46 protein-coding genes (1 of these 46 only partly in view) are annotated in these 57,671 nt (G+C 64.2%); 14 read left to right on the top strand and 32 right to left on the bottom strand.

Annotated elements, in window-relative coordinates; genetic code table 11:
• From ABDW49_RS24480 to ABDW49_RS24470, 3 genes are all read right to left on the bottom strand, one after another.
• A protein-coding gene (locus ABDW49_RS24480) for an alpha-galactosidase (RefSeq protein WP_343616056.1) crosses the window boundary here: on the bottom strand, positions 1-1,636 show its 5' portion. The gene continues 428 nt to the left of window position 1, outside the view; only the first 1,636 of its 2,064 coding nucleotides appear in the window; it begins with the start codon at positions 1,634-1,636; its stop codon lies beyond the left edge, outside the window.
• The gene (locus ABDW49_RS24475) at positions 1,633-2,979 is read right to left on the bottom strand and encodes an MFS transporter (protein ID WP_343617386.1); all 1,347 of its coding nucleotides are present in this window, start codon (positions 2,977-2,979) and stop codon (positions 1,633-1,635) included. Before ABDW49_RS24475 ends, ABDW49_RS24480 begins: the two co-directional genes overlap by 4 nt.
• 257 nt (positions 2,980-3,236) lie before the next feature.
• Positions 3,237-4,019: an IclR family transcriptional regulator C-terminal domain-containing protein gene (locus ABDW49_RS24470; RefSeq protein ID WP_343616055.1), complete on the bottom strand. Its 783-nt coding sequence runs from the start codon at positions 4,017-4,019 to the stop codon at positions 3,237-3,239.
• Between the two features lie 111 nt (positions 4,020-4,130).
• Here ABDW49_RS24470 and ABDW49_RS24465 point away from each other — a divergent pair, with 111 nt between their 5' ends.
• Genes ABDW49_RS24465 through pcaF form a run of 3 tightly spaced genes read left to right on the top strand, consistent with a single transcriptional unit; the run spans position 4,131 to position 6,700 of the window.
• A complete protein-coding gene (locus tag ABDW49_RS24465; RefSeq protein WP_343616053.1) occupies positions 4,131-4,814 on the top strand; it encodes a 3-oxoacid CoA-transferase subunit A in 684 nt (227 codons plus the stop codon).
• Between the two features lie 12 nt (positions 4,815-4,826).
• Positions 4,827-5,477, top strand: coding sequence for a 3-oxoacid CoA-transferase subunit B (locus tag ABDW49_RS24460; protein ID WP_343616051.1), 651 nt, complete (start codon positions 4,827-4,829; stop codon positions 5,475-5,477).
• A 14-nt stretch (positions 5,478-5,491) separates the two neighbouring features.
• Positions 5,492-6,700 carry a 3-oxoadipyl-CoA thiolase gene (gene pcaF, locus ABDW49_RS24455; RefSeq protein ID WP_343616050.1) on the top strand — a complete coding sequence of 403 codons (1,209 nt, stop codon included), beginning with the start codon at positions 5,492-5,494 and terminating at the stop codon, positions 6,698-6,700.
• Between the two features lie 44 nt (positions 6,701-6,744).
• Here the strand turns inward: pcaF and ABDW49_RS24450 are convergent, their stop codons facing one another.
• On the bottom strand, positions 6,745-7,158 hold the full coding sequence (locus ABDW49_RS24450) for a DUF6326 family protein (protein ID WP_343616049.1): 414 nt from the start codon (positions 7,156-7,158) through the stop codon (positions 6,745-6,747).
• Positions 7,159-7,350: 192 nt separating this feature from the next.
• On the opposite strand from ABDW49_RS24450, the gene ABDW49_RS24445 reads away from it, so the two are divergent.
• Positions 7,351-8,412: an AI-2E family transporter gene (locus tag ABDW49_RS24445; protein ID WP_343616048.1), complete on the top strand. Its 1,062-nt coding sequence runs from the start codon at positions 7,351-7,353 to the stop codon at positions 8,410-8,412.
• A 165-nt stretch (positions 8,413-8,577) separates the two neighbouring features.
• Positions 8,578-9,456, top strand: coding sequence for a fructose bisphosphate aldolase (locus ABDW49_RS24440; protein ID WP_343617384.1), 879 nt, complete (start codon positions 8,578-8,580; stop codon positions 9,454-9,456).
• 72 nt (positions 9,457-9,528) lie between these two features.
• Here the strand turns inward: ABDW49_RS24440 and ABDW49_RS24435 are convergent, their stop codons facing one another.
• Positions 9,529-10,605, bottom strand: coding sequence for a fatty acid desaturase (locus ABDW49_RS24435; RefSeq protein WP_343616047.1), 1,077 nt, complete (start codon positions 10,603-10,605; stop codon positions 9,529-9,531).
• Positions 10,606-10,967: 362 nt separating this feature from the next.
• On the opposite strand from ABDW49_RS24435, the gene ABDW49_RS24430 reads away from it, so the two are divergent.
• Positions 10,968-12,698, top strand: a complete 1,731-nt coding sequence (locus ABDW49_RS24430) for a phospholipase D-like domain-containing protein (RefSeq protein WP_343616045.1) — start codon at positions 10,968-10,970, stop codon at positions 12,696-12,698.
• Positions 12,699-12,721: 23 nt separating this feature from the next.
• Here the strand turns inward: ABDW49_RS24430 and ABDW49_RS24425 are convergent, their stop codons facing one another.
• The 3 genes from ABDW49_RS24425 to ABDW49_RS24415 all read right to left on the bottom strand — a co-directional run bounded on the left by ABDW49_RS24425 (position 12,722) and on the right by ABDW49_RS24415 (position 13,974).
• Entirely contained in the window at positions 12,722-12,856 is a 135-nt protein-coding gene (locus tag ABDW49_RS24425) for a hypothetical protein (protein ID WP_343616044.1), read from the bottom strand.
• 261 nt (positions 12,857-13,117) lie between these two features.
• Complete coding sequence (locus ABDW49_RS24420) at positions 13,118-13,576, bottom strand: cupin domain-containing protein (protein ID WP_343616043.1); 459 nt, start codon at positions 13,574-13,576, stop codon at positions 13,118-13,120.
• Positions 13,573-13,974, bottom strand: coding sequence for a tautomerase family protein (locus ABDW49_RS24415; RefSeq protein WP_343616042.1), 402 nt, complete (start codon positions 13,972-13,974; stop codon positions 13,573-13,575). The genes ABDW49_RS24420 and ABDW49_RS24415 overlap by 4 nt, the downstream gene beginning before the upstream one ends.
• A 103-nt stretch (positions 13,975-14,077) precedes the next feature.
• Here ABDW49_RS24415 and ABDW49_RS24410 point away from each other — a divergent pair, with 103 nt between their 5' ends.
• The 3 genes from ABDW49_RS24410 to ABDW49_RS24400 all read left to right on the top strand — a co-directional run bounded on the left by ABDW49_RS24410 (position 14,078) and on the right by ABDW49_RS24400 (position 15,990).
• Entirely contained in the window at positions 14,078-15,007 is a 930-nt protein-coding gene (locus ABDW49_RS24410; protein ID WP_343616041.1) for a LysR substrate-binding domain-containing protein, read from the top strand.
• A gap of 9 nt (positions 15,008-15,016) precedes the next feature.
• Positions 15,017-15,463 (top strand): NUDIX hydrolase, encoded by a 447-nt coding sequence (locus ABDW49_RS24405; RefSeq protein ID WP_343616040.1) that lies wholly within the window; start codon positions 15,017-15,019, stop codon positions 15,461-15,463.
• Between the two features lie 92 nt (positions 15,464-15,555).
• Entirely contained in the window at positions 15,556-15,990 is a 435-nt protein-coding gene (locus tag ABDW49_RS24400) for a DUF1810 domain-containing protein (protein ID WP_343616039.1), read from the top strand.
• Here the strand turns inward: ABDW49_RS24400 and ABDW49_RS24395 are convergent.
• From ABDW49_RS24395 to ABDW49_RS24385, 3 genes are all read right to left on the bottom strand, one after another.
• Positions 15,987-17,453, bottom strand: a complete 1,467-nt coding sequence (locus ABDW49_RS24395) for a TIGR01777 family oxidoreductase (RefSeq protein WP_343616038.1) — start codon at positions 17,451-17,453, stop codon at positions 15,987-15,989. The genes ABDW49_RS24400 and ABDW49_RS24395 overlap by 4 nt on opposite strands.
• Positions 17,446-18,141 (bottom strand): DUF4166 domain-containing protein, encoded by a 696-nt coding sequence (locus ABDW49_RS24390; protein ID WP_343616037.1) that lies wholly within the window; start codon positions 18,139-18,141, stop codon positions 17,446-17,448. Before ABDW49_RS24390 ends, ABDW49_RS24395 begins: the two co-directional genes overlap by 8 nt.
• A gap of 64 nt (positions 18,142-18,205) precedes the next feature.
• The gene (locus ABDW49_RS24385) at positions 18,206-18,787 is read right to left on the bottom strand and encodes a MarR family transcriptional regulator (RefSeq protein WP_343616036.1); all 582 of its coding nucleotides are present in this window, start codon (positions 18,785-18,787) and stop codon (positions 18,206-18,208) included.
• A gap of 260 nt (positions 18,788-19,047) precedes the next feature.
• Between ABDW49_RS24385 and ABDW49_RS24380 the strand changes: the two genes are divergently transcribed.
• Positions 19,048-19,641 carry a porin family protein gene (locus ABDW49_RS24380; RefSeq protein WP_343616035.1) on the top strand — a complete coding sequence of 198 codons (594 nt, stop codon included), beginning with the start codon at positions 19,048-19,050 and terminating at the stop codon, positions 19,639-19,641.
• A 72-nt stretch (positions 19,642-19,713) separates the two neighbouring features.
• Here ABDW49_RS24380 and ABDW49_RS24375 read toward each other — a convergent pair whose 3' ends face one another.
• Positions 19,714-20,619 (bottom strand): LysR substrate-binding domain-containing protein, encoded by a 906-nt coding sequence (locus ABDW49_RS24375; protein ID WP_343616034.1) that lies wholly within the window; start codon positions 20,617-20,619, stop codon positions 19,714-19,716.
• Between the two features lie 143 nt (positions 20,620-20,762).
• Positions 20,763-22,085 (bottom strand): MFS transporter, encoded by a 1,323-nt coding sequence (locus ABDW49_RS24370; RefSeq protein WP_343616033.1) that lies wholly within the window; start codon positions 22,083-22,085, stop codon positions 20,763-20,765.
• Between the two features lie 694 nt (positions 22,086-22,779).
• On the opposite strand from ABDW49_RS24370, the gene ABDW49_RS24365 reads away from it, so the two are divergent.
• A complete protein-coding gene (locus ABDW49_RS24365) occupies positions 22,780-23,226 on the top strand; it encodes a hypothetical protein (RefSeq protein ID WP_343616032.1) in 447 nt (148 codons plus the stop codon).
• Between the two features lie 203 nt (positions 23,227-23,429).
• Here ABDW49_RS24365 and ABDW49_RS24360 read toward each other — a convergent pair whose 3' ends face one another.
• Genes ABDW49_RS24360 through ABDW49_RS24350 form a run of 3 tightly spaced genes read right to left on the bottom strand, consistent with a single transcriptional unit; the run spans position 23,430 to position 28,944 of the window.
• A complete protein-coding gene (locus tag ABDW49_RS24360) occupies positions 23,430-25,058 on the bottom strand; it encodes a DUF5597 domain-containing protein (RefSeq protein ID WP_343616031.1) in 1,629 nt (542 codons plus the stop codon).
• A 14-nt stretch (positions 25,059-25,072) separates the two neighbouring features.
• Positions 25,073-26,704, bottom strand: a complete 1,632-nt coding sequence (locus ABDW49_RS24355; protein ID WP_343616030.1) for a DUF5597 domain-containing protein — start codon at positions 26,702-26,704, stop codon at positions 25,073-25,075.
• Positions 26,705-26,709: 5 nt separating this feature from the next.
• Entirely contained in the window at positions 26,710-28,944 is a 2,235-nt protein-coding gene (locus tag ABDW49_RS24350) for a hypothetical protein (RefSeq protein ID WP_343616029.1), read from the bottom strand.
• A 200-nt stretch (positions 28,945-29,144) separates the two neighbouring features.
• Here ABDW49_RS24350 and ABDW49_RS24345 point away from each other — a divergent pair, with 200 nt between their 5' ends.
• A complete protein-coding gene (locus ABDW49_RS24345) occupies positions 29,145-30,140 on the top strand; it encodes an alpha/beta hydrolase (protein WP_343616028.1) in 996 nt (331 codons plus the stop codon).
• A 260-nt stretch (positions 30,141-30,400) separates the two neighbouring features.
• Here the strand turns inward: ABDW49_RS24345 and ABDW49_RS24340 are convergent, their stop codons facing one another.
• The 8 genes from ABDW49_RS24340 to ABDW49_RS24305 all read right to left on the bottom strand — a co-directional run bounded on the left by ABDW49_RS24340 (position 30,401) and on the right by ABDW49_RS24305 (position 44,983).
• Positions 30,401-33,283: a TonB-dependent receptor gene (locus ABDW49_RS24340; protein ID WP_343616027.1), complete on the bottom strand. Its 2,883-nt coding sequence runs from the start codon at positions 33,281-33,283 to the stop codon at positions 30,401-30,403.
• Positions 33,284-33,884: 601 nt separating this feature from the next.
• A complete protein-coding gene (locus ABDW49_RS24335) occupies positions 33,885-35,510 on the bottom strand; it encodes a family 43 glycosylhydrolase (RefSeq protein ID WP_343616026.1) in 1,626 nt (541 codons plus the stop codon).
• A gap of 10 nt (positions 35,511-35,520) precedes the next feature.
• Positions 35,521-37,089 carry a beta-xylosidase gene (locus ABDW49_RS24330; protein WP_343616024.1) on the bottom strand — a complete coding sequence of 523 codons (1,569 nt, stop codon included), beginning with the start codon at positions 37,087-37,089 and terminating at the stop codon, positions 35,521-35,523.
• Between the two features lie 76 nt (positions 37,090-37,165).
• Positions 37,166-38,635 carry a GH1 family beta-glucosidase gene (locus ABDW49_RS24325; protein ID WP_343616022.1) on the bottom strand — a complete coding sequence of 490 codons (1,470 nt, stop codon included), beginning with the start codon at positions 38,633-38,635 and terminating at the stop codon, positions 37,166-37,168.
• 31 nt (positions 38,636-38,666) lie between these two features.
• Positions 38,667-40,970: a TIM-barrel domain-containing protein gene (locus tag ABDW49_RS24320; RefSeq protein ID WP_343617382.1), complete on the bottom strand. Its 2,304-nt coding sequence runs from the start codon at positions 40,968-40,970 to the stop codon at positions 38,667-38,669.
• Between the two features lie 278 nt (positions 40,971-41,248).
• Positions 41,249-42,361 (bottom strand): LacI family DNA-binding transcriptional regulator, encoded by a 1,113-nt coding sequence (locus tag ABDW49_RS24315; RefSeq protein ID WP_343616020.1) that lies wholly within the window; start codon positions 42,359-42,361, stop codon positions 41,249-41,251.
• Between the two features lie 68 nt (positions 42,362-42,429).
• Complete coding sequence (locus ABDW49_RS24310; protein WP_343616018.1) at positions 42,430-44,058, bottom strand: alpha-L-fucosidase; 1,629 nt, start codon at positions 44,056-44,058, stop codon at positions 42,430-42,432.
• Positions 44,059-44,218: 160 nt separating this feature from the next.
• Positions 44,219-44,983, bottom strand: coding sequence for an alpha/beta fold hydrolase (locus ABDW49_RS24305; RefSeq protein WP_343616016.1), 765 nt, complete (start codon positions 44,981-44,983; stop codon positions 44,219-44,221).
• An 86-nt stretch (positions 44,984-45,069) separates the two neighbouring features.
• Here ABDW49_RS24305 and ABDW49_RS24300 point away from each other — a divergent pair, with 86 nt between their 5' ends.
• A complete protein-coding gene (locus tag ABDW49_RS24300; protein ID WP_343616014.1) occupies positions 45,070-45,954 on the top strand; it encodes a LysR family transcriptional regulator in 885 nt (294 codons plus the stop codon).
• A gap of 7 nt (positions 45,955-45,961) precedes the next feature.
• Here the strand turns inward: ABDW49_RS24300 and ABDW49_RS24295 are convergent, their stop codons facing one another.
• Both ABDW49_RS24295 and ABDW49_RS24290 read right to left on the bottom strand, forming a co-directional pair.
• The gene (locus ABDW49_RS24295; protein WP_343616012.1) at positions 45,962-46,423 is read right to left on the bottom strand and encodes a hypothetical protein; all 462 of its coding nucleotides are present in this window, start codon (positions 46,421-46,423) and stop codon (positions 45,962-45,964) included.
• Between the two features lie 386 nt (positions 46,424-46,809).
• Positions 46,810-47,556 carry a glucose 1-dehydrogenase gene (locus ABDW49_RS24290; protein ID WP_343616010.1) on the bottom strand — a complete coding sequence of 249 codons (747 nt, stop codon included), beginning with the start codon at positions 47,554-47,556 and terminating at the stop codon, positions 46,810-46,812.
• Between the two features lie 118 nt (positions 47,557-47,674).
• Between ABDW49_RS24290 and ABDW49_RS24285 the strand changes: the two genes are divergently transcribed.
• Positions 47,675-48,586, top strand: a complete 912-nt coding sequence (locus ABDW49_RS24285; RefSeq protein WP_343616008.1) for a LysR family transcriptional regulator — start codon at positions 47,675-47,677, stop codon at positions 48,584-48,586.
• On the opposite strand, the gene ABDW49_RS24280 is transcribed toward ABDW49_RS24285, so the two are convergent.
• The 6 genes from ABDW49_RS24280 to ABDW49_RS24255 all read right to left on the bottom strand — a co-directional run bounded on the left by ABDW49_RS24280 (position 48,587) and on the right by ABDW49_RS24255 (position 57,139).
• Entirely contained in the window at positions 48,587-49,144 is a 558-nt protein-coding gene (locus ABDW49_RS24280; protein WP_343616006.1) for a methylated-DNA--[protein]-cysteine S-methyltransferase, read from the bottom strand.
• An 8-nt stretch (positions 49,145-49,152) separates the two neighbouring features.
• Positions 49,153-49,674, bottom strand: a complete 522-nt coding sequence (locus ABDW49_RS24275) for a TetR/AcrR family transcriptional regulator (RefSeq protein ID WP_343616004.1) — start codon at positions 49,672-49,674, stop codon at positions 49,153-49,155.
• Positions 49,675-49,731: 57 nt separating this feature from the next.
• Entirely contained in the window at positions 49,732-51,186 is a 1,455-nt protein-coding gene (locus ABDW49_RS24270) for an efflux transporter outer membrane subunit (RefSeq protein WP_343616002.1), read from the bottom strand.
• Entirely contained in the window at positions 51,183-54,380 is a 3,198-nt protein-coding gene (locus tag ABDW49_RS24265) for an efflux RND transporter permease subunit (protein WP_343616001.1), read from the bottom strand. The genes ABDW49_RS24270 and ABDW49_RS24265 overlap by 4 nt, the downstream gene beginning before the upstream one ends.
• A 5-nt stretch (positions 54,381-54,385) precedes the next feature.
• On the bottom strand, positions 54,386-55,606 hold the full coding sequence (locus ABDW49_RS24260) for an efflux RND transporter periplasmic adaptor subunit (protein ID WP_343616000.1): 1,221 nt from the start codon (positions 55,604-55,606) through the stop codon (positions 54,386-54,388).
• A gap of 345 nt (positions 55,607-55,951) precedes the next feature.
• The gene (locus ABDW49_RS24255) at positions 55,952-57,139 is read right to left on the bottom strand and encodes an MFS transporter (RefSeq protein WP_343615998.1); all 1,188 of its coding nucleotides are present in this window, start codon (positions 57,137-57,139) and stop codon (positions 55,952-55,954) included.
• Positions 57,140-57,671: the final 532 nt, after the last annotated feature.

Raw genomic sequence — 57,671 nt, 5'->3', positions numbered from 1 at the left:
GCCCGGTGGAATGGGCGGGGCAGGCGCCGACATGGCTGCCCATCAACTCGGGCGGCATAAAGCGCAGGAAGCCGCGCTGGATGCTCACCCGGCTGATGGCATCGATGCAGTCGCTGGTCCAGAAGCGGTGGCTGTGCGCGACGATCCCGGCGTCGATCCGCCCGCCGCCGCCCGCGCAGCTTTCGATCTCCACCGCGGGGAAGGCGGCGCGCAGGCGCTCCATCAGCGCGTAGGTGCCCAGCACCTGGGCGCGGTATTGCGCATGGTTGCCCGCATGGGTCAGGTCGCGGTTATGGTCCCATTTCAGATAGGAGATCGGCAGCTCGCGCAGCAGCAGGGCGATGGCATTGAACAGATAGTCGCGCAGTTGCGGCAGGCTCATGTCCAGCACCAACTGGTTGCGCGCGGTGAGGCGCGGACGTCCATCGACATGCAGCGCCCAGTCGGGATGGGCGCGATAGAGCCCACTGTCGGGATTGACCATCTCGGGCTCGACCCACAGGCCGAATTCCATCCCCAGGCCGGTGACATGCCGGGCCAGCGGTGCCAGCCCTTGCGGATATTTCAACGGATCGGGCCACCAGTCGCCAAGGCTGGAGGTGTCGTCGTCGCGGCCCGCGAACCAGCCGTCGTCAAGCACGAAGCGTTCGATACCGATGTCGGCGGCGGCATCGGCCAGTTCCTTCAGCGCATCGAGATCATGGTCGAAATAGAAACCTTCCCATGTGTTGAGATGCACCTTGCGCGGGCTCATCGCGCCGCCCGGCCAGGCGATGCGGGCGCGGATCGCGCGGTGGAAGGCCTGGGCAACGCCATCCATGCCGTGGGCCGAGACGGTGGCCAGAACCTCGGGCGTGGTGATGCTCTCGCCCGGCGTCAGGCGCAGCTCTCCGGGGGCGAGGCTTTCGCCCAGCAGCCATTGGCGGCGGCCGTCGTCGATCCAGTCGATGGACTGGAGATGGTTGCCGCTCCATGCCAGTTGCGCGCCATAGGCGGTGCCATCGGCGCAGCGCACGATGGCGCCCGGGAAGCAGTCATGGCTGGTGAGCCCGCGCCGGTTCTCCCGCCGCCAGCCCGAGCGGGACAGCGCATCCTCGACGGGCACGAATTCGCTGTTGTGCCGCCCGGTGTAGGACAGCACGTTGTGCGCATCGGGCGGCAGCGGCAGGCAGGCGGAAGCGAGCCAGTGAACGTCCAGCAGATCCTTGCCGATGTTGGTCAGCGTGGTGGAGAGTGTGAGCACATCGCTCGCCGGATCGAGCCGGGCCGCAATGGTGATGGCCAGATCCGTCACATCATCGACCAGATGGAAACGCAGCGTATCATCCGCCGGGGTCTCCATCCGGCACCGCGTTATGGCATGGGTCCAGTCCCGCCCGGCGCGATGCGCGGCCAGAGCGGGTGCTCCGAACCATCCCATGCCGATCCCCGGAAACAGGCTGAGCGGCATATCGTGATGGAGCGAGAAGCTGGGTTCGGGCCGTTCCTCGCGCAAGGGGGCGGGTGGCACCACGCCATCGGGCAGGCGCGGGCCCCAATAGCGCCACAGCGGGGCCTCATCCGCGCGCACCTCCCAGATGGCGGTGCAGGCGGGGGAGTGCAGGATGACCCATTGGCCGTTTATGGCGGGGGTCATGCCGCGATCATCCCGTCAAGCATCCTGTCACGGGGGCTTTCCACCCGCAGCATGGTGGCCGCCGCGCAAAGCAGCAGCACGCCTGCCGCACCCACCGCCATGCGCGGGTCTCCGGAAAGCAGATGGTGGTAGATCCAGCCGAAGGTGAGTGCGTTCAGGATCATCGGCAGCACGATCATCATGTTGAAAATGCCCATATAGACGCCGGTCCGCTCGGGCGGGATCGATCCGGCAAGGATGACATAGGGATTGCCCATGATGCTGGCCCAGCCCAGCCCCAGCCCGAAAGCCGGGATCATCAGCGCCAGATGCTGGCCCAGTTCCGGCATGGCCAGAGCATGGAACAGCGCGGGCGCCGCCCCCTGCGCCGGGCCGACCTGAGGCAGATAGAGCAGGCCAAGACCACATAGCGCCAGACAGGCCATATGCGCGCGCGCCGGGCCCAGCCTGCGGGCCACCGGCACCATGGCAAAGGCCGCGACAAAGCCGATCAGATTGTAGAAGGCACCCAGTTGCTGGGTGGTCAGCACGGCATCGCGGAAAGCGCCGCTGGCCTTATCCGACGTGGCAAAGGCGGTGCGCCCGATGGAGAGCGCGCCATAGGCCCAATAGATCGCGAAAGCGTACCACTGGAACAGGCTCATCCATGCCATCTGGCGCATGGCGCGGGGCATTGTGACGATGGCGTCCCAGATCTCCGCCAGCGTGGCGGCGGCGGAACGGGGCACGGCGGCGATGCGCGCCTGCTCTTCAGGAGAGACCGGCAGTTCGGGCACCCGCAGCACCGACCACAGGATCGTGCTGATCGACAGCACCGCGCCGATCAGGAAGCTGACATGGGTGATTGTCGGGATGTTGTGGGCATCCACCGCATTGCGGTCAAAGCCCAGCCAGTAGACCAGAATGGAGGGCGTGAGAAACGCCAGACATTGCGCCAACCCTGTAAAGGCGCTCTGGCTGAGGAAGCCGATGGCGTGCTGGTCCGGGTTCAGCCGGTCCGAGACATAGGCGCGATAGGGCTCCATGGTGACATTGTTGCCAGCGTCGAGCAGCCACAGCAGGCTGGCGGCCATCAATATGCTGGTCGAATGCGGCATGGCGAAAAGGCCGAGCGAGCACATGATGGCGCCGATCAGGAAATAGGGCGTGCGCCGCCCGATGCGCGTCAGCGTGCGGTCCGACAGGGCACCGATCAGCGGCTGGATCAGCAGGCCCGTCATCGGCCCGGCCAGTTGCAGCACGGGCAGGGTGGCCTCATCGGCGCCCAGCCATGAGTAGATCGGGATCATATTGCCCTGCTGCAGGCCGAAGCTGAACTGCAGGCCGAGGAAACCCAGATTCATCTCGATGATGCGCAGCAGGGAGAGACGCGGCTTGGCAGTGGGAAGCACGTCATGCGCGGTCGCGGACGGATCGCGCATGGATAGGGACTGGGCCATGATGTTCTCTCTCCCCCCGCTTCCGGCCCGGACATTTTCGCCTCTGGGCGTGTCCTTATGCTATCGCGGTCGAAGGAGGCTTTACAAGCGTCGTGCGCGGATGGCAACAATCGATTGCATTAAGCGATGTGATTTCTTCTGAAGCCCTTTATCGACGCCCTTCAAACCAGACCGGTGGCCGCCAGTTCGCGCGCGCAGCGGCGCAGGGATGGCAGGAAATGGGTGCGCAGATCGACCACCGACACGCGCGAGGCCTGCGTCCCCACATTCACCGCCGCGACCACCCGACCCGACAGGCCGACCACCGGCACCGCCACCGAACGCAGCCCCATTTCCAGCTCCTGATCGATGATGGCATAGCCTTCCTCGGCCACCTTGTCGCAGATCGCCTGCAGGCGGTTGGGCTCGGTTTCGGTCAGTTCCGTCCGGGCCACCAGATCGGTGCGGCGGAAATAGGCGGCGCGGCTCTCCCTCGACATATCGGCCAGCAGCACGCGCCCCATCGAGGTGGTGTAGAGCGGCAGGCGGCTTCCCACCCGCAAGGCAATCGACATGATCCGCGAAACTTCGGCGCGGGCAATGTAAAACACCTGATCATCGTCGACGATGCCCAGCGAGCAGGACTCGCCCAGCTCATCGCGCAACTGATCGAGCAGAGGCTGCGCCCGCAGCGCCAGCGGGGTGGAGGAGAGGTACGCATAGCCCAGGGTCATCACCTTGGGCCGCAGTGCATAGTGGCTGCCGTCCTGCACGGCATAGCCCAGCTTCACCAGCGTGAGCAGGCAGCGGCGCACGGCGGGGCGGCTCAGGCCCGTCAGCTTGCTGGCCTGAGCGATGGTCATCGGGCGCTCCTGTTCGGCAAAGCAGCGCATCACCGCCAGACCGCGCGCCAGCGAGGCCATGAACTCCGGATCGCCAGGGGATTCGAGCAGATCTTCCATCATACTTTGGTGCTTTCGATAACCGATTACCGTACAATATACCGTTTATCGATTGACTCAAGAGGGGGTGAGGCAGAACCGGGAGGCAAGGACACAAGCTTTCAGGAGAGTCCCGTGATCGATAAAAGCGTGGCCTCGGCAACCGTTGCCGTCGCCGATATTCAGGATGGCGCCTCCATCATGATCGGAGGGTTCGGCACCGCCGGCATGCCCGACGAACTGATCGAGGCACTGATTGGGCGGGGCGTGCGCGACCTCACCATCATCAGCAACAATGCCGGCAATGGCGAGATGGGTGTGGCCGCGCTGATGAAGGAAAAGCGGGTACGCAAGATCATCTGCTCTTTCCCGAGGCAGGCGGATTCGCATCATTTCGACGCGCTCTATCACGCCGGGGAGATCGAGCTGGAACTGGTACCGCAGGGCAATCTGGCCGCGCGAATTCAGGCGGCAGGGGCCGGGCTTGGCGCCATCTTCACCCCCACCGGCTTTGGCACCCTGCTGGCCGAGGGCAAGGAAACCCGGACCATCGACGGGCGCGATTATGTGCTGGAATACCCCATCCACGCCGACTTCGCGCTGATCAAAGCGCAGCAGGGCGATCGCTGGGGCAATCTGGTTTACCGCAAGACGGCGCGCAACTTCGGCCCGATCATGGCGATGGCCGCCAAGACCGCCATCGCTCAGGTGGCGCAGATCGTGCCGCTGGGCGGCCTCGACCCGGAAGCCGTGGTGACACCGGGCATCTTCGTCCAGCGCGTGGTGCCGATCACGCCCACCGCCGCTCTGGCCGCCTGAGGGAGAAAGACAATGGAACGACTGGATCGCAAGGCCATGGCCGCCCGCGTCGCCCGCGACATTCCCGAGGGTGCCTATGTCAACCTCGGTATCGGCCTGCCGACGATGGTGGCCAACTATCTGCCCGCCGACAAGGACATCTTCCTGCAAAGCGAAAACGGCGTACTGGGCATGGGGCCCGCACCCGCGCCTGGCTTCGAAGACCCCGAACTGATCAATGCGGGCAAGCAACCCGTCACGCTGCTGGATGGCGGCTGCTTCTTCCACCATGCCGACAGCTTTGCGATGATGCGCGGCGGGCATCTGGACATCTGCGTGCTGGGCGCCTTTCAGGTTTCGGCGCGCGGAGATATCGCCAATTGGCACACCGGCGCGCCGGGCGCGATTCCGGCGGTGGGCGGGGCAATGGATCTGGCCATCGGTGCCAAGCAGATTTTCGTCATGATGGAGCTGCTCACCAAGGCGGGCGAGAGCAAGCTGGTCGAGCGTTGCACCTATCCGCTCACCGGCATCGGCTGCATTTCGCGGGTTTACACCGATCTGGGCACCTTCAGCGTGGGGCCTCAGGGCGCGGGCATCATCGACCTCGTCCCCGGTTTCAGCATCGAGGAGGCGCGCCGCAGCACCGGACTGGCGCTGGACGCCGCCGCATTGGCCGCCTGAGAGGATTTTCCGATATGACCGAAGCCTTTATCTGCGACGCCGTCCGCACCCCCATCGGCCGTTATGGTGGCGGTCTGTCGCGCATCCGTGCCGACGATCTGGGGGCGGTGCCTTTGAAAGCCCTGCTGGAGCGCAATCCGGGCCTTGATCCTCAAGCCATCGAGGAGGTCTTCTACGGCTGCGCCAACCAGGCGGGCGAGGACAACCGCAATGTCGCGCGCATGAGCCTGCTGCTGGCGGGCCTGCCGGCGCAAGTGCCCGGCGTGACCCTCAACCGCCTCTGCGCCTCCGGGCTGGAAGCGGTGGGGCAGGCGGCCCGCGCCATTCGCCTGGGCGAGATGGATCTGGCCTTTGCCGGGGGCGTCGAAAGCATGACCCGCGCGCCTTTCGTGATGGGCAAGGCTGATACCGCCTTCGGGCGTGGCCAGAAGATGGAAGACACCACGATGGGCTGGCGTTTCGTCAACCCCGCGCTTGATGCCGCCTACGGCACCGAGACCATGCCGCGCACCGGCGAGAATGTCGCCGAGGATTACGGCATCAGCCGCGCGGATCAGGATGCCTTCGCGCTGCGCAGCCAGCAGCGCACGGCAGCGGTGCAGGCCTCGGGCTTCCATGCCGAGGAGATCGTGCCGGTCAACGTGCCCGGTCGCAAGCGCGGCGAGGTGACGCAGATCACGCTCGACGAACATCCGCGCGCCGACACCACAATCGATGTGCTCTCCGCCCTGAAGCCGCTGTTCGGGGCGAATGGCACGGTGACGGCAGGCAATGCCTCGGGCATCAACGATGGCGCGGCGGCGCTGATCATCGCCAGCGAGGCGGCTGTGAAGGCCCATGGGCTGACGCCGCGCGCGCGCATTCTGGGCCTTGCCTCGGCGGGGGTGGAGCCGCGTGTGATGGGCGTGGGGCCGATCCCGGCGACCCGCAAGCTGATGGCCAAACTGGGCCTGACCATCCATGACTTCGACGCCATCGAACTGAACGAGGCCTTTGCCAGCCAGTCGCTGGCGGTGATGCGTGAACTGGGTCTGGACGACGATGCGCCGCAGGTGAACCCCAATGGCGGCGCCATTGCGCTGGGCCATCCGCTGGGCATGTCGGGTGCGCGTCTGGCCCTGACACTGGTCCATCAGCTTGAGAAGACTGGCGGCAAGCGCGGCTTGGCCACGCTCTGCGTGGGCGTGGGCATCGGTCTGGCGCTGGCGGTCGAGAGGGTTTGACAATGCGTTGCCCTCCTTGCTCCGGGAGCGGGGAGGGCGCCGTCTCAGCGGGGCGTGTTGGCTTGCGGCCAGTGCCATGCGATGACCGCAATCGTCAGCGTCAAGGCCATCTCGATCAGCGCAAGCGTCTGGTAGAAGGGCGCCGCGCCGGGCATGCTGATACCCATGATCGCGGTGTAGGCCAGTCCCAGCACCACCGATACCCACCGGCAGAGGGGCGCGGGCAGCAGCAGGGACAGCGCCACCATCAGGCTGGGCAGCGCCATCATCAGTGACACGCCGATCAGCATACCGGGCGTCGCTGCACCGAGCGGCCCCATGATGCCATGGTTCATCTCATCCAGTGTGCCCTTGATAAAAAGCCCGAAATAATCCCCGTAAACATAACAAAACATGGTGGAAGTCCAGAGGACCGACAACTTGACCTTGGTCGGTGCGCGATAGTCTTCCAGTGCCACCCTACTTGCCTCCTTGCAGTGTGTTGATTGAATAATACAGCCTGTGAGGCAATGCAAGGATACCAGCCCCTTGCGGGACCCAATACGGTCGACAGGCGTTCATCCGACAGGACCTTCCATCCTGACTCGTCTTGGCCGACCTTTCTGCCTATGGTCGCCAGACGGTTGAGACGGCCCAATGAGAGCAAGCTGATGACCCCTGTCAAAGATCGCCTGGAACATGGTGGTTTTCTTCTGTTTTTAGCGTTCATCAGCATCGGTCTCATGCTTATCGTGTCGTCCTTTATGGGCGCCCTGCTCGGGGCGGTGCTGGGGGCGCTGCTGTTCCAGCCCCTGTTCCAGAAGCTGCTTCGCCGCTGCAAGGGACGCCGCAATATGGCCGCGGCGCTGACCTTGCTGATCATCACCATCGCGGTCGTTATCCCGGCGCTGATCATCACCAGTCTGGTGATGGGGCAGGCCGCCGAGGTCTATGACCAGATTCGGGGCGGCCAGATCAACTTCGCCCTCTATTTCGGCAAGCTTCACAGCGCCTTGCCGCTGCGCCTGCAGCACTGGCTCGACAGCTCGGGCTTCGGCAGCTTCGATCTGGTCGAGGAGCGGGTGTCGCAGGCCATCAACAACAGCGTCAGCCTGATCGCGCGGCAGGCCCTGTCGATTGGCGCCAATGCGGCCAGCTTTCTGCTGGCTTTCGGCATCGGCCTCTATGTCATGTATTTCCTGCTGCGCGATGGCGAGCATATCGGCCCCGCCATCCTGCGAGCCCTGCCGATCAAACCTGCCATCGCATCGCGACTGGCCGAGAAATTCGTCATCGTGGTGCGCGCCACCATCAAGGGGTCCGGACTGGTCGCTCTGGCCCAGGGATCGCTTGGCGCGGTGACCTTCTGGATCGTGGGGCTGCCCGCCGCGCTGCTCTGGGGCATGCTGATGGTGGTTGCGGCGCTGCTGCCCGCGATTGGCCCGGCGATCGTCTGGGGCCCGGTGGCGGTCTATCTGCTGGCGACTGGGGCCATCTGGCAGGCTGTGGTTGTGGTGTTCTCCGGCATGCTGGTGATCGGTCTGGTCGACAACATCCTGCGCCCGCTGCTGGTGGGGCGCGACACCGGCATCCCCGACTGGATGGTGCTGGTGACGACGCTGGGCGGGATCGAGCTGGTGGGCATCAGCGGCATCGTGGTCGGCCCGGTGGTGGCCGCGCTGTTCCTGACCGGGTGGGACATCCTGACCGAACAACGCAAGGTGGCGCCCTGAAGCCCGCTTTGCCGACCAACAATCGGCAATCTGCCGTATTCGAGACGGTTTCCGCCCGATTGTGGTTGCGCCTGTCACAATCCAGAGCGCAAGAGGGCACAGACGCAGAATGAAGCGCTTCCAGGCCAGATGCAGGAGATTTCGACAGTGATAACCGATGCGGTGATGATGGCGCAGGTAAAAGGCGGTGCGGGGTTCGTTGCCGCCCTCGATCAGAGCGGTGGTTCGACGCCCAAGGCGCTCAAGGCCTATGGTGTGGCAGAGGACGCCTGGTCGAATGATGAGGAAATGTTCGATCTCATCCACCAGATGCGGGTGCGCATCATCACCACGCCGTCCTTCAGCAAGGGCAAGGTGCTGGGCGCGATCCTGTTTGAACGCACGATGGATGGCATGGCCGAGGGCGTGCCGGTGCCGACCCTGCTGCGCGAAAAGGGCATCGTGCCCTTCCTGAAGATGGACAAGGGGCTTGAGGCCGAGCAGGACGGCGTCCAGTTGATGAAGCCGATCCCCGGTCTGGATGCCCTGCTGGAGCGGGCCCGCGCGCTGGGCGTGTTCGGCACCAAGATGCGTTCGGTCGTCCGTCTGGGCCATCGCGCGGGCATTGCCGCCATCGTCAGGCAGCAGTTCGAGGTCGCCGAGCAGATCCTGAGCCACGGCCTGATGCCGATCGTCGAGCCCGAAGTGCTGATCGCCAGCGAGGAGCGCGCTCAGGCCGACACCATTCTGCGCGAGGAACTGCTGAAAGCGCTCGACGCGCTTGAAGGCGACCGTCAGGTGATCCTCAAGCTGTCGATCCCGCATGAGCCCGACTTCCACGCGCCGCTGATCGCCCATCCGCGCGTGATCCGGGTGATTGCTCTGTCGGGTGGTTATTCGCGGACCGATGCCTGTGCCGAACTGGCGAAGAACCATGGCGTGATCGCCAGCTTCTCGCGCGCGCTGATCGCCGATCTGGCTCATGGGCAGAGCGATGAGGCCTTCGACGCCGCGCTGGCGCAGGCCATCGATGAGATCTACCTCGCCTCGATCGTCAAGGCCTAAGGCATCGAGGTGGCCGGAGGACCCAAGCGGCGGCATGAGGGTGCCGCCTTGCTTGCGTCTTCCGGCATCGTTTTACCGCGTGGTCGGACGGCGCGTCCCGAACCATGAGCGCACCACCGCCCACAGGCTGGCGTAATTGCTGCCGTGATAGGTCGCCCCGCGCCCGAACTCCGCCGCGAGCCTTTTATGGGCCTTGCCCAGCTCATGATAGGGCAGCGAGGGCAGCAGGTGATGCAGCCCATGATAGCGCAGGCCCACCGGCGCCCATAGCGCGGGCAGCAGCGCGGGGGGCGGCACATTGACCGAATCCGCATATTGCGCGGTCAGCGACATCGGCTCGCCCGAATCGTTCTGCCACATATGGGCGGCCAGCGTGCGGATCTGATTGACCAGCGCCACCATCGAAAGCACCGCCAGCACCATGCCCGCCGTGCGCAGCGAGACCACGCCTTTGGCGACCAGCGCAACCATCGTCATCGCCCAGAGGCTGGCCAGCGTTTCAAGGACCAGCCAGCGGCGATAGGCCTCGGGCTTGGGGCGGCTGCGGCGATAGTCCGGATTGATCGCAAGGGCCGAGAAACGGCTCACCACCGCCTCCCTCAGGGGCGGGATCAGCAGGCTGAGCGGCGCCAGCACGGCAAAGCGCAGGATCAGCGCCACCGGTGCCAGAGCCGCCAGCAGGGTGAAGCCCACCACGCCCAACCAGCCAGACTGCGCCAGCGGCTTATATTCGGGATCGCGCGGCGTGCCATAGGCATGACGCAGATGGTGCTGATTATGCACGCCTTCATACATGAAGGAAGGCGTCAGCAGCGGAATGCCCACCAGCGCGTTCCAGCCCGCGTTGAAGCCCGGCAGGCGCCCCGGCAACACATGGGTCAGTTCATGGATAAAGCTTTCCGCGCGGTACAGCGCCAGCACCGCCACCACGAACAGCAGCACACTCAGGCCATCCGGCGCCCTGTTGACCAGAGCGATCAGCGATCCGTAGCCAACAACCGCCGAGGCGATCGTGTCGCCCCAATAGATCGCGGGCTGAGCCTTGCGGGCCTCCTTGGTGATGGCGGCGGCGGCGCGCAGCAGGTCGCGGTCTTCCGCATCGGGCGCAGCGGCATTGGGCAGGGCGGGGGCGGGCATCGTCGCGTTCATCAGCATGCTTCATTCACCAGTCGGCAGTCCCCGGCGCGGTTGCAAGCTGTGGCCAGAGGAAAATGGGAGGCGCGCTTGCGGATCTGCGGCGGCCAGCACAGGCCTGCACCATCATTCTCCGTCATCAAGCTGCTCCGATCCATGGAGATGGGCATGTGTATGCTGCGCTTGCGTTTGGCAAGGCCTGTCACGATCCTTTCGTCGCGCCGGGGCGGGCTGTCGGGTCGGTCAAGGCTCACTGAAAGGGCGATTTGCGCCAGATCGGACTGTTCTCTTTGCCCAGGGCGGCACGCCGTCCAAAATCTGACAAATTAGGCTCTTAATCATGCCGTGATAAACCCGCGCAGGACAGAGGACAGGCCATGAGTGACGCCAGCTTTGCCGAAGGTGATGTCGCCGAGGCACTGTTCACCCTGAAGATCCACCGCGGCGACGGCATGTGCCTGCTGGCCATGAACTGGCGTGACGGGCAACCCTCCGAGGATTTCGTCGGCTTTGCCATCGAGTATCAGGAGCCGGGCAGACAGCAGTTCTTCGCGGTCAAGAACCGGCTGAATTTCGAGGGAGAGGCTGGCTCCACCTCCGCCCCGTTGCGCCCGCAGACCTATTCCACGCTGGTGGCGCCGATCCAGAAATTCCGCTGGGTGCATTTCCCCTTCAACGCCGATCTTGCGGGCGATTACACCTATCGCGTGACGCCGGTCTTCATGAACGCCACCGGCGATCTGACCTATGGCACGGCGCAGATCGCGGCCCTGCCGCTGGCGCGCGAGACCTATCCGGGCAAGCTCAACATCGCCTACACGCGGGGGTTTATCTCGTCACAGGCCTTTCTCGATCGCTATGCAAGAAACGGCGCCATCGAGACTTTGCTGCCGAGCGACGCCAAAAACGGCCTCGATTTCGTGCCGACGCACCCCGATGCCCAAAGCGCCTATGCATGGATGGGCTTTGAGGCCTATGCCGAGATGCTGGCCATTCTGGATGCGGCCATCGCGGAAACCAAAGCCGGGCAGGCGCCGGACATCGGCATCATCGCTTTTGACTTCAACCTGCCGATGATCATGGACCGGGTGAAGCAACTGCCCACCGACCGGTTGCGGATCATCATCGACAACAGCAAGGACCACACCGGCGAGGGTGCCGCCGAGGACAAGGCCGAGCAGATCCTCACCGGCCTTGGCTATGCGGTCAAGCGGCAGGCGATGAAGAGCCTGCAGCACAACAAAATCATCTGGGTCAGCGGGCCGACGATCCAGCGCGCGATCTGTGGCTCCACCAACATGAGCTGGCGTGGCCTGTTCGTTCAGTCGAACAATCTTGTCACCGTCGAAGGCGAGGCGCCGCTGGCCGTGTTCAAGGCGGCGTTCGAGCAATATTGGTCCGCGCCCGACACGTTTCCCACAAGCCCCTCGACCGACTGGCTGGATCTGGGGCTTGAGGGGATTGATGCCCATATCAGCTTTTCGCCGCATGCCGCCGCGAACTCCCGACTGGCGGGCATTGGCGCGGACATCGATGATGCGACCTCGTCGATCTTCTATTCGCTGGCTTTCCTCAGCCAGACGCCCGGCGTGATCGTCGAGGCGCTGAGGGCCAAAACGAGCCAGCAGGATCTCTTCGTCGCGGGGATTTCCGACAAGAAGACCGGCATCGAGGTGGCCTCGACTTCCTCCAACCAGCCGCTCACCTATGTCGAGGCACTGGGCAAGGATGCGCCTCCACCTTTTTCGACCGAGTTCACCGGCTTGGCGGGCAATGTGGGCACGCGGATGCATCACAAATTTATCGTGCTCGATTTCAACACCGACAAGGCGCTTGTCTATACCGGTTCCTACAACATGTCGAAGGCGGCGGATGGCTCCAATGGCGAGAACCTGCTGCTGATCCGCGACCGCCGCGTGGCGACCTCCTATGTGATCGAGGCTCTGGCGATGATTGATCACTATCAGTTCCGGGTCGCGCAAAAAGTGTCGAAAGGCGCGGTCAGGCCCCTCAGCCTCAAGCGGCCACCCAAGGATGGTGAGGAGGCCTGGTTCGCCGAGGACTGGGCGCAGCCCCATAAGGTGCGTGACCGGCTGCTTTTCGCCTGAAACGGGCCACGGCTTCGGCAGTGTTAAATATGCTCCTCGAAGACCTCCCCCGGTCGGCCCTTCGCGATCCGTTCGGCCGTCGCTTCCAGATCGCGTGCAAGGCTTTCAAGCGCCTGCATCGCATCCGGCAGCGCCTCGTGCTTTTCGAGAAGCAACATGGCGCGCTCGCTTCTCCTGCGCGCCACAGCGGCGGCAAAGCGAAGTGTGACAGGACAGAAGGGCGGAGTCTTTGACATGGGCAAAGATACGCAGATTCCCGAGGCGATGGCTATGTTAATTTAACGTGAACCGTCACATATTGGTCATGGGAAATTATATTGTAAAATATATCAGAAGCATTTCCGTATATTGCCTTCACTATTTCACAGAAACCCTCTTGTGGTTTCCCCAGCCTATTCAAACAAAACGAGGATCCCTCTTTATCGCGCCAGCATGGTGATGGTGTCATCCCCGGCATCCCTGGCGAGGTAGAAAGCGTTGATCGAGGCCTTCTCCATCGCCGAAGCATTGTCGAAGCGGAGAATCCGGACATGGGCCGGTTCGTAAAAGCTGTCCCCGATGTGCAGGATTCGCTCCTCCTGCCCCTCGATCTGAAAGACGAAACTGCCGGCGGTGACGGTCCCGATGACCGGCAGCGGATGAAGATGAGCCCCGCTGGCTTGCCCCGGAGCGAAGGTCACCCGCGCCTGCTTCACCACCGAAACCTCAAGAGGGCCGGGCAGGGGGATATCGGGCAGGATCTGCCGCTCGAAGCGCGGGGCGGGCGCGGCGGCCAGCGCGCCTTCGAACAGCAGCAGCATGGCCGTCGTCGTGGCACCCATGGCGAGAGTGCGGGTAAAGCTTCTGTCGGCGTCCGTGCCTGCGGGATCAAGGCTCATCGCGGCTGCCCCGCCGCAATGGTCGAGGCGGCAATGCCCGAGGCGAAGGAGAAATCATCGAAGGTGGAATTGGCCATGACAATCATCACATCCTCGGGCCGGATGCCGGGATGGGCGCCAAGCCGCTCGACCAGCCGCCGATAGAAAGCCTGCTGCACGCCATGGGGTCGCGTGCGGCCGGTGGTGATATGGAACAGCACGAAGTCGTCCGAGCGCGGCCCGCCCGCATAATGCCGGTCGAAGATGAGTTCGCCGGGCTGATGCTGGTGGATCGCGACGAACTGGTCGGTCTCGGGCACCTCGAAGGCCTCGACCATGGCGCGGTCCAGGCTGTCGACGATGGCGGAAAGATGAGCGGGGGGCTTGCCCGCCAGCAGCGAAATTCTCGTGAAGGGCATGATGGGGCACTCCAGCCTTGTTGACATCATCGGGATAAATCCGGAAAATCATCGCGAAAATCGGATAATCCTGGATCATCATTCCTGAAAAACAGGACATTCTATGCGCCTGACCAATCTCGACATGGATGCGCTGCGCAGCTTTGTGACGGGCATTCACGCCAACTCCTTCGCCCGCGCGGCGGACCGTCTGGGGCGCTCGACCTCGGCGGTGAGCGCCCTGCTCAAGAAGCTGGAGGATCAGGCGGGCGTTTCCCTGCTGCGCAAGGCAGGCCGGGGCCTGACGCTGACCGATGAGGGCGAGGTCTTTCTGTCCTACGCAAGACGCCTGCTCGACCTTAACGACGAAGCGGTGAGCGCAGTGCGCGGGCTGGACCTGTCCGGCTGGATCAGGCTGGGCCTTCAGGAGGATTTTGGCGAGGTGGTCCTGCCTCAGGTGCTCGGGCGCTTTGCCCGCGCTCATCCCAATGTGCGGATCGAGGGGCGCATCGGGCGCAACAGCGAGCTGATCGCCAGGACCCGTTCGGGCCAACTCGATCTGGCGCTGGCATGGGAAAACGAGGCTGCCGTGGGCGAACCTCTGGCGGCGATACCCTTGTGCTGGCTGGGTTCCATGCGGGAGGAGCCGGTCTGGCGGCCCGGCGCGGGTGAACCCTTGCCGCTGGTCACGCTTGAAGCGCCCTGCATGCTGCGCACCATCGCCTGTGACGCGCTGGACCGGGCCGGCGTGCCCTGGCGCATCGCTTTCGTCAGCCCAAGTCTGGGCGGGATGTGGGCGGCCACGGCGGCGGGGCTGGGGGTGGCCCTGCGCACATCGGTGGGTCTGCCCGCTGCGGTGAAGATGCTTGATCCGGCATCATCGGGCTTGCCTGAACTGCCCGCGCTGGGCTTGACCTTGCTGCGGGCAGACCGGGATGCGGGACCAGTGGGCGAGCAACTGGCAGCAATCATCCGGCAGGCGCTGGCGGAAGCTTTGCCTCAAGAATGGCTGGATGCCGGAAGGCGCTTTGAGGCATCATCCATACCAGCCTGAGGAACGATCATGAGTGACACACCAGTTCCCCTTCGTCGGCCGATCCCCGCCGTTCTGGCGGTGGTGATCCGGGAGCGTTCGGTGCTTCTGGTGCGCCGCGCCAATCCGCCCGATGCCGGGCTTTGGGGCTTTCCGGGCGGGAAGATCGACTTTGGCGAAAGTCTCGAGCAGGCGGCAGGGCGCGAGCTTTTCGAGGAAACCGGGGTTCGCGCCGAGGCAGGCCGGGTTTTCACGGCTGTCGATGCCCTTGATGTTGGCGATGAGGGCCACCTGCGCCAGCATTACATTCTGATCGCCGTGTCATGCCGCTGGCTGTCCGGTGCTCCGGTGGCGGGGGATGATGCGCTGGAAGCCGCATGGTACAATCTGGATGACCTGGAGACCGCCGGGCTGCCGATGAGTGTTGGCGTTGTGGATCTCGCGCGGCAGGGCTGGGCGCTCTCGCAATTGGCCTGAAAACGGTCGGGGTTCCGTTGAACATCGCGCGAGAGGCGCCACAATCCTCACCCTATCGGTGTGACGGGGCGCGGCAAGGAAAGAACCATGTGATGACGGAAGCAACGACAGCCCGCTTCAACCTCGACCGCTTCCTGCAGGCGCAGGAGCCCATTTATGACACCGCACTGATGGAAATCCGCAAGGGCGCCAAGCGGAGTCACTGGATGTGGTTTATCTTTCCTCATCTTGCAGGGCTGGGCTTCAGTGTGATGGCGCAGCGCTATGCCATCAGCTCGCTGGATGAGGCGCGGGCCTATCTGGCTCATCCGGTTTTAGGTGCGCGTTATCGACAATGTATCAGTGCTTTGGAAAACATTCCTTATAATAATGCTGAAGCCGCGTTCGGGCCGGTTGATGCCATGAAATTGCGCTCTTCGCTGACCCTATTCGAACAGGCCTCTGGCGAGGCGCTGTTCGAAAGGGCCCTGCAGCGTTGGTTCGGCGGGGGTGATCCGGCCACCCTGCGCCTGCTGGGGTATGGTTAGGGTCGGACCTCATCAGGCGCATTCCCGACGATCTCCGCCAGAGCCGCATCCACCGTGGCATAGCGGAAGCGAAAACCGCTGCTCAGCGCCGCCTCGGGCAGCACGCGCTGGCCCGAGAGCAGCAGCTCGTGAGCGAAATCGCCCAGCATCAACCGCAGCGGCCAGGCAGGGATGGGGATCAGGGCAGGACGGTGCAGCGCCCGCGCCACGGCGCTGGTAAAGTCGCGGTTGGTCACCGGATGCGGCGCGGTGGCGTTGTAGGGCCCGCTGATCTCCACCGTGGCGATGGCGTGGACGATCAGCCGCACCATATCGTCGCGGTGGATCCAGCTCATCCAGTGGCGTCCCGTGCCAAATCTGCCGCTCAACCCAAATTCGAAAGGCGTGAGCAGACGCGCCAGCATTCCCCCATCACGATCCAGCACCAGCCCGGTGCGCAGCAGCACCGTCCGCGCGCCCAAAGCCTGCGCCTTCAGCGCCGCCCTTTCCCAGCGCTGGCAGATCTCATGCGAGAAGCAGGGGCGTGCATCGCCCGCTTCGGTCAGCGCCTCATCTCCGCGCAGCCCGTACCAGCCAATGGCCGAACCACTGACCAGCACCGGCTTGTGCTGCAACCGCGCGATCAATCCCACCACCTCGCGCGTCACGGTGAGGCGCGAGCGCAGGATGCGCTGGCGCTTGGCGCGGGTCCATGGGCTGTCCGAAATCGGCTCTCCGGCCAGATTGACGATGGCGTCGATCTGCGCGTCGTCGGCGATCTCATCCAGATGGGTGACGATGCGGATCGGGGCGTCCTCGGCCATTCCTCGGGTCTTGGCCTTGTCGCGTGTCAGCACGATCAACTCATGCCCGGCCGCCCCCAGAGCCGCGACCAGACGCTGGCCGATAAAGCCGGTGCCGCCGGTCACCAGTACGGTCTGGCGGCCCGCCAGATCGGCGCAAAGCCATGCCGGATCGGGGCGGACCAGACGGTCGCAACGCCGCGCCGCCGCCAAATCACGCAGGCCCGAGACGATCACGCCAACGGCCGCCAGCGCGCAAAACAGGCTGATCCAGCCATAGGACACCGGCACCAGCGCTGTAGGCATCGCGCTCAGCCGGGCCAGCCAGGGCACCAGCAGGGCCAGGATCACGCCATAGTTCAGAGTCAGCAGCGTGTGGAGCACGCGCTCGGTGGCGGGCAGGTGTCGGCTGCGGTCCTCCTCGACGAAATCCCACAGGGTGATGACCAGCTCGCCCGCCATCAGCGCGATCAGCGCCATGGCGAAAAATCCGCGCGGCTCGCTCCAGCCCAGCGTGGCGAACAGCACCGCATAGGCCAGATTGCGCCAGCCATGCAGCCGCAACTCGGTCTTCTGCGAGGGGCGCCAGGCCAGCCTCTGCGTGCCCTCATGGTGATAGAGCGTATCGGAACCGCCCATCGCCATCTGGATGAAAACGAAAAACCAGAGCGTGTCAGTCATGGCCGTTCTCCCGCATGATATGCTGCGATGCTTGATCGTGGAACAGGCTGGTCTGGCGCATCATCTCGCCCAGCAGGCGGTGGCGCAAGGTCAGCGTGAAGGTAAAGGCACCCGCGCCCCGGTCCAGATGGTCGATGGTGAGGTGGCCCGGCGCCAGCCATCGCGGCAGTCGCAACCGCAGCGCCCCCAGACGAAGGAAATAATGGTCGCTGGCGAAATGGATGCCGTCGCTGTCGGCGGCGACCTTGAGCGCGATGCCGAAACCCAGCCCGAGATATTCCTCCAGTCCGGTGGGCCCGGCAAAGCGTTTGGCCGAATGGATCACCTGCGGAAAGCCATGCTTGCGGGCATAGAGCCGCGTCCAGACCTGCCCGCCCGTGGCGGCATCCTCGGTCACGCTGACCACGGCGGCCAGATCTCCACCCCGGTTTAAGGGCAGGGGTGCCCCGATCAAACGGCAAAGCTGCGCCAGCAGCCAGCCCGAGGCGGACATGCGGCAGTCCAGCACCTGCCCGGCATAGCTGGCCGACTGGCCGGGGCCGAGCCTTTTGCCGAAACGCCTTTGCACCGTGGCGGGCAGGCGGTCCCAGGCGGGGGCGCCCAGCAACTGGCGGAAGCGCAGATCGGCCAGGGTTGCGGTGCGAACCTCCGGCGTGGCGGCGGGGAGGGAACGCTGGATCATGCTCATCGGTAGCGCACTCCTGAACGATTAGATATTTCTGTAAAAAGAGAAATCATGAGGCAAATGAAGGTCAGCTCTCCCCCTCCGCGGAACTGTCCTTGCGGCTGACGAACTTGAGCAGGTTGATCACCTTCGACCCAAGACGGATCAGCCGCATGATCTGCGCGGGCGGCACATGCAGCATCTGATTGTACCAATTGTCCACCGTGGTGACGAAATCATGCATGTTGTGCAGCCGGTCGCGCACCGTCTTGCTGATCTTCGGATCATCGACATGGGCCATGGCGGCATGGAGCGCGGCGACCATCGGATCGATCTCGCGCTGCTTGCGGCCTTGGGCGACCTTGCTGGCCATCTGCCACATATCGGTTTCGGCCACGTAATGGTCGCGGCGGTCACCCAGAACGGGGACGCGCATCACCAGCTTCCAGTTCAGCAGCTCCTTGAGGCTGTTCGACACGTTGGACCGCGCCATGCCCAGCCTGTCGGCGATGTCCTCGGCGGTCAGCGGGCGTTCGGACAGCAGCAACAGCGCCTGAATCTGCGCGACAGAGCGGTTGACGCCCCATTGCCCGCCCAGATCGCCCCAGTGCAGCACAAAGGCCTCGACGGCGGTGGGGAGCTTGTCCGACTCATTCGTTGTTTCTGTCATGACAGAAATATCGAACATCAGGCGGCCTGTGTCAAGGCTTTCGGATCATGCAGACAGATCATGCAGGCGGGCGCAATGATTGGTGTCATTTGAACAACAATGTTTCCTGCGTTTGCTATCTTATCATAGGCCGATGTCAGGCCCATCTGCACCTCACACCCGCTGCCAAAGCACGATGGCTTCAAGGTTTTTTTGACCCCCCGTTAAAAAGCGTTGAACCTCGGGCACAAGACAAGACAGCGGGCGTCAGGAGGAATTGAATGAAAAATGCCATCTATAGCGCCGCTGCAGTCCTGACCCTGGCTGCCGCCCCTGTCGCCCATGCCCAGAGCACTGATCACGGCTTCACCGGCCCCTTCGTCGGCGTGCAGGGCGGCTGGGAAGAAAACAGCGTGCGCAACCCCAGCAATGCCATCACCACCACCCCGCTGACCCGCAGCGGCGACACCGGCACGCTCGGCGTCATCATGGGCTATGACAAGGAAGTCGCGCCCCGCATCGTGGTCGGTGGCCAGGCTGAACTGAATTTCCCGGTGGACTCGCGCTTCGGCAACGGCCTCGCCAGCATCACCCCCAAGCGTTCGGTCGATGTCTCGCTGCGCGCCGGTTATCTGGTGACGCCCAAGACGCTGGTCTATGCCCGCGGTGGTTACAGCAACGGGCTCTATGGCTCGGATGTGGGCGCGATCCACACCTCCACCGATCGTGACGGCTGGCTGCTGGGCGGCGGTGTCGAGCGCAAGCTGACCCAGAAGGTCTCGGCGCGCGTCGAATATCGCTACACCGATTACAGCGAAGGCAATGGCAAGTTCGACCGTCACCAGGTCCTGCTGGGCGTCGCCTACCGCTTCTGATCCAATTTAAATCCCCCCGCGCTCCCACCTCCCCCCCGTCGGGAGCGCCCCCTTCGCGATCGGGCCTGAAGCTCAGCGCCCGATCGCGATTTTTGCCATCACGAAATCGATGAAATTGCGGACGGATGGCAACATGCCGCGCGGCGTCGGATAGATCATATAGACGCTGTATTCCGGCTTGAACCAGTCGGGCAGCAGCCGCACGAGACTGCCTTCGGCCAAAGGTTTGGCCACCAGCGCCTCGGCCAGCAGGGCAACGCCGATCCCTTGCCGGGCCGCTTCCAGCTGGATCTGCAGGTCCCCGGTCACAAGGCGTGGCGTGAGGTCGAGCCTTTGCGACTGGTCATCGTGGCTCACCAGATTCCATCGGGCGACCTCATCATGCACATCGGACAGGCGGGCGATGATCGGAAAGCGGGCGAGATCGGCCGGACCATCGGGCTGGCCCGTGGCTTCGAGCAGGGCGGGCTGCGCCACCAGAATGCGCCGGATGCGCCCGATCTCACGCGCGACAAGGCTGCTGCTGTCGGCCAGTTGCGACCGCGCCGAGAGGATGACGTCGAAACGCTCATCAAGCGGATTGATCAGGCGGTCGGTCGCCTCGACGGTGACGGACACTTTGGGGTGCAGGGCCAGAAAGCTCGGCAGGATGGGGGCCAGATAATTCTGGGCCAGCACCACCGGCGCGCCCACGCGGATCATGCCGGTGGGCTCCTTCTTGAACTCAAGCACGCTGTCGCGGGCAACCTGCGCGCCATCGAGCACCAGCAGGCAGCCTTCGTAAAAGCTCATGCCCGCCTGTGTCAGCGAGACACTGCGCGTCGAGCGCTGCAGCAGGCGAACGCCGAGCTGTTCCTCTAGCGCCGCGACATGGCGGCTGAGGCGGCCCTTGTCGATCCCGGTGGCTCTGGCTGCGGCGGTGAAGCCTCCGTTCTGAACCACGGCGGCGAAGAAGGCGATATCATTCAGGTCTAGCATCGGGCCCTTTCACCACGACCGGATTTCGAGCCAAGGCAGACGATGGTCGGGGAGAGCATCGCTGTCCATGCCGTCGCCTAAGTCGGGATGAGGCTGCCAACATTCAATGGCTTGGCGGACAGACACGCCCGGTTCGCGGTCCATCACCGTTCGCGAAGCAGAAAAACCGCGACAGCAGCGATCAGCGCGGGGATGACGGCGGTCAGGATCAACTGCTGGCTCGTCCAGCCCAGCGAGAGCAGGGCGCCGCCCGCGACCGGCCCGACAATCGAGCCAATCCGCCCGACGCCCAATGCCCAGCCCACGCCCGTCGCCCGCACCGCCGTGGGATAGGTGGAAGCGGCCACCGCATTGAGCCCGATTTGTCCCCCCACCACGCCGAAGCCCGCCAGAGCCGCTCCGGCCAGCAGCAGGGCGACATTGGCCCCCGCATAGGCCACCATGACGATGAACAGGGCGGAAGCCGCATAGGCAAGGCCAAGGATCAGCGCAGGCTCACGCTTGTCGATCAGCCGCCCGAGCACGATGGCCCCGACCACCCCGCCCAGATTGAGCACGGCAGTCGAGATGATGGCGATCGAGAGCGGCAGGCCCAGCCCGCGCAGCAAGGAGGGCAGCCAGTTCACCAGAAAATACATCACCAGCAGGTTCATGAAGAAGGCCAGCCAGAGCAGCACCGTGGTCCGCCCGCGCCCTTCATGGAACAGTTCGATGACGGGGAAGTGCTGCCTCGTCCGGTCGGATGCTTCACCACGCACCTGTGCGATAAAGATCGAGGGTGCCAGAGAGGGATCGATCCGCGTCAAAATCGGGCCAAGCCGCGCTTCGGCATCCTGTCGCATGGCGAGGAAGCGGGCCGATTCCGGCAGGGCGAGCCAGAGCAAGGGCAGCAGGATCACCGGCAAAACGCCGCCCAGCACAAACACCGCTTCCCATCCGAACCGCGCGATCAGCGGCGCACTGATCGCGCCCCCGATCGTGGAGCCCAGAGGAAAGCCGCAGAACATCACCGTCACCAGCGTCGCTTTCAGGCGCGAGGGGGCATATTCATTGGTGATCGCGATCAGATTGGGCATGGCCCCGCCCAGACCAATGCCAGTCAACAGGCGATAGGCAAGCAGTTGCTCCATATCGGCCGCCCTTGCCGTGAGCAGGGCAAAGAGGCCGAACACGCTCGTGCAGAACAGGATGACCGCCTTGCGCCCGACCCGGTCCGCGATCGGGCTGAGCAGGAAGGCTCCGATGGTCAGGCCGAGCAGCCCCGCGCCGAAGATCGGCCCGAAGGCAGCCTTGTCCAGCTTCCATGCTTCCCCGATGCTGGGGGCGACATAGGCGATGGCCTGCGTGTCGAACCCGTCCAGCCCCGCGATCAGCGCGCAAAGCGCGGCGATCCTGAGCTGAAAGGGCCCAAATCGCGCCCCATCGATTGCAGAGGCGCGATGACCCTCCGCCATAATTGCTGCCATAAGGTTCCCCTCCTCACTCGGCGATCTTGTGCCGCCTGTTGAACACGTTCGGAGGGGCAGCTCAAGTCAGGGAGCTGAGCCGGATATGCAGGGGGGTGCCGTCATGCTCGTGCAGCAGGTGCGCAAGGGAGGGTGCTTGCGGATCGCCTCTGTCGAGGCTTACCGAGCGGATGGGGCTGCTCACCAAGGCGGCTGATCCGCGCAGGAAGCCCAGCATCCCGGCGGCACCCTCGGCCATGGCGCTGCGACGGCTGAGCTGATGATCGCCAAACCTTTCCGCGCTGGATGTCCACAAGGACGGCGGTTTGCCCCCAGGGCATGATTTTCTCCCGATTTCCCTTGCTGTTGTCCACCGGTTACCATGGGCGGCTTTCTCATGAAAAAACTACTTTTTTATATGAAATGTCGTATTGAAGTGGAAAAGGGGGGAGGGTGGCCGATCTGTGCTCGGCCTTGTGCACTTCTGCCGGGTTGGAGCCGATACCAGCCGTGGCACTTTACCCGCTGGTAAAGTGCCACGGCTGGTAAAAGTGTTGGAGATGTCGATAAAGGATTCACAGGATTCACTTGTTGTGCTTTAAATGTTCTCATGTTCCAGCCCGATCTTTTTGCTCCTGAAGCTGTCGCCCGACCGGAGAGGATCAGGGCCAAGCCGCCTCTGGATCTTCCGGGTATTCTCGAAAGGCTGGCGCATGTGTGCGAAAGGCCGCGCTACAGCTTTATGGTGCTCAATCTGATCGCGAAGGCCAGCGCGAAGACAGGAGAGGCGGGCCCCTATGTTCGTGATGGAGATTGCTATGTCGCCGTGCGCGACTGGTTGTCGGATGCGCTGTCGCCGGTCGCGCAGCGCGATCCGCGCCGACTGGCGATCGGCAAGAAAGTCCGCCAGGAATTGCTGAGCCAGAACGCGCTGCCCGAGGATGAAACGGCGGCGCAAAGCATCATCGACGAGAAGGTGCGCGATCGCATTCGTCTGTCAGGCAGAACCCAGATCAGTCGCGCTGTCTCGGAACTGGTGCGCGCGGGTCTGGTCCACCGTTATTACAAAGGCTATCGCGTCGATCACGAAAATCGCGGCGCGGGGCGACAGGTGATCTATTCGGTCACCGAGGAAGCCCGCGGCGCGCTTCAGCTTGGCTGAGATACGCATCGCGGAACTTTGCTTGATAATGGAGATTATGTTAAAATCCCACCCAACGCGATAGAGGACATGGGCCAACCCCACGCCCTCCACATCGCTCAGAACTGCTCGCCAACCAGTCGCTCGCTCAGTGCCCACAGCGCCTTGGCACGCTCCCGATCCAGCGCATAAGACGATTGCTTTGCCGAGCAGATCGATACCCCCTAGTTCCTCGGATACGTCGCCAGTTTGACGCGCAGCATTTGAGGCGCCCCGGTGAAGTTAAGTCCCCAATCGACCTGATCGCCGTTCCACACGCGCGCGAACTGCCAATGCCCCTGCGCGTCATAGGTCCCTTCTTCGACCCGATCGATGATCAGGTTCCCCGCATCATGATCGGTCAGGTCGAACGCCACGCGCGCAAAATAGCCCGTCACAAGATACTCGTCCTCCCCAAGCCCCGCGATGGCGACACCGCCGCTGGGGGAGGTGTTCCCCTTGGGCGGGGCATTCCCGAAATCCCCGCTGCCGAAGCTGACCGTCGCCGTGTAGCGCCCCAGCTTCAGGACCGAGCGATGTCCATCGGCCGGATCCTCAGGCTCGGCAACACCCCATGTCTGGCCCTCGAACGCCAGTCTGGCCCAGAGGCGGGCAATGGGACGGAAAAGCGCATAATTGGCCGCGAAGGGGACCATCGGCTTCCCCTCCAGACTGGGTGTCGCAGGGAAAACCGACGCATAACGGGTGTAATCCATGCCAAAAGGCGACCAGCCAATCGCGCCGCGCCCCATCGCCTCGAAAAAGAAGCGCGCATAATCGAGCCCATGTCCGGTCTCCGGCACGAACAAGGCATTGTCCGGACGGTCATAAGCGCTGAGAAAACCAATATAAGCCCGATGCGCCGGATTGTAGATATCGGGCGCCACCAGATCGAGATGGGGCGCAGCCGCCTTGTAGACATCGATCACGGTATTGGCCGGGCCACCGCTGGCATAGGTTTTGGCGTCCTGCCAGGTGAAGGGATCGCCGGGCAGCGCGGCATTGACATACATCGGCAGCGGCTTCTCCGCCTTTCCGGCTGCGGCCACCGCGTCGATGTAACGGGCGACATGCCAGGCATGGAAATAGAGGTCGGCATCCCGGCCAAACAGCTCCGCCCAGCTTCCGGCAGGCTTGTGCAGCCGCGCCCGCAAGGCCGCAGGCACCGGCGCCTTGAAAGCAGCCTCGGCCACGGGCGCATGATCGCGCGCCAGACCATAGGAGCCGGCCTCATTCTCGACCTGCATCATGATGACCGTGTTCTGCGGATCGACCTCGCGCAGATGATGCATCAGCGCGGCAAAGGCCTTGCTGTCGGCCTTCAGCGTTTCACCGCCGAAAGGCGAAAGCGCATAATGAAAGGTTCCGTCTTCCCGCACCATGCGCGGGAAACGCCGGTTGTCCAGCTTGACCCAGCGCGGCGCATATTGCGGGTTGGTGTTTTTCCAGGTGGCAAACCACAGCAGCACCAGCCTCAAGTTCCGGGCGCGGGCCTGTTCCAGCAGCGTGTCGACCACCGTAAAGTCGAAATGCCCCTCCTGCGGCTCGATCTGCTCCCAGGCGACGGGCATTTCCACCGTGTTGACGTTGAGCGCCTCCATCGCCGGCCAGACACGCGGCAAGGCACTGGGCCAGGCGCTGGAATTGTTGGCCTGCGCGCCCAGCATCAGGAACGGCGCTCCATCGACGATCAGCGCATGGCGCCCCTGCTTCTCCACGATATGGGGCGTGTCGCCTGCTTGGGCGACAGCCGGGATGGCCGCCACAAGCAACGTGGAAAGCAGACAGGCGATCACCTTGCGCAAGCCGTTCATCCTGCCCTTGCCTCTCAACCCTGCTTGCCGGAATGGAAGCCGGTGGTGACCTTGAGCACCTGCGGACGGTCGATCAGGTTCAGGCCATAATCGGTCTGGTCCCCGTTCCACACCCGTGTCGTCACCCATGTGCCGTCGCGGAAGGTCCCCTCCTCCACCGAGACGACCATGCCATCATCGCGCTTGTCCGCGGAGGAGAAGCTGACCCGCACATGGTCGCCCATCACCAGATATTCATGGTCCGAAAGCTGGGCCACGGCCATGCCGCCGACAGGCTCGCTGGCCCAGGGCGCCGGTTCGGCCTTGATCCAGGTCCAGTCCTTCATGCCGAACTGCCACTGGCCCCAGCTGGCGGTGATGGTCCATTTGCCCAGCGTGACCGACTGGTCACTGCCATTGTCGGGCTTGGCCGTGCCCCAGGTGGGGCGCGTGGCGGCGATCTTCGCCCAGTCACGCATGATGCCGCTCACCGTGGCATAGGGCAGCGCGAAAGCGGCAAGCTCCTTGTGGTCCAGCTCCCTGGCGCCCAGCGGATAGTTGAAATAGCCGCTGGCATCCATGCCGAAGGGCGAGAAGCCGATGCCGCCGCGCCCGATGGTGGGCCAGAAGAAGCGCGCGAATTCCTTGGCATTGCCGATCTCGGGCACCATCAGCGCATTGTCGGCGCGCGCATATTTGTCGAGATACTGGATCACATTGCCGCTGGCGCGATCATAGATGTCGGGCGCGGCAAGGTCGATGGCGGGGGCCGCCGCCTTCCAGATATCCAGCACATCCCATTGCGGCCCGCCGCTGGCTACACCTGTGGGATCGGGCACATTGGACGGCCCGGCCAGCGAGGCATTCACATACATCGGCAGCGGCTTCACCGCCTTGCCCGCCTGCGCCACCGCATTGACATAGCTGGCGACATACCAGGTGTTGAAGGCACGCGGCGCCTGCGCGCCAAAAGCCTGGGTCCATGTGCCGGACTTGCCCGTCTTGCGTGCCAGCGCCGCCGGAATGGTCTGGGCAAACAGCCGGTTGCCCTCGGCCGAGAAATCGCGCGGCACGCGGTAGGAGCCGGTCTCATTCTCGGGCTGGACCATGATGACGGTGTTCTGCCGGTCATGATCACGCAGATATTCCATCACCTTCACAAAGGCGCGGCGATCGGCCTCCATCGTTGCCGAAGACAGCGGGGTGAGCACGCCGTGATCCTTGCCCTGCGGGTCCTTCATGCGCGGGAAGCGCGCATTGTTGAGCTTCACCCAGGCCGGCGCATAGGAAGGGCTGGTGTTCTTCCACGTGCCGAACCACAGCAGCACCACGCGCTTGTCATGCACGCGGGCCTGATCGAGCAGCTCCTGCAGGAAGGAAAGGTCATATTTGCCCTCCACCGGCTCGACCTGTTCCCAGGCGATGGGCACCTCCACCGTGTTGGCATGCATGGCATCCAGCACCGGCCAGGCGGTTTTCAAGGGCTCGGCATAGTTGCTGGAGTTGTTGACCTGCCCGCCCAGCATCACAAAGGGCGCGCCATCGACGATCAGCGCATGATGCCCGTCATGGCTTTCCAACCGGGGCAGCGGGGTGGCCGTCTGGGCGGCGGCACTCTGGGCCACCAGGGCGCAGGCCAGCGCCAGCGGCGCAAGTTTCATCAGCATGTCTGTCATTCCCCCTTTGCCGGGTCACCGAAGATCAATCCGCGCCCGTCTGTCGCCACATAGACCCGCCCGAACAGGCGCGGATCGCCCGAGACCATGCGGATACGCAGGCCCCATTGATGTTCCTTGTCGTTGATGCGTGCCCACGCCCCGCCGCCATCCAGCGATCGCCACAGGCCGCGCGTACCGGCCACGCTGCCCAGCACATAGAGCGCGGGTGTGCCCGCACCCCTTCCCTTGCCGAGGCCGAAACGCTCCACGCGGATCGCCTGCCCGCTGCGCTGCCAGCTTTCACCGAAATCGACGGAGCGCCACAAGGCCCCGCCCAACGCCAGCCAGAGCGCCCCAGCATGATCCGGCTCGGCCAGCAGCGGCGCGGGGTCCTCGCGGTTGGTGGAGTGGGCTGCGGTCAGATCCGACGGCAGGCCCCTGCCCGCCACGGCATGGAAGCTGGCGCCGCCATCGTCGCTGCGCAGAACGCGGCCCCTGGCAAAATCCAGCGCGTAAAAGTGCCGCGCATCCACCTTGTCCGCCGTCACCCTGATGCGCGAGGGAAGCCCCGAGATCGCGGCCCAATTCGCGCCATGATCGCGCGAAAGCAGCGGCTTGTCGGTCTCGGCCAGAAAGGCCCCGCCATCGGCGGAGACGGTGATCGCGGCATCGCCGGTCTCCTCCGGGCAAGGCGAGCCATCGGCATGAGGCGTGCAGCGCGGCAGATGCAGCCCGCTCCACGATGCCCCGCCATCCGCCGACCACGCCAGCGACGTATCGGGCACCTTCAACGTATGGGTGTTCCCGCTGCGCACCATGATCGCGGGCGACCGTCCGGCGTAATCCAGCGTGTTGGTGTTGGTCAGGAAGGGTTGCAAATGCATGCGCGGCGGCGAAACCGCCAGATCATCATGCCGAAAACCACCAATATCGCCAAAGCCTGAAATCAGATGTGCCCCGCCTGTCGGACTGGTCAGGGTGATGACGGCGGTCTGCTCGATGCCCTGGGTCCAGGGCTGCCACGCCATCTCACCGGGCTTGTCCAGCGCCTGCGTGCCATAGACCGTGGCGCCGGTGACATAGGCGGCATGGCCCGGATCGAAGGGATCGATCGCCAGCCCGGCGATCCAGTGCCCGAAATTCGCCTTGCCGTTGAAATCGAGGAAGGGTGTGGACGAGACATCGCGCACCGAGCGCCGCCACAGCTCGTCCCAATGCGCACCGCCATCGCGGCTGAGCCACACGGTGTCGACCGGATTGCCACGATCGACGGTGCTGACCGCGATCATCCTCGGGTCCTGCGCGGAGACCGCAACGCCCATATAGCCCCCCTGCGGCGCGTCAGGCCCCCGCAGCGGCGTGACCTCGCGCCAGTGCATCGCCGCCGTGTCGAGCTGCCAGACCGCGCCGCGCCTTATGCCATTGGGGCCGATCCCGTCGTTAAGCGTGACGGTCAGCATGCCATCGCGGCCCAGCACCGCCTTGGCCGCCAGCAGATCGGCGGGCGGGCCGCCCGGCACCGGGCGCCATGTCGTCCCGCCATCCTCCGAGAGGAAGAGATGCTGTGTGCCCGGATCGGCGCTGCCCACAAAGATGCGGCCCTTACGTGCCGGATCGAAGACCACGAAGGACAGGCCGCCATGCGTCTGCCGACGCGCTGTCGGCAAGCCCAGCCCCGCCAGCGGGAAGCTGCTCACCTGACGCCAATGCGCCCCGGCGTCCTCGCTTTGCCACAAGCCCTGATGGCGCGAGCCGAAAAACAGCCGCCCATGGTCGAAGGGATCGATCGCCAGCCTTTCACCCAGCCCGCGCCCATCCTCATTGCCGCCCATGGCGAATGGGGCCGGCGTCACCTGCCAATGCGCGCCATAATCGGTGGAGCGGAAGATGGCCGAGGGCATGCGAGCAGCCATGCCCGCCGCGAGATAGACCGTGCCCGCATCCACCGGATCGACCGCAAGGCTTTCCACGCCCATATAGCTGCCTTCGGACACTCCATCCTGCAGTTGTACCCAGCTTTTGGCATGGGCATCCCAGCGATAGGCGCCGCCCATATCGCTGCGCAGATAGGCAAGGCCCGGCTCCACCGTGCTGAAGACAATGCCCGGCGTGAAACCACCGCCACCGATGCGGACGCTCGACCAGTCATAGGCCACCGGCGCCTGAGGCGGCGCGGCCATCGCCACCGGTGCGGTAAGGCCCGCCGCCATCATCAGCGCGACCGACCTTGCGCGCCCTGCCCCTGACATCTTCAAGCCCCTGCCCTCTCATCTTTTCGCTTCCGCGTGATCGCTGGAATGAATAGCGCTACCAATTCATGATGCAAACAGATTGCGGTCGAAGACTATGCTATGAATGGAAAAAATAGGCACCAGCCACAGTCTGGCAAGGATAGCGCAAACATCGGGCAACAGCTAAGCCACACACAGGGCTCTGGAGAGAAGCACGCATGACCACAACAATCACCTCACGCCGCGCCATGTTGGGCGGCATGACTCTGGCGGGTATCGCCGCATCGACGATCGCCACCAAGGCCAGCGCGGGCACGCGGGCCATCACCCATTCCGGCCCATCGATCCCGCTCTGGCCGGGCGAGGCGCCGGGCGCGCCCACCACCCTGCCCACCCGCGCCTTCGAGCAGCGCTCCACCGACACCAGTTTCGACGACCGCTGGCTGACCGGCATTGCCAGCCCCTCGATCGAGGTCCGCCGCCCCGCCTTTCAGGATGGCTCGGCGGTGCTGATCATGCCCGGCGGCGGCTATGGCTTCCTGTCCATTGACAATGAGGGCGAGGAACAGGCCCGCTGGCTGACCGAGCGCGGCGTCACCTGCTTCATCCTCTATTACCGCCTGCCCGGCGAGGGCTGGCGCAACCGGCAGACCGTTCCCCTGCAGGACGCCCAGCGCGCCATGCGCCTGATCCGTTCGCGCGCGGGGGACTTCGGCATCGATCCCGCGCGCGTCTCGGTGCTGGGCTTTTCGGCGGGTGGCCATCTGGCGGGCAGCATCGCCACGCGCTTTGCCGAAACCACCTATGAGCCCGTCGATGCCGCGGACCGCCTTTCGGCACGGCCGGATCTGGTGGGCATGATCTATCCGGTGGTGACGCTGGCGCAGCCTTTCGTCCATGCCGGATCGCGCGACGCGCTGCTCGGCCCCAATTCCGGTAGCGAGCTTCGCAAGACCACCTCCGTGGAGAACCGCGTGACCGAGGCGACGCCCCCGGTCTTCCTGACCGCCGCGAGCGACGACGGGCTGGTCCCCATCGCCAACAGCGTGGCGATGTATGGCGCGCTGCTGGCCAAGGCCCGCCCCGCCGAGTTCCATGGTTTCGACAAGGGCGGCCACGGTTTCGGTGTGCGCCTGCCCAAGGATGTGCCAGCCTCGGCATGGCCGGATCTGTTCTACAGCTATGGTCGCCGTCTGGGCCTCTATCGCGCTTAAGACATTGTTTGGAAATCCGGCGAAGCCGGATTTGCGGCACCAGCCCTCTCCCCCACCCGGCCACCCAACGGCAGTATTCTATGGGTGGCCGGGTGGGGGAGAGGGCTGGTGCCGCGCTGAACATGCGCTTTGGCGCATGTTCCAAACGGGCTCCAAGAACCGATAAGAAAAACCCGCCGTCGCAAGGAGGCGACGGCGGGTTTTGAAAGGTCCGGCAGAGCGGTGCCGATCGGCCCCGCCCCTGCCGGGAGGGAGAGGGATCAGAAGTTGACGTTCACACCCATGCGGTAACGGCGGTCGCTCTGGAACCAGCTACGGCCATAAAGCGCACCGTTCGGGTAACCGCCCATCAGCGTGCGCTGCGTGGCATTGGTGATGTTCGTCGCCTGGATCTGGAAGCTCAGGCGGTCGTTCACCTTCACCGTCACGCCGCCGTCCAGCGTGCCGTAATCGGCGCCATAGATCGGCAGGTTGGTGGCAATGGTGTTGCCCACACCCGGCGCGGTGTAGAAGGTGTAGCTCTGGTTCGTGCCATTGGCATTGGTCGACTGCAGATACTTCGAACGCCAGCTATAGGCGATGCGCAGCGAGAAGGGGTTGTGTTCATACAGGAACGCAACATTCGCATTGTGCTTCGAAAGGCCCTGCAGCGGCACGTCATTATGCGCCACGCCGTCGATGTCGTAATAGAGATCGCCGGGGTTCTTGCTGTCGAGGAAGGTGTAGTTCGCCTCGATCCCGATGCCCGAGAGCCAGCCCGGCAGACGGTCGAGGAACACGCGGCCACCCACTTCAACGCCCTTGACGGTCGCCGCCTGGGTCGCCGTGCGGGCATCGTTGGTGGTGGCCAGGCCCTGCTCGGTGGTGCCATCGGTGAAGGAGACAGTCACCGGGCGCTGTGCGGCGCCATAGACCACCGAATCCGTGATCCGCTTGTAGAACACACCGGCATGCAGGCTGGTGCCCGCACGCGGATACCATTCCACCGACAGGTCGAAATTGTTCGACATCGTCGGCTTGAGTGTGGGGTCACCGGCCGTCGTGGTGTAGTTGGCGAAGGTCGGCGGCGTGCCGCTGCCCGTCGTCTGCACGCTCAGCTGGCCCGAGGCGCGCAGGTCGTTGAACGACTGATTGTCCATCGTGATGTTGTAGGCGGCACGGATCTTGACCGGACGGCTGGGCGAATAGGTCAGGTTGATCGCGGGCAGAACGCGGGTGAATTCCGCGCCGCCGCCACGCACCGATGCCGAATTGTCCATGTTGTAGATGGTGCCGTTGCGCACAAAGCTGGCCGTGTTCTGCTGGAAATAGCCGGAGCTGGCGTTCTTCACATTCACAACACGCGCGCCGACATTGCCGGTCAGCGAGGAATCACCCCAATCGGTACCGAAATTGACCATGGCATAGCCGGCCAACGTGCGGGTGCTGTAGTCGGTGAGGTCGTTGGGCAGCACAAAGCCTTCCGCGCGACCGGCCGTGCCACCGTACAGATTGTGGATCTCGTTCACGCCGACGGTGCGCGCGAAATCAGCCGAGGGGAAATACTGGCTGAAGGGCACATTGATGCCGCCGTGGAAGAAGTTCTGGAAGGTGAAGAGCTGATAATCGCTCGCCCGGCCCGCCGAGAAGGGAACGATCGGATCGCCGTTCCACACCTGACCCAGCGCGGCCCAGGCAAAACCGTTGTTCAGATCATGCTCGGTGCGCTTCGACCAGCGGCCGCCGAACTTCACCGACTTGAAGAAGCCATCGCCAACCTTGTAGGTCAGGTCCAGCGCGGTGGAATCCATCTTGCCGCGATTGTCCTCGTCATGCGGCATCGCCGCCTGCCAGGAATAGTTCGAGGGATCGCTCAGATTGGGCACGAAGGACGGGTTGACGTTGATCGCGGGCAGGTCGCCGCTGAGGTTCAGCCCGTAGCTGGTCGGGAAATCGACCGTGCGGAACAGGTTCATGCGATGCATCGTCGAGGTCGAGTTGATGTGCTGATACGACGCCTCGACCGTGAGCGGCCCGCGATTGGGGTTCCACTTCACCGAGCCGGAGATGTCCTGCGTCTTGGTGCGGCTGTTCCAGGCGCCGGTGGTGCCGCCGGTGGTGATCGGCTGGCCGCTGGCGGCGAAGGTCGAGCTGTCACGCTGGAACACGGCGGGCGAGGAGATCAGCGCGCCGTTGGAATCGAAGGTGCTCTGGCTGGGATCCACCGCCAGGCTCTGCGAGGTGACGAAGGAGCCGAACTCGTTGGACTGGCTGCGATAGCGCGACTGGAAGAAGATGCCGGTGAAGGTCAGGTCGTTGCTGGGCGCCCACTGCACCGCGCCATAGATACCGTCGCGCTTGCGCTGGAAATCTTCCTCGCCATACTGATAGCCGCCGGGAATGAAATAGTCCTTGCCGCTGATGCGGGTGCGGAACATCGGCTCCATGCGCACATTCTGCGAGGTGGTCGTCAACTGGCTGAAGGCGCCGTCGAGGACGAAGCCGACGTCACCGATGGGGGTCTCCCACTTGCCCGACACCATGCCCGACACCGAATAGTCGGTCTTGCGCGCCAGATCGCCAAAGCTGAGGTCGCCGCTGCCCGCGAAATGCAGGCCCTTCTTGAAATCGAAGGGCAGCTTGGTGCGCAGATCGACCGAGCCGCCGGTGCCGCCCTCGATCTGGTCCGCCGATGAGGATTTGTAGACGTCCACCGCCTGCATCAGCTCGGGGGTCACATCGCCCCACAGCAGCGAACGGCCGCCATTGGCGCTGAAGATCTCACGCCCGTTGAGGCGCGAGGCGACACCCGAAAGGCCGCGGATCTGGATGCCCGAGCCCTCGACCGAATAGTGGTCAGGGTCATTGATCGCGGCGAAGCGGACGATGGTGACGCCCGGCACGCGCTGCAGCACTTCGGTGATCGAATTGTCCGGCAGCTTGCCGGCATCATCAGCCACGACCGAATCCACAATGGTCGCGGCATTCTTCTTGCGGTTCTCCGCGGATTCGAGCGCGGCACGGCGGCCGGTCACGACGATCGCGTTAGCATCGCCCGCCGCGCCTGGTTCGGCCGACTGGGCGTGGACCTGCGGCGCGGCGGCCAGCGACAGCATCGCCAGGCTGATGACGCTCACGCGGGTCTGGAACTTGGATTTACGCATATGCCCCTCCTGAATTGCACTCAGAGGGTCACTGTTTGCCTCCCCCTCTGACGATTGACGTGTCGCCGTTGCGACTATTTGTCCTACTAGTCGATTAGGTGAGCGGGATGAGCCGGTCAAACAATTTGTGTGAGCGGTACCAGCGTTGAATTTGCGCGGCTTTCCAGATGGATTTCCGCCCGAAAGGGACTGATCTTGCCCGTGTGAATCTGGGCTTCAGGTCGCTTGGGCGCCCGTAATGCGGGCCTTCCGGCATGTCCTGTGCCTGTCAGGAAGAAGTGCCCTCAGAGACATCGATGTCAGGATGGAAGCGCACGCAAGGCGATATTCGGCTGCCTTACGAATACTTATTCATTGGAAGCTTCCCGCCCGTACCTACCGCTCTTGGCCCCGCGATCTTAACGCCCGACGCCATGATCGAATCGCAATATCTCATTCCAATGTTGGCGATCCTCAACAAAGGCCACCATGAATATGTCCCTGTGGTATAATGCGGATCGGAATATATGAACAAGATTCATGATTTTTGCCGAGACGCGATAGATTCTAGGAAGAAGAAATATTTACAACCGGGCACACAGTTGACCATCGTTCAACCTTACTACCCCTTGCTGATCGCTCTATACCGGAAATCGCGCAGTTTCGCTTCTCCGTCGCCTGCGACATACAGTCCCAAACGCAAGCTGAGAAAACCGCCAAAAACATTGTGATGGATGCCCGATACCTCCATCCGCGTGCCATGGCGCTGCCATGTGCGCCCCTCATCATGGGAATAATGCCAGGTCACCACATTCTCGTCATTGGTGACCCGCAAGCGCAGGCTCCGCGCCTGATGCGGCACTGCCGCCCAGGGCAATTCCTCGGAATATTCGTAGATTTTCAGCTTCTCAGGCGTGAAGCCCACGCCGACAAAAGCCTTGTAATTGTAGAACAAAAGTAAGCCCGCCTCGACCTTGCCGGTCAGGTCGATCGAGACCTCCGCCTCATAGCCACGATCGCCCACAAGGCAGGTCAGCGGCGAGGAATCCGCTGGAGAGCGACCGCTCGCCGCGATGGTCAGCCCGCCGGCGCCATAGGTCGCCCGCTGCCCCTCGTCGCGTTTGGGGGCATGGAAGCTCCATTGCACGCCCATGCGGTCCTTGGTGAAATCATCCGACAGGCCCGGCGCCGATGCGCTGGGCTTACCGCCCTGCGGCTTGCGCAGGGGCTGCGAAAGATCGCCACCCTTCGCACGGAACCAGCCGTCGGAGGTCCATTCGATCGGCTCCAGCAAGGTCTGGCGGCCCAGCGTGCGCATGCCGTTCTCATAGCCGTGATAGACCATCCACCAGTCCCCGGCAGGCCCTTCGACCAGCGTGGCATGCCCCCGCGACCACCAGGGTTCGGCGGTGCTGACCGTGCGCACCAGCGGATTGTGCGGGCAATGCTCCCAGGGGCCGTGGATCGATTTCGAGCGCGCCGCGATCACCATATGCCCCGTCACCGGCCCGGCGGTGCCACCGATGGCGGTGACCAGATAGAACCACGCGCCACGCCGCAGCAGCTTGGGGCCTTCGGGAGCGAAATTCTCGACCACCCAGTCATCGGGATAGCGCCAGGGGTCATAGGCCTTCACCAGCGGCCCGGCGGTCGCCAGCCCATCGTCGGTCAGCGGGATCATGCGGATGCCATTGGTGAAGAGATAGCGCTTGCCATCCTCCCCCACGACATGGCCCGGATCGATGCAGCCGCTGATCTTGAGATCAACCGGCTCGCTCCACGGCCCGGCGATATCATCGGCCCAGATTACGAAGATCGACCAGCCCTCGCACTTGGGATCGGCGGGGATGTAGATGAAATAGCGCCCATCATGCTTGACCAGATCCACCGCCCAGATCGTGCCGAGATTGCGATGGAGCGCCGGGCCGACCGGCGTCCAGTTGACCAGATCGGTGGAGCGCCAGATCACCAGCGCCGGATAGGAATCGAAGGAGGAGAACGTCATGTAATAGACGTCGCCATCCTTCAGGATCGTGGGATCGGGATGATCGCCCGAGACGATCGGATTGCGATAGAAGCCATTGCCCAGATCGGCCTTGCGCTGGCCATCGGCGCCCACGCCCCATTGCGGCACGGCTGTCGGAGCAGCGGCCTGAGCAGGCGCTCCGGTGACGGCGACGCGGGCCAGAGCAGGCACCGCCGCCCCGGCAAGGGCGCCTTGAAACAGCGTGCGGCGGTTCATCGTCATGGCTGGCGTCTCACTTGCTAACAGGTTCGAGGGTGACCAGGGCGATGTCATTGCTGCGCATCGTCACGCTCACCGTGGCATGGCCGTCGGTGCCCACGCGCAGCATCTTGTCCTGCTCGGGACGGTCGGCGGTCTGCTGCTGCAGTTGCGCAAGCTGCTGGGCGCTGAGTGCTTTGGGCATGCCCATATCGATATAGGCCGAGAGCGGATCGTTCGCGCGGTAGCCTGTCCGGTGGATCTGCAGGCGATAGCTGCCCGCCTTGAGATGCGAAAGGGTGAGCGCCACCGGGCGGCTCGGCCTGGCTGGAACCTGGCGCGTGTAGAAGGGCTTGTTGCTGACCTTCTGCTCGGGCTGCCGGAAATCCCAGAGCAGCGCGGAGACCCTGTCACCATCTCTGGCCACCATCGCCTGATCGTCAGTGGTGGGCAGCGCCTGCCCCCGCACCGCATGGAGATATTTGTAAGCGAACCACGCCGGTTTGCGGATGCCCTCACGGTTCATCAGGCCGAAACCGCCGTGGAACGGCGTCGGCGGCGGGCCGGGTTCCTCGAACAGATCGGTGTAGGTCCAATAGCTCATGCCCTGGGCCAGACCCTGCGTGCCCTTGAGCTTGCTGAGGATATAGGGCGCGCTGATATAGCTGTCGTGAACGAAGTCGCGCGGGGTGTAGCTGGTGCTCCATTCGGTGAAGAACAGCGGGATTTCGGGATAGGCCGAGGCAGCGATTTCACCACGCACCTTGCGCACATCGCCGACAATCGCATCCGGCGAGGGGGACAGCTTGGTGTCCTGCTTGCCCTCTTCATCCAGAAAACCGCCCTCGACACCGTAAGTATGCGTCGCCACGAAATCGACCGGCAGCTTGTGCTCGGCGGCATAGGTCAGGAATTGCGGCACCCATGCGGCGCCCGCCGTGGCCGGGCCACCGATGCGCAACTGCGGGTCGATCGCCTTGATGGTGCGGACCGTATCGGCATAAAGGCCGAAATAGGCCCCCTGATCGGCCTTTTCCCAGAAACCGTCGAGGTTGGGCTCGTTCCACAGCTCGAAATACCAGCTTCGCACCTCTGCCACGCCATGGCGCTGGCGCATATGGTTGACGAAAGCGGCGACCAGATCGCGCCACATCGCCGGATCGGGATGCGAGGTGTTGCCCTTCCAATAGAACAGTTGCTGATCAGACGTGCGCAGCGCCGCCGGGGTCCAGCCCAGTTCCACGAAGGGGCGGATGCCCTTGGCGAGCAGGCCGTCATAGAGCTTGTCGATGCCCGTCCAGTCATAGGTGATATGCCCGTCGACCTTGCGGACGGTGCCCAGCACATCATGGAAGATGTCGTGGAAGCGGATATAGCGGAAGCCCAGTTCATCGACCGCCGTCTTCAACTGCGCCTGACTGTCCGGCCGGATCAGCGTGCCGGGATAGTCGGAACCGACAGAGAGATCGAAGAAGCGATCGACCGGCGCACCGGGCGCGGCAACATCGACGCGGATCTCGCGCGCAGGCAGAGGTGCCTGCGCGCAGGCCATCTGTGCCGAGGCGGTGACGGCCAAAGCTGCCAGAAGCGCAATCTTGCTCATATCCCCATCCCCATCCCGCTTGTTCTGTTCGGGTGACACCCTGCCCCGGACACGTCCGTCCGAGGCAGGGCAAGCATCACACCAGTCGGTTGGTGCGGACCAGCTCGCGATACCAGTCAGCGCTCAGCTTGGGCGTGCGCTTGCCGGTCTTGAAATCGACGTGGTGGATGCCGAAAAGCTTGGTGTAGCCATCCTCCCACTCGAAATTGTCCATCAGGCTCCAGAGGAAATAGCCCTTGATGGGGTAGTTCTCACGGGCGGCGCGCTGCAGATGGGTGAGGTAGTTGCGCAGATACATGATGCGATCGGCATCATAGACCTTGCCGTCCGGCGCGACCGGATCATCGGCCGAGCAGCCGTTCTCCGAAATGTAGAGCGCCTTGGGCTTCCACAGATCGTTGACCGTGCGCACGCTCCAGTACAGCGCCTCAGGGCCGACATAGAGCCAGGGCGAGGCCATGCGCGGCGACTGCGGCAGATGCGGCAGGATCTCGTAACCCGCGGCATTGTCGGCGGCGCGCACATAGTTGGGCGTGTAGACATTGAGCGAGACGAAATCGAGCGCGCTGCCGATCGCCTTCATGTCGCCGTCCTTCACCTGGGGCGCATCCTTGCCCTGCGCGGCGAGATAGCTGTCGAGATAGCGCCCTTCCATGATCGCGGTGAGGAACATGGCGTTTTCCTCGCGCATCGCCTTCATGGTGGCGGCGATATGGTCCTGCGTCTCGATGACGGGGACGAAGATCGTCGCATTGTCGGCAAGGCCGACCTGCGTGCCCGGCTTGGCCGCCGCGCGGATCGCCTGCACGCCCAGACCATGCGCCAGCACGCCATGGTGGCGCACCTGATTGACCTGACCCATGGGCAGCTTCAGGCCGGGCGCCTTGCCCCCGGTCATATAGGACAGGTCGGTGAAGCAGCGCAGCTCATTGACCGTCATCAGATGCTTGACGCGGTCGGTGATCTTGCCCGCCATATAGCCCGCGTAATCGGCAAAGGCATAGGCGGTGTCACGCGACTGCCAGCCCCCGGCGAGACCGGTCGGCAGATCCCAGTGGAACAGCGTGACATGCGGCTCGATTCCCGCGGCCAGCAGGCCGTCGATCAGGCGGTTGTAGTAATCGAGCCCCTTCTGGTTGGGCTTGCCGCGCCCATTGGGGAAGATGCGTGACCAGGCGATCGAGAAGCGATAGGCCTTGACGCCCAGCGCCTTGAGCAGTTCGATATCCTCGCCGTAGCGGTGATAGCTGTCGCAGGCGACATCACCGGTGCCGCCATCGCTGGTCTTGCCCGGCGTGTGCGAGAACACATCCCAATTGGTCTGCCCGCGCCCATCTTCCTTGACGCCGCCCTCGATCTGATAGGCCGCCGTGGCGCAGCCCCAGAGGAAGCCCTGCGGAAAAGCGAGCCCGGCCTCAGGCGCCGCCGCGCCGCTTGTGCCGGGCTGTGCCGCATCGACACGCCCACCGAGCACCGAGCCCAGCGCCGCCGCGCCCAGCCCCGCACCAAGCCCCTTGCCGAGCTGGCGGCGATTGAATCCAGTCATTGAGAAACCCTCTGTAAAATGGCGGCGCGGCTTACTGGCCGCCCATGATCTTGATAAGACCGGCAAGCGCCTGCCCGCTGGGCAAAGGCTGGCGGCTGGTCAGTTTGCCGCTGGCGTCATCCCACACCAGCTCGGCCTTGCGACCGTCCTTGCCAGCGCGATAGCCATTGGTGGTGCCATCGTCGTCATAGAGCGTGAAGGTGGCATTGGCGCCGGGATAGACGCGGATGCTCTCCAGTGCCTGCTTGCTGGCGGTGCTGTCGACCTGAGCGCCGATGGGCACGATGGAGCCGGCGCGCACGAAGACCGGGATATGCTCGATGGGGGCATCGGCTTCGATGGTCTGGCCGCCTTCATAACGGCGGTTGGTCCAGTAATCGTACCATGCCGTGCCCGCGGGCAGATAGACCGACTTCTTCGTCTGCCCCTGCTCCGTCACGGGCGCCACGAGGAAGGCCTTGCCCAGCATATACTGGTCGCCCACCGTGGCCGCCTTGGGGTCCTTGGGGAAGTCCATGAACAGCGCGCGCATGAAGGGCGCACCCGTCTCATAGGTGCTGCGACCCTGCGCATAGAGATAGGGGATCAGCGCATAGCGCAGGCGCAGATTGTCGGCCAGGATCGGCTCGGCCGCCTTGCCATATTGCCACAGCGCGGTGCCGGGGCGCTGGCCGTGGATGCGCAAGGTGGGCGAGAAGACGCTGTATTCGAACCAGCGCACGAACAGCTCGGGATAGTCGGTATAATCCGCCGCCATCGCCGTCGCGCCCGCCGGATCGACCAGTACGGCATGCTCCGCCTTGGGGCCGCTGGGCCACTGCCAACCGCCGATATCGCTGCCCCAATAGGCCAGACCCGAGGCCGTAAAGTTCAGCCCGGCGGGAACCTGCCGCTTGAGCGCCTCCCAGGTCGCGCGGACGTCCGAGGACCAGAACAGCCCGCCGGTGCGCTGCGAACCGAGATAGGCGGCGCGCGACAGGATCAGATTGCGCACGTTCGGCCGGTCCTGTGCCGAACCCTTGGCCACGCCCTCGGTGTGCAGCAGCGGGAAGACGTTGTGGTAACGGTCGCCCGAACCGATCGAATAGAAGGACCCATCGGGCACCAGATCGGGCTCGGTCTCGTCCAGCCAGAACCAGTCGAAGCCCTGGCTGGCGATGTTGTCGCGCAGTTTGCCCCAGAACCAGGCGCGCGCTTCGGGGTTGGTGCTGTCGATCAGCGCCCCGGCGCGGTCGAAACGGACCGGCAGGCCGTCCACAGCATGACCGTCCTTGTCCTTGAGCAGCCAGCCCTTGGCCGAAAGCATGTCGAAATAGCGCGATTCCCGCTCGAAACGCGGCCAGACGCTGATGATCGAGCGCATGCCCATCGATTTGAGCTGATCGTTCATGCCCTTGGGATCGGGAAAATAGGTGCGGTCGATGTCGAGCTGGCCCATGCGCGACCAGTAGAACCAGTCGAGCACCATCACATCGAGCGGCAGCTTGCGCTGGCGATAGCCCTGCGCGATGTCGAGCAGTTCCTTCTGCGTTTCGTAGCGCGCCTTGCTCTGGATCAGGCCGAAGGCGGCTTTGGGAGGCAGCGGCGTGGTGCCGGTCAGCTTGGCATAGCCGGCATAGAGATCGTCGCTGTTGTTGCCGGTGATGACGAAGAAGGAGACCCGCTCACCCACCTGCGACTGGAAATGCGTGCTGCCATGCAGGCCCGGCCACACCAGCGTCCGCGCAGGATTGTCCCACACGATGCCCCAGACCTTGCCGTCGCCCTTGTTGGTGACCATGAAGGGCACGCAGACGGTTTCGCCGGCAGGCGCATCGTAATTATGCGCGCAGTCGATCTGGCGGCCCTTGAGGTCGAAACTGCCTTCCTGGTTCTGGCCGAGGCCATAGTAATGCTCGCCCGGCGCGGCATCGAAGCTGGCGCCGACCTTGAAGGTCTTCTCGCCATTGACGGTGACGGGGGCCATCTCCCAGCCACTCATGCGCGCCAGAAGGCTACCGTCCGCACCCTTGATCGAGAGGCTGACCGGTGGCAGCGCGGGCGCGAAATAGCGCTCCATCATGGTGGGTGCGGGCGGATAGGGCTTGGCATCGACCGTCAGCGTCAGCCCGGCGGAGGTGAAGACATCGCCCGAAGCATCGGCATGATGCGTCCATCCGGCGGCATCGGGCCTGGCATTGGGCCCCTCGCCCGGCGCGGCGCTGGCCAGCGCGGGATCGAGCGCGATGGTCACGCGCACGATGTTGGGCGCATAGGGTTCAACCGCGACACGGCTGCCATTGCGGTCGAGCAGCGCCATCGGATCGGCCAGAGCGGCACTCGCGCTCAGCGCCATCCACGACAAGCCAAGAGTCAGCAAACCCTTGCGAGCCAGACCGCCGAATGTCCGGGAACCCGGCGTCATCCCGGCATGCACCGATGAAACAGGCACGGCGGCGTCGAATTCATGTTGCACCACAAAGCATCCCCTGCTTGGCATAATCGCGTCGAAACTCGGGTTTCGATCGGCGACTATCATTAGTCGGTCTATTGGTACCGCTATCAACTATGCCTGTCGAGGAAAGAAGCCCTAAAATTTCAGTTTTCTAACGCAGACGTATGCAGGCGAAAAGCTCAGACGGCGCCCTTGCGATAGGGCGGGCGCCTGCGGGGCGCGGCATCGGACTGGCGGCGGATCAGCGCGTAATCGAGCAACACCTGCTTGCCGGTTTCCGTCACGCTGTCCTCGCGCAGATGCCTCACAATGAGGTCCATCGCAGCGCGCGCCATATCGCGGATCGGCTGGCGGATGGTGGTCAGTTCCGGCCAGATCGTCGTTGCCAGCAAGGTATCGTCGAAACCGCAGACGGTCAGATCGCCCGGAACATCCAGCCCGCGCCGATGCGCCACCGCCACCGTGGCGGCGGCCATGTCATCGTTGCTGGCAAAGATCGCCGTTGGCGGCTCGTCGAGGTCGAGGATCGTTTCGGCCGCGTCGAGACCGGAGCGATAGGAGAAGAAGCCCTGCGCGATCAGCTCGGGCACCGGCGCCAGGCCCGCCTCACCCAAGGCCTGCACATAGCCTTCATATCGCCGCTCGCTGGCGTGGAGGTTGGGATTGCCCTTGATGAAACCAATCCGCGCATGGCCGAGCGAAATCAGATGCCGCGTCATGTCGGCCGCGGCCTGAAAATCGTCGATCCCCACCGCCACCGCCGCGCTGGAGGCATAGCCGCCCGCCACCGACACGGTGGGAATGTCGGCCTTGTGCAGCGCATCGACCATGGCGGGGGAATCGGACAAGGGCGGGGGCAGAATGATGCCGTTGAGCCCGCCGCGCTGCAGTTGGCCGATCAGCCGCTCGGTCGACCAGCCTTCGTGGAACTGCTCGAGCACGAGATCCGCGCTGCTGCGACCGGCCTGCTCCAGCGATCCGACAATGAATTCGCTGAGATAGGTGGAGGAAGGGTTGCTGTAGAGCAGACCGATGCGCACATGCTCACCCCCGGCAAGACTGCGGGCCGCGCTGCTGGGCGCATAGTTCAGCGCTTCGATCGAACGCTCGACCTTTTCCCGCGTGGAGGGGCGGACCGTGGTACAATCGTTGATGACGCGCGACACCGTCATCGGCGACACGCCCGCATGCTGCGCCACATCGCTGATGGTCGGCGCCTTGCGCTGACGGCGCAAAACCTTGCGGGAGCCGGCATCATTCTCGCTGTGGGAGGTGGCGTTCTTTACGGTCATATCAGGCATTGCCCCTTGTGAACGAAGCCGATCCGCAGGGCAATATCGGCGCGCCATTAACCCTGGCGTCAGACCAACCCGCGCCCCTCGATCCGCAGACCCGGTACCGGCAGATCGCGCCCGCCCGCCGGCAGAGTCAGCCGCAGCCCATCCTCATCCTGCACAAAGCGCACCGGGCCGCCGCCGTTCAGCGTCACCCGCTCGATCACCCCGTCACTCGCCCGGCGGCCGAGACAGGCGATGCGCGCCTCCCCCTCGGGCCAATCCAGCAGGAAGAGGTTCAGCCCGCCGCCACCCGCCGTGATGCGGATATCCTGTGCGGTATAGGGCTTCATTTCCGCCTCGCTCTGCATGCCCTTGGGCGGCACATTGGGCCCCTCGCCAAAGACGCGCCATGGCCGCGTGCCATAGATGCCCGTGCCATTGACCGCGAACCAGCGCCCCAGATCGGCCAGAATGCCCATCTCCTGCTCGTCATGCGTGCCATCGGCGCGCAGCGGCACGGACAGCAGCAGGCAGCCGTTCTTGGCCACGACATCGCACAGGCGCTGCAGCACCTGCTTGGCGCTTTTGTAGCCTTTGCGCTCGGCGAGCGGGCGGTCGTAGAACCAACTGCCGAGGCAGGTGTCGGTCTGCCATGGCTGCGGGCGGATGGCATCGGCAAAACCACGCTCGACATCCTCGACAATGCCCTGCCGCTGCAACGGCGTGAGCTGCTTGCCCGTCAGCACCACATCGGGCGTACCGTGCCAGTCGATGGCGCGGTTGTAATAGTCGGCGGCGGCTGCGATCCCCGCCTGCCCCAGCGGCAGGCCGGTATCATCGAAATAGACAAGATCGGGCCGGTATTTGGCCACAAGATCCTGCTGGCGCGCCAGCCATTTGGCGGCATAGGCTGCCCCGCGCGGACCGGGCGGCGCATCTTCGCTCCAAACGCCGTCATGCGCGGCATGCCAGTCGTTCATCGCCTTGACCGAGGTGATGCCATCGGGCGCGGCATACCACGGGCCATTGTACAGCTCCTGCGGGTCGAGGCCTTCCCACCATGTGCCGGTGCCGTGCTCCTTGCGCAGATGCCAGGCGTCATAGCGCTGCCCCTGCATGGCCCCTTCGGCATCATAGCCATAGGCGGTCTGCCACCAGTGCCAGCTATGCGAGGCATGGTTGGAAACCCCGAAACGCAAGCCTGCGCGGCGCGCGGCCTTTTCCCAGCCGCCGACAATGTCGCGCCGGGGGCCGACACGCAGCGTGTTCCAAGCGTGATGTGCGCTGTCGAAGGTGTCGAGATTGTCATGGTGGCAAGCCAGCGCCATGAAATAGCGCGCGCCCGCCTTCTTGTAGAGATCGATCAGCGTTTCAGGCTCCCACGCCTGCGCCTTCCAGAGATTTTCGATCTCCATGAAACCGGAGCGAGCGGGATGGCTGTAGTGCTTGAGGTGATGTTCGTAGAAAGGATCGCCCTGCACATACATCAGCCGCCCGTACCAGTCCCCGAATTCGGGCACGGCCTGCGCGCCCCAATGCGCCCAGATGCCGAATTTGGCATCGCGGAACCAGTCGGGCATGCGCCATGAGGCGGCCAGCGAATCCCAACCGGGCTGCACCCTGCCCCTGACCCCAGTCCCGGCCGCTTGCGACGACAGCAAGGTGGTCGCAGCCGCAGCGGCAGAGCCGATCAATCCACGGCGGTCGAACATGGCGGTATCCTCTCCTGGCAGGCAAGCCGTCACCGGATGATCCGGGACCGGGCTTCCATCCCATCGGCAATCGCACATAACATCTTTAAATGTTAGCGCTACTTTCTATCGCCGATTGCCGTGAGTATCCGGAAAATGCCGCCCGCCCGGCCCGAAACGCTTACGCCGCCTCCAGCCAGTCGCGCAGCAGGGCGTTGGTGTCCTCGGGGCGCTCCAGCGCCGCCATATGGCCGCATTCGCGCACCAGATGGAAGGTGGACCCGGCAATCGCCTCATGCATCTCCAGCGAATGGGAGACCGGCGTCACGCGGTCATCATCGCCGACCACGATCATCGTGGGCACCGCGATGTCCGGCAGCACCGCGCTGAAATCGGGACGGTTGAGAATGGCATTCTGCTGGCGCAGGAACGCCTCTCCGCCCACGCGCGAGGCCATGGAGCGCATCTGGCTGCCGACCTGCGTCTCCATCTGCGAGCGATGGATCAGATTGCCCAGCAGGCCATGGGTGATCCCCACGAACTTGCCGCGCTTCAATGATTCCATGCCCGCCCGGCGCTGCGCCGCGCGCTCGGCGGTATCGGCCCGCGCGCTGGTGTCGACCAGCGCCAGCCGGGTCACACGCTCGGGCGCCTGCCGCATGATTTCCAGCGCCACATAGCCCCCCATCGAGAGGCCCACCAGCGAGAAGCGCGCGGGCGCTGCCGCCAGCGTGCGGCGGGCCATGGCCTCGATCGTGTCGTCCAGCGTCAGATTGGCGATCATCGGCGCGCAGACATCGGCCAGCGCCTCGACCTGGTTCTGCCACAGGCTCTGGTCGCAGAGCAGGCCGGGCAGGAAGACGGTGGGCTCCAGCCGGGCATGGGTGTCATTCGCGGCGGCAGGAAAGGACGGATAGACCGGGGAAAGCATGGTGGAACTGTGCATTGTCAACCTCCGCCCCCGATTTGGCGTTGCGCTTGTCATTTGTCCAATACATGAAAGGCGCGATTGCTATACGTCGGAGGTATGGAGTGGAACTCAGGCATATCCGCTATTTCCTGACCGTGGCCGAGGAAGGCAACTTCACCCGCGCCGCGCAGAAGCTGGGGATGAGCCAGCCGCCGCTCAGCTCCCAGATCAAGGCGCTGGAAGAGGAACTGGGCGCGCAGCTCTTCCACCGCATCCCGCAAGGCGCGGAACTGACCATCGCGGGCAAGGTGCTGCGCGACCGCATCGCGGCCATTCCCGATCTGATCGAGGCCGCCCTGCGCGATACGCGGCGCGCCGCCAAGGGCGAGACGGGTTCGGTGCGTCTGGGCTTTACCGGCTCCGCGGCGTTCAACCACCGCGTGCCCAACACCATCCGTACCTTCCGCCGCAAGTTTCCCGAGGTGGAACTGAGCCTGAGCGAGGACAATTCGCAGGGCCTCGTCACCGCCCTGCTGACGGGCACGCTGGACGTGGCCTTTATCCGCCCGACATCGGTCGACCATACCGGCCTGCGCATCTATCCGCTGGAGGAAGAGCCGCTGATCGTCGCCCTGCCCTCCACCCGCGTGCCGCCCAGCGATCCTGTCCGTCTGATCGATCTGGCGCAGGAGCCGCTGATCGTCACGCCGCGTAGCCTTGGGCCAACGCTGTTCGACGAAACGCTGGCCCTGTGCCGCAAGGCCGGTTTCGAGCCGGTGCAGGGCCAATCCGCGCCTCAGGTCGCCTCGGTGCTGGCGCTGGTGGCGGCCGAGCTTGGCTTTGCGCTGGTGCCCGATTCCATGCGCGACACCGCGCTGCGCGGCGTCAGCTATTACGCGCTGGAGGAGACGGCTTCCGTTACCCTCGCGCTGGCGTTGCGATCGGGCGAGCATGCACCGGCGGTTCTGGCTTTCGCCACGGAAAGCCGGTTTCCCGACGCCCCCTGACCGACAATTACCTAGGCCTTGTTCCGATCTCTTCCATCGCCTTGCGGCCGCCCATCTGCTGATAGGTGCGATAGGCCTGCGCCAGCGCGTCCTGATCCTGCGCGAGCGCCCGCTGCGCGTCATAGAGGAAGGTTTTGTTCGATCCGCCATAGGATGTTCCGAAGCGGTGCTCCTGCCGCATCATACGGCGCGTATCGTCCATATGGGCCTGAATGTCGCGGATCTGGTCCTCCAGCGCGGCAAGCTGTCCCTCCCGCTCGCCATCGGGCAAAGCGCCCCGCCCGGCGCGAGGCCGCCCATCATGGCGCTCGATCAACCGCCGGTGCGCTTCGGCCTCGGCAATCGCGCAAGGATGCACCGAAATATCGTTGCGATGGCGCACATCTTCGGCGCAGGCCTTCGACAGGAAGGTGGGATTGCCGTCAGCGTCAATATTGTATTTGAACCAGGCCAAGGGAGGATCATCCATCAGCGGAGGATCTTCTTCCTGCGCTACTGCCGCGCAAGGCGTGAGCAGGAGCAAGGCCGGGATGATCCATTGAGAGCGTGATAGGATATTCATGATGCCAACTTTGCCCTTTGGCCCAACTGTGTCCAGATTAATTCTCATAGTGCCCTTGCTGCCAGCCAGAGGCATTAACCCGATATTCACTCGCCACCGTCCAAAGGGCGCGCGGCGCCAAGGCTTTTCCGAATCCCCCCGACTGCGGATTTGCCGGGCTTTTCCTCTTTGAGAGGACACCGCTTCGGGCAGATGCCCAAGCCCATTCCGCCTTCGCCTTACGCCGCGAAGGCTGGCCCATGGACTATCCATAGGCCAGCCATCCGATCAGGCTTGTGCGGGACGCTGCCGGCTCAGATCTGCGCCTGCCCGCCGTCGACGAAGAGTTCGATGCCATTGATAAAGCTGGCATCCTCGGAGGCAAGGAACAGCACCGCCTTGGCAATTTCCTCGGGCTGGCCGATGCGTCCGGCGGGGATCAGCCCGGCCAGATAGTCCTTGGTGCCTTCCGCATTCTCACCGAAGAGATGGGTCACGCCGGGGGTGTCGGTGACGCCGGGGCTGATGGCATTGACGCGGATATGGCGGTCCTTCAGATCCAGGATCCAGTTGCGGGCAAAGCTGCGCACCGCCGCCTTGGTCGCCGAATAGACGCTGAAAGCGGGCGTCCCCTGCAGGCTGGTGGTCGAGGCCGTCAGCACCACCGAAGCCCCGTCACGCAGCAGCGGCAGCGCCTTTTGCACGGTGAAGAGCACGCCCTTCACATTGGTGTCGAAGGTGCTCTGATAATGCTCCTCGCTGATCGCGCCGAGGGGAGCAAATTCACCGCCACCGGCATTGGCGAACACCACGTCGATCTGCGCATGCTGCTGCTGGACGGCATCATAGAGGCGGTCGATATCGGCCAGATCGGCCATGTCGCCGCGCACGCCTGTCACATTCCCGCCGATGGCCTTGACCGCGCTGTCCAGCGCTTCCTGGCGGCGACCGGTGATGAACACCGAGGCGCCCTCATCCGCGAAAGCCTTCGCCGTGGCCAGACCGATACCGCTGGTGCCACCGGTGACCACCACCACCTTGTTGTCGAACTTGCTTGCCATTGTCTGTCTCCTGTTCGTGTGCAGGCGGCTTTGCTCCGCCGCTGAAGCAGGAGATGAATCCAGAACGATCTTGGCTGTAGTCGGCAAAATCGCTACTCAACGTTCCATCAGGAGAACGATGATGCGCGCCGACCTCAACGACTATGCCTATTTCGTGGAGGTGGTGGCACATGGCGGTTTCGCCCCGGCGGGCAGGGCATTGCGCGAACCCAAGTCGAAACTCAGCCGCCGCATCGCCGGGCTGGAGGCGTGGCTCGGCGTCCGGCTGATCGAGCGTTCCAGCCGCCGTTTCCGCGTCACCGAGGTCGGGCAGAGCTTCTACGAACGCTGCCGCGCCATGCTGGACGAGGCGCAGCAGGCCGAAGCAGTGGTCGCGCAGGCCCAGTCCGAACCGCATGGCCGGGTGCGCTTCAGTTGCCCGACGGGGCTGGTCGAGGTGATCTCGCCGATCCTTACGCAGTTCCTTGCCCGCTATCCCAAAGTGCGGCTGCAACTGGTGGCGACGGATCGCGGGGTCGATCTGATCGAGGAACGCATCGATCTGGCGCTGCGCGTGCGCGTGGCGCTCACCAGCGATGCGGCGCTGACGATGCGCTCCCTTGGCCAGTCCTCACGCATTCTGGTGGGCAGTCCGCAGATGGCCACACGCATCGGCGGCGATATCGCGGCACTGGCCAGTCACCCGACACTGGGCACCAGCAATGAGATGGGCGAGATCACCTGGCATCTGGAGCAGGAGGACGGCACCGCCCATCAGCACCGCCACGAACCGCGCATGAGCTGCGCCGATTTTGCCGCCGTGCGCGCGGCGGCCATCGCCGATCTGGGCGTGGCCCTGCTGCCCGACCATATCTGCGCCGAGGCGCTGCGCAGCGGCCAGCTCGTGCATATCCTGCCGGACTGGCAGGCGCAGCGCGGCATCGTCCATCTGGTCTTCACGACAAGACGCGGCCTCCCCCCCGCCGTGCGCGCACTGATCGACCAACTGGCGGCTGGCTTCCCCAAATCAACCCACGCATGGGCGAGGTGATCAGAAACCAAAACCGATCTGCGCATCGACCGGCTTGGCAGGCGCTTGAGCAGGCAGTGCCCCTTCCAGCGCCAGCATATGCGCTTTCGACTCCGACCCGCCCGGCGCCGAGAAACCGCCGATCTTGCCCCCGGCGGCCAGCACGCGATGGCAGGGGATGATCAAGGGGACCGGATTGCACGCCATGGCCTCGCCCACCACGCGGGCCATCTGCGGCTCTTCGCCCAGATCGCGCGCCACCGCGCCATAGCTGGTGGTCTGCCCCCAGCCCAACTGCCGCACCGCCTGATAGATACGCAGGAACAAAGGCTCCTGCTCGCCCAGATCGACCGGCACGAAGGAGAAATCCTGCATCGCTCCGGCGAAATAGCGCTGCGCTGCCTCGATCACCTCTTGCACCTGTGCGGGCGGATCGACGGGCGTGGAACCGGGCTGCCGTTTCAGCAGGGCCCGCTCCGCCTGATCGGCACCCGGTGCGGGCAGGCGAAAGGCGGTGACGCCCCTGCCGTTCCAGCCGATCGCCGCAAAGCCATAGTCGGTGGCGAAAATGTTATGCATGACTGACCTCATTGGCTCGCAAGATCCGCCGTGGCGTGATCGAAGGCCGCGACATCCTTATAGACCTGCGCCAGGATCAGGCCACCCTCCAGCAGCGCCATGATCGCAAAGGCGCGGTTTCTGGGATCGACACCGCCGATACGGCGGGCCAGATCCTCGATGCAATCGTGGAAGAACTGCTCGACCTCCTCATGAAGCAAGGGCGGCAGTCCCCCCGATTCAGCGCCCAGCATCCCGGCCAGACACATGCCGCCCGTGCTGTGCAGCGCATCGCGAAAGGCGAGGCGATAGGCCTCGATGACCTCACGCCCCGTCTCGCCGGGCCGGGGCGCGACAGAGGCGGCAAAACGGGCGTTGTGCCGCTGGATGATCGCCGCGACCATCGCCGCCTTGGTGGGAAAGTGGTGATGGACGCTGGCGCTGGTGATCCCGGCCTCGGCCCCGATGTCGCGGAAGCTGAAGCCGTGATAGCCTGCCTCGCGCATGCGGGCTTCGGCAAGATCCATCAATCGTCTGGCAGTGTCTCGCAAGGCGCATCTCCTTGTTCGGAACCGAGGCATCCGGTTCGCCCGGATGCCTCGGCGCGATCAGCTTTTCGCGGCGACCCGCAGCCCGGTCGGCTGCCATCCACCGCCCAGCGCGCGGAAGACGGCCACAGCGGCTCGCGCGCTTCCGGCCCGCTCGCTGTCGAGCTGGTCGCGGGCGATCAGCAATTGCTGGTCGGCGTTGATCACATCGGTGAGCGGGGTGGAACCGGCCTTCCAGGACTGCTGGGCCAGATCGCGCGCTTTGGTCAGAGCCGCGACCTGTTCCTGCACCTCGGTCACGCGGTCCTGCGTCTGGGACAGGGTGATCAGGCTGTCCTCGACATCTTCCGCCGCGCGCAGCACCGTCTGGCGATAGAGCGCCAGCGCCTCGGCATTGGCGCCGCGTGCCTGTTTGACCTGCGCATCCACCTTGCCGAAATCGAACAGCCGCCAGCGGATCAGCCCGCCACCGGTGGCAGTAAAGGCGCCCTTGGAGAACAGGCTGGCCGCGCTGATGCTGTCAAACCCCAGCGCGCCCGACAGCGAGACCTTGGGGTAATAGTCCGAGATCGCCACCCCGATGCGATCGCTGGAGGCTGCCAGACGGCGCTCCGCCGCGATAATGTCGGGGCGGCGGCGCAGCATGTCGGTGGGCTCGGCCTTGTCGGGGATGGCGGGGATCGCTGGGATGGCGGCGACCACGCCCAGTTCCTGCGCATAGGTGCCCGGCTGGGCGCCCATCAGCACATCGAGCCGGTTGAGCTGCTTTTCCAACCCGATGCGCAGCAGAGGCACGCTGGCCCGCGCCTGACGCAACAGGGCCTGCGCCTCGGCGATCTCCTGCCCGGTGCCGGAACCCGCCGCATAGCGGTCCTGCACCAGCTTGAGCAGATGTTCGTCATTGCTCACCTGATCGAGCGCCACGGCAAGCCGCGCCTGATAGCCCCGGATCTGCAGATAGGCATCGGCCGCATCGGCCACCACGGTGATACGCGTGCCGACACGGTCGGCCTCAGCCGCGGACTCTTCCTCGCTGGCGGCTTTGGCACCGCGACGCAGGCCGCCGAAGAGGTCGATTTCCCAACTGGAACTGGGGCCTACCGCATAATCTTCATAATTGCGTTGAAGGCCCGACTGGCTGCCAACGGCTGAGGAATAGGGGCTGCGCAGGCTGGCCCGATTAGCGGTGGCTCCACCCGAGACGTCCACCGTGGGCAGCAATTGCGCGCCAGCCCCCTTGGCCACCGCGCGGGCCTGTTGCACCCGGCCCAGAGCCGCCGCCAGATCGAGATTCTGATCCAGCGCGCGCTGCACCACCGTGACCAGCATGGGATCGTTGAACCCCGTCCACCAACTGTCGAGCGGCACCGGGGCGGCGGCTTGCACCACCGGCGCGGCATTGTGAAAGGGGGCCAGCGCGGTCTCGGGCTTCACATAGTTGGGGCCGACGGCGCAGGCTTCGAGGGCGAGTGGGATGAGCAGAACGCTCATCCCCAGCAGACGCTTGATGTTCATGCCGACCTCCTGTCAGAAGCATGGAAGGGGTTGGAAAGATTGGGGAGTTTGACGTTCAACTTGCGCATGATGGTGTAGAAGGCGGGCGTGAAGAGCAGGCCGAAGACGGTCACGCCGATCATGCCGGAGAACACCGCCGTGCCCATGGCCTGCCGCATCTCCGACCCCGCGCCAGAGGCGATGGCCAGCGGGAAGACCCCCGCGATAAAGGCCAGCGAGGTCATCAGGATCGGCCGCAGGCGCTCCTTGGCGGCCAGCACCGAGGCCTGTTCAGGCGTGGCGCCTTCATGGTCCTGGTGATGGCGGGCGAATTCCACGATCAGGATCGCATTCTTGGCCGCCAGCCCCAGCAACACCACGAAACCGATCTGGGCCAGAATATCGATCGGCATGGTCCGCAGATGCAGACCGGTGGAAGAAGCCAGAAGGCACATCGGGATGATCATCAGGATGGCCAGCGGGATCTTCCAGCTTTCATACTGCGCCGCCAGCACCAGGAAGACGAAGAGTGCGGAGGCAGCGAAGATCAGCATCGGCGAGATGGTCTGGGCCTGCTGCTGATGGGCCAGATCGGTCCATTCGTAACCGATGCCGGCGGGCAGCGTCTGGTCGGCCAGCTTCTCCATCTCCCTGATCGCCGTACCGGAGGCCACACCGGGCGCCGCCGTGCCGATGATCTCGGAGGAGGGGTAGAGGTTGTAGCGCGGCACGCGATAGGGCTTGGTTTCGCTCTTGAAGGTGGTCACGGCGCTGAGCGGCACCATGATGCCCGCCGCATTGCGCACCTTCAGAGCGCCGATGTTGGCCGTGGTCGAGCGGAACTGGTGATCCGCCTGCACATAGACCGGGTAGGTGCGGCCATAGAAGTTGAAATCATTGACATATTGCGAGCCGAGATAGAGCCCGATGGTGGAGAAGATGTCGGTCGGTGTCAGGCCCAGCTTTTCGGCCTTTTCGCGGTCGATGTCCGCCTTCATCGAGGGGGCACCGGCGTTGAAGAGGGTGAAGGCACCGGCAAAAGCCTTGTTCTTGTTGGCCGCAGCGACCAGCTCATTGGTCGCCTTGGCCAAGGCTTCCGGCCCCAGACCCCCGCGATCTTCCAGCTCCAGCGTGAAGCCGCCCGGCGCGCCCAGCCCCTGCACCGCAGGCGGCATCAGCGTGATGACCCGCGCGTCCTTGATGCTGGCCGTCGCCTTGTTCATGGCGGCCACCACCGTATGGGCATCGGTGCCCGAGATATGCTTGCCATAGAGCGAGGGGAGACCGGTGAAGACCGTGCCGACATTGGGCGCGCTGGTGTTGGTCACCACATCCAGACCGGTGACGGGCGAGGTGCCGCCGATCAGATTTTCACCCTTGGCGGTTTTCAGACCCAGCGCGATCTCATTGACTTCACGCACCACCTTGTCGGTCCGCTCCAGGCTGGAGCCGGGGGGAAGCTGGATGACGGTGGCCAGATAGCCGATGTCGGATTCGGGGATGAAACCGCTGGGCATGCGCGACATCTGGAAGGCTGTGGCACCGATCAGGATCACATAGGCGACCATCATCACGCCGGTCTTGCGCACGGCGGTGCCGGTCAGCCTGGCATAACGCTCCGACAGGGCGGTGAAGCCATGGTTGAAGCGGCCAAAGAAGCGGTTGAGATGCTTGCGCACACCGTGCGGCTCGGCATGGCTGGCCGTGTGGGGTTTCAGCAGCACCGCACAGAGCGCCGGGCTCAGCGTCAGCGAGACGAAGGCCGAGATGATCGTGGAGGCCGAAATGGTGATCGCAAACTGCTTGAAGAACAGGCCGGAAATACCCGGAATAAAAGAGGTTGGTACGAAAACCGCGCAAAGCGTCAGAGCAATTGCGATCAGCGCGGTGGAAACCTCGTTCATCGTGCGGCGGGTGGCTTCGCGGGCGCTCATGCCCAGCGCCATGTTGCGCTCGACATTCTCGACCACGACGATGGCATCGTCGACCACGATCCCCACCGCCAGCACCACGCCGAACAGCGAAAGATTGTTGATCGAGCCGCCCGTCAGCCCCAACACGGTGAAGGTGCCCAGCAGCGAGATGGGAATGGCCACCACCGGAATGATCGTGGCGCGCCAGCTCTGCAGGAAGAGGTAAACCACGCCGACCACCAGCAGAATGGCGATGCCGATGGTGGTCACCACCTCATCGATGGATTGCGACACGAAGGTGGTGGGATCATAGATGTCCAGATAATCGACGCCCGAGGGGAAGCTCTTGCGCAATTGCGCCATCTTGTCCCAGATCGCATGCTCCAGCCCCACGACATTGGCGTCGGGCGTGGCGACCACGAACCAGGGCGTGGAGACGAACTTGTTGGCATAGGCCTTGGTGCCATAGTCGGAGGCGCCAAGCTCGGCATGGCCGATATCGCGGATGCGGGTGATATGGCCCTGGGCATCGGCCTTGACGATCACATTGTTGAACTCTTCAGGCGTGGTCAGGCGGCCCAGCGTTTCGACATTGACCTCATAGGCACCATGCGACTTGGCCCCGTCCAGAGGCGCGTTCAGACGGCCGGTGGAGACCTGCGCATTTTGTGCCCGCAGCGCGGCCAGAATTTCATTGGCGCTGATGTTGTAAGCCGCCGCCTTGTCGGGATCGACCCAGACGCGCATGGCATATTCACGCGAGCCGAAAAGCTGGAACTGCGACACGCCGGGCAAACGCGAGATCTGGTCGCGGATCTTCAGCATATAATTGTAGAGATACTCCGGGCTGCGCGAGCCATCTGGCGAATAGACATGCACGCCCAGCACCAGCGCCTTGATGGTCTTGTTGACCTTCACACCCTGCGCCTGAACTTCTGGGGGCAAACGCGAGACGGCATCCAGCACGCGGTTGCGCGTCAGGATCAGGTCGATGTTCGGATCGCTGCCGATCTTGAAATAGACCGTGGTGGTGAGCTGCCCGTCGCTGGTCGACTGGCTGGTGATGTAATCCATGTTCTCCACGCCGTTCACCGCCTGCTCCAGCGGAGTGGCCACGGTGCGGGCGATGGTGTCGGCATTGGCGCCGGGGAAGCTGGTGGTGATGTCGATCGTGGGGGGAACGATGCTGGGATATTGCGCGATGGGCAGCACCAGCATGGTGACCAGCCCGGCGATGGTGATGAAGATCGAGAGCACCGCGGCAAAGCGCGGGTGATCGATGAAGAAATGGGCGAGTTTCATGGGCCTCAATCCTGCTCTGCGTCGAACCGGATCGCGCCGGCCTGAGGGGTGATTGGAGCGCCGGGCTTGACCACTGGAATGCCGTCGATGACGACCCTGTCCTGCGCGCTCAGGCCGGAGGTGATGACGCGCAAGCCCCCGCGCAGATCGCCGACAGTGACCTTCTTCTGAGCGACCATATTGCCCTTGCCCACGACATAGACGGCATGATCACCCTGATCGGTCAGCACTGCCGCATCGGGCACCAGCAGCGCGGGCCGCGCGCCAGACACCGCCAGACGGACCCGCCCAAAAGCGCCGGGCGTCAGCGTGGTATCAGCATTGCTCAGCGTAGCGCGGGCATGGATCGTGCCGCTGGCCCGGTCGATGCTGTTGTCCAGAAAATCGAGCGTGCCCTGCCTTGTGAAGGCACCATCGCCGCCCAGCGCCACCTCGACCTTGTTGGCCAGAGCGCCCTTGGGCCGGTCCCGCTGGAAGGCGGCGTAATCGGCCTCGCTCATGTCGAAGTTGAGCCACACCGGATCGATCGAGACCAGCGTGGTCAGCAGGGTGGTCGGGCTGGTGGCGGCGCGGCTGCCCGCCACCAGATTGCCCGCCGAAACCAGATGCGTGCCGATCCGTCCGGTGAAGGGCGCATAGACGCGGGTCTTTTCCAGATCGAACATGGCGTCATGCAAGGTTGCGCGGGCACCGTTGACGGCGGCCACGGCGGAAGCCTTTTCAGCGCGCCTCTGATCGACATTCTGGGCCGATCCGGCATCGCTGGCTTTGAGCTGCTCGGCGCGGGTAAGTTCGCGCGCGGCCAGCGAGAGGCGGGCATTGGCGGCTTCCAGTTCAGCGCGGGCCTGATCGACCTTGATCTGGTAGGGCACCGGATCGATCTGGAACAGCAGGCTGCCGCGCTGAACGACCGAACCATCCTTGAAAGTCACCGCCTTGAGCGTGCCGCCAACCTGAGCGCGGATCTCGACCTGGCTGGTTGCCGCGAACTGGCCAAGGAAATTGAGGCGCTGGTCGATGGGGCGCTGCAGGGGAGCGCTGACCGACACGGTGGGCGGCGGCGGTGCGGCCGGGGCCACCGTGGCAAACAGGCTGGAGCCGAATTGCCCGGCGGCGACAAGCACGGCAATGGCCGCGCCGCTGGCCAGCCAGACCCTGGCGCGGGATCGCGGTTGTTCACCGATGATTGCGGCATCATCCGCGTCGAGTTCTTGAATCTGGTTCATGATTTCCCCTCTTCGGAAAAAGCGATGACCGGCATCGCGAGGCACAGGACTTCGCTGCGCGCCTCGCGGGTCGAGAGCGGCAGGTGGCTTGGAAGGCAGCGGGAAGACGCGTTTGCCGGAGAGACGGCATGCCTGTGGGCAAGCCGTCACCGGGAACCGTGATCTTCGAATGGAGTATGTTTTGAAACATGCCTATCATGTGATAGGCTGATCGCGATGTGATGCATCCGGGCAAGGATGTCAATAGCAATCTATCAGTAGATAGACAATTTGAACGACGAATGCAGGTCACGCACAAAAATGGCCGGACTTTCGCCCGGCCATCGTCTCTGAAACAGCTTGGGATCAGGCCTTGGCGGCAACCAGAGCGGCAGCGGGCGCCTCCGCCCGATGGTTGGCGATGGCCCGGTGCGCCGCCTCCGCCGCGATCAAACCGCCGCCATAGAGCACAAAACTGACCCAGCCGATGTTATGCGCCCCGACAAGACTCAGCCCCGCCGCACCGATCACCCCGGCCGAAGCGACACCGAAATAGGTCGCCGACGTGTTCAGCCCCAGCACGATCGAGGCCGCCGTGGGCATGGCCGAGACCAGCCTGTGCTGCTGCGCGGCCAACTGCCCCCAACTGTTCGCGCCATAGAGCACGATCACGACGATCGCGGTGGGCAGCGAGGCTCCGGCCCAGGACAGCGTGGTCATCACCAGGATCAGCGTCACCAGCATGGTGTTGAGGATGCGCCGCGTGCCAATCCTGTCGATCACGCGCCCTCCCACCAGGTTCATCACCGTGCCTGAGGTCCCCCACAACACCAGCAATGCGCCCAGAATCAGCGGATTGCCGCCCGTCGCGCGGTCGAAAATCACCGCGAAATAGGTGTAGACCGCGAAGTTGCCGCACTGCACCAGCAAGGTCGTCAGCAGCGTGAGCCCTATGCGACGATCCGCGAAAGGCGCCATCCGCTGCTGCAGCGTGATCGCCGGCGGTACGGGAATGTCCTTGAGGAAGGTGGTGATGCCCAGAGCCGTCACGATGCTGATCGCCGAGACAAAAATCATCGTATAGCGCCAGTCGCCCAGCCCGCCGATCACCGTGCCGATCGGCGCGCCCAGCGCTGTCGAGGCGGTGAGCCCCGCGATCACCACCGACAGGGCAAAGCCGCGCCTGTCCGCCGGCACGATGCTGGCTCCGGCGCCCGTCGCAGTAGGGGCGTACATGGCGGCGCCCAGACCGGCCAAGGCCCGCGCCGCCAGCGCAAAAGCGAAATCCGGCGCATAGGCGGTGGCAAGATTGGCAAGAATGAAAATGGCGAGGCCCGACAGCATCAGCCGCTTGCGCTCGACATGCGCAAGAATCGCCGCCGCAATCGGCGACAGCAGCGCATAGGCGATGGCATAGACCGTCGTCAATTGCCCGGCCGCACCGATGCTGACGTGGAAATTGCGGGAAATTTCCGGCAGCACGCCGGCAATGACGAAGCTGTCAGTCCCCAGGGCGAACATGCCCAGAGCCAACATCAGAAGGCGACGATCCATGGCATGCTCCTGCCTGTCAAGAGGATAGCCGGGCAGTTTGTCCGGCCAGATGCGGCTTGCCGATACAGGGCCTTGATGCGCCGCGACGCCATGGCCGGGCGGGTCCTTGCATGCGGCAAGCGAGATGATTGAGTAACCTATCAGTCGGTAGTTACGATGCGCCATTAGCGTCGGAATGCGTCGCACGTCAATGCCTATCTATCGATAGGATTATTGTCACACATATTCGCGCGAAACCCAGCCGGATCACACCCGTCAGAACGACCAACAACAGGGCAACGCGAGGGCATGGTGTTCCGCCCTGTCGGCGCCAACCGCGGGCAGCAGCGCCTTATCGAGATGCCAGGCGAGCTTCTCCCGCGTCGCGGCAAAGCGGACGATCAGACAGTTCCATGATGTCGATGGCGGGGCTTGTGTCACCATGTTTATGTCTATACATACTCCCGACGCCATGCAACCGAGTCCATGCCAATCAGGGAGCGTCCCGGCCATGCCAGCCGACCCTTCGCCCAAACAAGCCGTCCGCCATCGG

Source organism: Novosphingobium sp. (assembly GCF_039595395.1).
Taxonomy (GTDB): domain Bacteria; phylum Pseudomonadota; class Alphaproteobacteria; order Sphingomonadales; family Sphingomonadaceae; genus Novosphingobium.
This window is presented reverse-complemented; position numbering and strand designations above follow the sequence as displayed.

What these genes read in the sequence shown, in the direction of transcription:
- ABDW49_RS24475 (WP_343617386.1), bottom strand. Translation starts at nt 2,979, where the DNA reads ATGAATCTGGGTTTCCTCGGCCTGCAGTTCAGCTTCGGCCTGCAGCAG.
- ABDW49_RS24470 (WP_343616055.1), bottom strand. Translation starts at nt 4,019, where the DNA reads ATGATGGAAGATCTGCTCGAATCCCCTGGCGATCCGGAGTTCATGGCC.
- ABDW49_RS24460 (WP_343616051.1), top strand. Translation starts at nt 4,827, where the DNA reads ATGGAACGACTGGATCGCAAGGCCATGGCCGCCCGCGTCGCCCGCGAC.
- pcaF (WP_343616050.1), top strand. Translation starts at nt 5,492, where the DNA reads ATGACCGAAGCCTTTATCTGCGACGCCGTCCGCACCCCCATCGGCCGT.
- ABDW49_RS24445 (WP_343616048.1), top strand. Translation starts at nt 7,351, where the DNA reads ATGACCCCTGTCAAAGATCGCCTGGAACATGGTGGTTTTCTTCTGTTT.
- ABDW49_RS24440 (WP_343617384.1), top strand. Translation starts at nt 8,578, where the DNA reads ATGATGGCGCAGGTAAAAGGCGGTGCGGGGTTCGTTGCCGCCCTCGAT.
- ABDW49_RS24435 (WP_343616047.1), bottom strand. Translation starts at nt 10,605, where the DNA reads ATGAACGCGACGATGCCCGCCCCCGCCCTGCCCAATGCCGCTGCGCCC.
- ABDW49_RS24430 (WP_343616045.1), top strand. Translation starts at nt 10,968, where the DNA reads ATGAGTGACGCCAGCTTTGCCGAAGGTGATGTCGCCGAGGCACTGTTC.
- ABDW49_RS24425 (WP_343616044.1), bottom strand. Translation starts at nt 12,856, where the DNA reads ATGTTGCTTCTCGAAAAGCACGAGGCGCTGCCGGATGCGATGCAGGCG.
- ABDW49_RS24420 (WP_343616043.1), bottom strand. Translation starts at nt 13,576, where the DNA reads ATGAGCCTTGATCCCGCAGGCACGGACGCCGACAGAAGCTTTACCCGC.
- ABDW49_RS24415 (WP_343616042.1), bottom strand. Translation starts at nt 13,974, where the DNA reads ATGCCCTTCACGAGAATTTCGCTGCTGGCGGGCAAGCCCCCCGCTCAT.
- ABDW49_RS24410 (WP_343616041.1), top strand. Translation starts at nt 14,078, where the DNA reads ATGCGCCTGACCAATCTCGACATGGATGCGCTGCGCAGCTTTGTGACG.
- ABDW49_RS24405 (WP_343616040.1), top strand. Translation starts at nt 15,017, where the DNA reads ATGAGTGACACACCAGTTCCCCTTCGTCGGCCGATCCCCGCCGTTCTG.
- ABDW49_RS24400 (WP_343616039.1), top strand. Translation starts at nt 15,556, where the DNA reads ATGACGGAAGCAACGACAGCCCGCTTCAACCTCGACCGCTTCCTGCAG.
- ABDW49_RS24395 (WP_343616038.1), bottom strand. Translation starts at nt 17,453, where the DNA reads ATGACTGACACGCTCTGGTTTTTCGTTTTCATCCAGATGGCGATGGGC.
- ABDW49_RS24390 (WP_343616037.1), bottom strand. Translation starts at nt 18,141, where the DNA reads ATGAGCATGATCCAGCGTTCCCTCCCCGCCGCCACGCCGGAGGTTCGC.
- ABDW49_RS24385 (WP_343616036.1), bottom strand. Translation starts at nt 18,787, where the DNA reads ATGACAGAAACAACGAATGAGTCGGACAAGCTCCCCACCGCCGTCGAG.
- ABDW49_RS24380 (WP_343616035.1), top strand. Translation starts at nt 19,048, where the DNA reads ATGAAAAATGCCATCTATAGCGCCGCTGCAGTCCTGACCCTGGCTGCC.
- ABDW49_RS24375 (WP_343616034.1), bottom strand. Translation starts at nt 20,619, where the DNA reads ATGCTAGACCTGAATGATATCGCCTTCTTCGCCGCCGTGGTTCAGAAC.
- ABDW49_RS24370 (WP_343616033.1), bottom strand. Translation starts at nt 22,085, where the DNA reads ATGGCAGCAATTATGGCGGAGGGTCATCGCGCCTCTGCAATCGATGGG.
- ABDW49_RS24360 (WP_343616031.1), bottom strand. Translation starts at nt 25,058, where the DNA reads ATGAACGGCTTGCGCAAGGTGATCGCCTGTCTGCTTTCCACGTTGCTT.
- ABDW49_RS24355 (WP_343616030.1), bottom strand. Translation starts at nt 26,704, where the DNA reads ATGCTGATGAAACTTGCGCCGCTGGCGCTGGCCTGCGCCCTGGTGGCC.
- ABDW49_RS24350 (WP_343616029.1), bottom strand. Translation starts at nt 28,944, where the DNA reads ATGTCAGGGGCAGGGCGCGCAAGGTCGGTCGCGCTGATGATGGCGGCG.
- ABDW49_RS24345 (WP_343616028.1), top strand. Translation starts at nt 29,145, where the DNA reads ATGACCACAACAATCACCTCACGCCGCGCCATGTTGGGCGGCATGACT.
- ABDW49_RS24340 (WP_343616027.1), bottom strand. Translation starts at nt 33,283, where the DNA reads ATGCGTAAATCCAAGTTCCAGACCCGCGTGAGCGTCATCAGCCTGGCG.
- ABDW49_RS24335 (WP_343616026.1), bottom strand. Translation starts at nt 35,510, where the DNA reads ATGACGATGAACCGCCGCACGCTGTTTCAAGGCGCCCTTGCCGGGGCG.
- ABDW49_RS24330 (WP_343616024.1), bottom strand. Translation starts at nt 37,089, where the DNA reads ATGAGCAAGATTGCGCTTCTGGCAGCTTTGGCCGTCACCGCCTCGGCA.
- ABDW49_RS24325 (WP_343616022.1), bottom strand. Translation starts at nt 38,635, where the DNA reads ATGACTGGATTCAATCGCCGCCAGCTCGGCAAGGGGCTTGGTGCGGGG.
- ABDW49_RS24320 (WP_343617382.1), bottom strand. Translation starts at nt 40,970, where the DNA reads ATGGCGCTGAGCGCGAGTGCCGCTCTGGCCGATCCGATGGCGCTGCTC.
- ABDW49_RS24315 (WP_343616020.1), bottom strand. Translation starts at nt 42,361, where the DNA reads ATGACCGTAAAGAACGCCACCTCCCACAGCGAGAATGATGCCGGCTCC.
- ABDW49_RS24310 (WP_343616018.1), bottom strand. Translation starts at nt 44,058, where the DNA reads ATGTTCGACCGCCGTGGATTGATCGGCTCTGCCGCTGCGGCTGCGACC.
- ABDW49_RS24305 (WP_343616016.1), bottom strand. Translation starts at nt 44,983, where the DNA reads ATGCACAGTTCCACCATGCTTTCCCCGGTCTATCCGTCCTTTCCTGCC.
- ABDW49_RS24295 (WP_343616012.1), bottom strand. Translation starts at nt 46,423, where the DNA reads ATGGATGATCCTCCCTTGGCCTGGTTCAAATACAATATTGACGCTGAC.
- ABDW49_RS24290 (WP_343616010.1), bottom strand. Translation starts at nt 47,556, where the DNA reads ATGGCAAGCAAGTTCGACAACAAGGTGGTGGTGGTCACCGGTGGCACC.
- ABDW49_RS24285 (WP_343616008.1), top strand. Translation starts at nt 47,675, where the DNA reads ATGATGCGCGCCGACCTCAACGACTATGCCTATTTCGTGGAGGTGGTG.
- ABDW49_RS24280 (WP_343616006.1), bottom strand. Translation starts at nt 49,144, where the DNA reads ATGCATAACATTTTCGCCACCGACTATGGCTTTGCGGCGATCGGCTGG.
- ABDW49_RS24270 (WP_343616002.1), bottom strand. Translation starts at nt 51,186, where the DNA reads ATGAACATCAAGCGTCTGCTGGGGATGAGCGTTCTGCTCATCCCACTC.
- ABDW49_RS24265 (WP_343616001.1), bottom strand. Translation starts at nt 54,380, where the DNA reads ATGAAACTCGCCCATTTCTTCATCGATCACCCGCGCTTTGCCGCGGTG.
- ABDW49_RS24260 (WP_343616000.1), bottom strand. Translation starts at nt 55,606, where the DNA reads ATGAACCAGATTCAAGAACTCGACGCGGATGATGCCGCAATCATCGGT.
- ABDW49_RS24255 (WP_343615998.1), bottom strand. Translation starts at nt 57,139, where the DNA reads ATGGATCGTCGCCTTCTGATGTTGGCTCTGGGCATGTTCGCCCTGGGG.